The sequence below is a fragment of the Pseudomonas migulae genome (genome assembly GCF_024169315.1).
GTDB classification, from domain to species: domain Bacteria; phylum Pseudomonadota; class Gammaproteobacteria; order Pseudomonadales; family Pseudomonadaceae; genus Aquipseudomonas; species Aquipseudomonas migulae_B.
Genome location: NZ_JALJWR010000001.1, coordinates 6,104,684 through 6,162,354, shown reverse-complemented (window position 1 = coordinate 6,162,354; position 57,671 = coordinate 6,104,684). Strand labels below are relative to the sequence as shown.

Sequence of the window (57,671 nt, the reverse complement as noted above, 5' to 3'; positions counted from 1 at the left end):
GCCAATGACTGCGAGTACGGCCTGACTTCGTCGATCTACACCCGCGACCTGAGCAAAACGATGCACGCGATGCGCGAGCTGGATTTTGGCGAAACCTACGTCAACCGCGAAAATTTCGAAGCCATGCAGGGCTTCCATGCCGGGGTGCGTAAATCCGGGATTGGCGGTGCGGATGGCAAGCATGGGTTGTATGAGTACACGCATACGCATGCGGTGTATTTGCAGGGCTGAGTTTTGCGGTGTTGCTGATGCCGCTATCGCGGGCAAGCCCGCTCCCACAGTGATCTGCGTTGTTGCACAAATTGTGTGAACAACAAAGGCCCTGTGGGAGCGGGCTTGCCCGCGATGGCGTCAGGTCAGCCAATGAGATGCAGTCAGAAGTCCACAGTCGCCGAAAGCAGGTAAGTCCGCGGCGTCGACAGCGTTAACCCAGGCTCGCTGTCATCCGAAGCCCCGGCCGAACTCCAGTAGCGTTTGTCCGCCACGTTCTCGACATTGGCCCGCAGGGTGATGTTCTTGTCCTCGACCTTGAACGCATAACGTGCGCCCACGTCGAAACGCTCCCACGAATCGATTTCCTTGTTGTTGGACTGGTCCAGGAACTGCGAGCTGGAATAGATGCCGCGGCTGGTCAGGGTCAAGCCCTGCACGGGCGGCACATCCCACTCGGCACCCAGGTTGACGTTGTATTTCGGCGTGGCCGGCGCGCGGTTGCCGTCGAAGGTGCCATTGGTGGTGTTGGTCAACTCACTGTCGATGTACATGACACCGCCGAGCAAGCGGAAACCCTGGAGTGGCTCACCGAACACACTCACCTCCACACCGTCGTTCTGACGTTTGCCATTCGGACCGAAGACGCGCGTCGTGGCGTTGGTCTCGTAGGCCGGCTGCTTGATCCGGAATACCGCGGCGGTCACGGCGAACTTACCCGCATCATACTTGGCGCCGACCTCGACCTGGCGGCTGACAAACGGCGGGAAGATCTCGTCCTCGTTGATCGAGGTCGACGGTGCGATCTTGCCTTGGCTAAGGCCTTCCATGTAGTTGGCATACAGCGACAGCTTGTCGGTCGCCTTGAACAGGATACCGCCCGACGGCGAGACCTTTTCCTCATCGTAGGCGGTGTCGCCTTTGACATCAGCCGTCCAGTCGTCGACCTTCACGCGCTGCCAGCGAGCGCCGAGGGTCAGCAGCAGTCGGTCATCGAAGAAACCCAGGGTGTCGGACAGCGCCACACCGGTGGAGCGGTTCTCGGTGTAGACCTTGTCATCCAATCGCGTGGGCCTGACAGGCGTGCGGGTTTCCACGGGGTTGTAGAGGTTGCTGTTGGCATTGGCATAACGGGCGCCGCCATTTTCGAAATCCATGTAGAAATAGCTGGCGGCCAGGTTGACCTCATGACTCACCGGGCCGGTGTGGAACCAGTTGCGCACCCCGGCGGTGGCCGTGCGGACACTTTCGTCACGGGTGAAGTCACGGGGCTGAACGGTGAAGTCGCCCCGGTTGTTGGTGACTGAAACGGCATGACGGAGGAAGTCATGATTGCTTTCACGCGCGCCTACGCCGCCGTACAACATGACGTTATCGCTGACATCGAATTCGCCGTTTACCGTACCGAACGTGTCGTTGGTACTGGCCTTGCTCCAGGGCTGCGCATAGTTGTGACGTACATCGCTGGCATGCGGAACCTGCGCGTTGGCGCCGACCTGCACGCGCTCTTGCGGCGCGTCGGTATCACGCTCGGTGCGTCCGAGGTCGGTCGAGAGTCGCAGGCGTTCACCGCGAAAATCCAGGCCCAGTACGGCCATCTCGCGGTCGACATTCTGATGATCCCATTCGGTGTCGCCGGACTGCTTCACGCCGTTGAAACGAATCCCGAACTTGTTGTCTTCACCAAAGCGCCTGCCGATATCCACGGCACCGCCGGTCTGGCTGTCGGACGCGTAGTTGCCGGTAAAGGAAGTGATCGGCTTATCGGTCGCGCGCTTTGGCACCACGTTGATCCCGCCACCCACGGCGCCTCGCGGCGAGATGCCGTTGATGAGCTGGCTCGGGCCTTTGAGAATGTCGACGCGATCGGCCATTTCCATGTCGATCGTATAGGTTGGCAAAACGCCGTAGAGACCGTTGTAGGCAACATCACTGTTGAACAGGCTGAACCCGCGAATGGTGAATTGCTCATACCGCCCACCGGCCGGGTTGGTGGCGCGAACCGAGGGATCGCTGGCGATCAGCTCGCCCAAAGTACGCGCCTGCAAGTTCTTGACCGCCTCGCTGGTGTAGGTGGTCATGCTGAACGGCGTTTCCATGAAGTCTTTCGAGCCCAGCAAGCCCTGCGATCCGCGGCGCGCGACCTGGCCGCCGGCATACACCTCGCCGTCCGCCCCGCCGGTGGCACCGAGAATCGAGGTCGGGGCCAGTTGCAGGCTGCTGCCTTCTGGCGCCGGGGTCAGGATGTAAGCCTGTTCGCCCACCGGTTGCAGTTGCAGGCCGGAACCCTGCAACAGCCGGGCAAAGCCCTCCTCCACCGCGTACTCACCGGACAGCCCGGTGCTGTTGCGACCGCTCACCAACGCCGGGTCTACCGAGAGATTGACGCCAGCCAACCCGGCGAAACGGGTCAGCGCATCGCTCAGGCTGCCGGCAGGTACCTGATAACTGCGCCGGCTACTCTCGTCGGCCCAACTGGCGGTGATGAACAACGGACTGGCACTCAGGCCCAACAACAGGCTCAGGTGCAACAAGGGACGCAGGCGGAAAGAAGCCGGGCGTGGATGGCAAGTAGCGGACATTGAAAGGGCTCTCTTGATTCGTTCACATGCCTTGAATGACAAGCGAGCCAAAAAAAGGGGACAGGCTTCACACACTATTTTTGCGCGGCAGCAACGTGACCCAATAACGGGTTCGGGAATGCACCTCCAGCGGCAGGCTGGCCGCGAGCAGCGCGAGGACGCGGTCAGTGTCGTCCAGCAGGAAACTGCCGGTGACGCGCAGTGTTTCCAGCTCCGGTTCCCAGCGCAGAACGCCGGGACGGTAGGTGCCAAGCTCGCGGAGGAAATCGCCCAACGGCTGGTTTTTCGCCATCAACACACCTTCACGCCATCCGGGAGCCAGCGCATCGAATGGCGTGATCGCTCCGGCACCCACCGCTTGCAGGCTGACCTGCTGACCGCCGCGCACGGCCAGGGTCGGCCCGTGCAAGGGCTGCAACTGCACGGAACCGTTGAACACCGACACTCGACAGCCTTGTGCGTGCTGGCGAACGCAGACTTCGCTTTGACTGACGATGACATTGCCGAACTTCGTCTGGATCGTCAGCGGCGCAGTACCCGACACCTTCAGCGACAGTTCGCCCTCGATCAACTTCACGCGGCGACTTTGCAAATCCACATCGACGGCGCTGGCGGTGTTGAGTTGCAAGGAACTGCCATCGGCGAGCTGCACTTTTTTGCGCTCGCCTGTGGCGGTGTGCAGGTCGGCACGCCAGACATCCAGGGGCAACTGTCGGCTGATCAGCCAGGCCGTCGGCACCAACGCCACGGCGCCCAATGCCCGCTTGAGCACCACACGCCGCCCCGGATCAGGACGATCCAGACTGCTCAGCGCCAGCCCCGGAGGCAGATCGGCGAAACGCTGACGCAAGGCTTGCGCCTTCTGCCAGGCCTGCTCGTGAGTGGCACTGGTATCACGCCAACGCTGCAAATTCGCTCGGTCCTGCTCATTGGCACCGCCCGATTCCAGCAGCGCAAGCCACTGCGCCGCAGCACGGACCGCCTGCCGGGGATCGGACGTTTGACTGTTCACAGTTCGACCAACAGGCAATGCTCGTAGGCTTGCGCCATGTAGCGTTTGATCGTGCGCTCGGACACCTCCAGGCGCTCGGCGATTTGCTGGTAATTCAAGCCTTCGAGCTGACTCCAGAGAAACGCCCGTCGCACCGCCCTCGGCAGTCCATCGAGCAGTTCATCCAGCGCCTGCAGGGTTTCCAGCAGCAGCCAGCGCTGCTCGGGTGATGGCGCGCACTCTTCGGGCATCGATGCCAACGCGGCCAGATAGGCCTGCTCCAGACTGCGACGCTGGTAGAAATTGCTCAGCAGGCGTTTGCCCACGGTCAGCAGATAGGCACGGGGTTCTTTCAGGTCGGCGATCCGCTGGGAGCTGGCAAGCAAACGCAGGAACGTATCCTGGCTCAGGTCCGCTGCATCACAGCCGTTGCCCATGCGTCTTCTCAACCAGCTTTCAAGCCAGCCACGGTGATCGCGGTACAGGTCGTGAAGGGTTTGCTCCTTCGGCATCGCTGCATCACTCATCTCAAGAAGCCCTGTGCCAAGGAGTTATCGTAAATGAGAGTGATTCTAATTAATGTCGGAGGCGTGGACCAAGTCCTTTATGCATCGGACGTGCAGAAAGTTGGTACTGGAGATAATGGAGAGGCATAAAAGCCAAATTTCAGACACAAAAAACCCCGGTCTTTCGACCAGGGTCTTTGCTATCGACTCGAAGATAAACCAAAGGCTTTCTTCGTAGCTCCAAGGCGTTCAGTGGGCCTTGAGGCAGATATGGCGCAGCGGACGGGACTCGAACCCGCGACCCCCGGCGTGACAGGCCGGTATTCTAACCGACTGAACTACCGCTGCGTATCGCTTTGGACTTGCGTCCTAACTCGTCTGATTGAAGCTTCGAGGCTTTCAATCTCGAATCAGGGATAAACCTGATCCGGAAAATATGGCGCAGCGGACGGGACTCGAACCCGCGACCCCCGGCGTGACAGGCCGGTATTCTAACCGACTGAACTACCGCTGCGCGTCGGTGGAGGCTTTTCAGCTTCCATCTTGCTTTCGCAAGACTCTCAAGAAGTGGTGGGTGATGACGGGATCGAACCGCCGACATTCTGCTTGTAAGGCAGACGCTCTCCCAGCTGAGCTAATCACCCTTTGCTTCTCTGAGGCCGCGAAATTTACGCACCTAACGAAGCTAAGTCAATAGCCCGCTTGAAGTTTTTCTGAAAAAGACAAAATCGTGTCATTCGGGGCAACGTCGGCAACAGCCAGATCGCCTTCGCGAGCAAGCCCGCTCCCACGGTTGACCGCGCGTAGCCTGAAGAAATGCGGTCAACTGTGGGAGCGCGCTTGCTCGCGAAGGCGGCGGGACATTCGACATAAAGGCTGAAGAAATCACCCCTGTCCGAATTATTCGCTGTAAATCATCTTCTTGGTCATTCCGCCATCGACCACAAACTCCTGGCCCGTGACGAAACCCGCATTCTTCGACAACAACCAGGCAACCATTGCCGCCACATCTTCAACCGTCCCTACCCTGCCCGCCGGATGCTGTGCATGGTCAGCTTCGGTGAGGGGTTCGGCACGCCGCACTGCTGGGTCTCGCGCATCGATCCAGCCCGGACTGACAGCATTGACGCGAATTTCCGGCCCCAGGCTGATCGCCAATGCGTGAGTCAGGGCCAACAGCCCGCCCTTGCTCGCCGCGTAAGCCTCTGTGTCGGGTTCCGACTGCCCGGCGCGGGTCGAGGCCAGGTTGACGATCGCACCGCTGTGAGCGCGCAGGTACGGCGCACAGTGCTTGGCCAACAGCATCGGCCCGCTGAGATTCACCGACAGCACCCGATTCCAGTAAGCCAGATCAAGGCTTTCCAGGGTGATGTTGTGCGGATCGGCCACTGCCGCGTTGCACACCAGCGCATCCAGACGCCCGAACTGCCCCAGCACTTCGGCAACGCCCAGCGCGACCTGTCCCTCGTTCGAGACGTCCATGGCGATGAACCAGGCGTTCTCACCCAGCACCTTCGCCACTTTCGAACCACGCACCCGATCCAGGTCCGCCAACACCACCTGCCAGCCTTCACTGATCAGCCAGGCGGCGATCCCCAGACCAATGCCCCGCGCTGCACCGGTCACCAGTGCAACGCGACCATTGGAACCGGTAATCGGGATGGACAACTCGATCACAAGGCAGCCAACCCGCGCGCCAGATCGGCCTGCAGGTCGGCCACGTCTTCCAGACCGACCGCAATGCGGATCAGGCTGTCACGGATGCCCGCCGCTTCACGTTCCTGCGGCGCCAGACGGCCGTGAGAAGTCGTGCTCGGGTGAGTAATGGTGGTCTTGCTGTCGCCGAGGTTGGCAGTGATCGAGATCAACCGGGTCGCATCGATAAAGCGCCACGCGCCCTCTTTGCCGCCCTTGACCTCGAAACTCACCACGGCGCCGAAACCTTTCTGCTGACGCTGAGCCAAATCGTGCTGCGGGTGGCTTTTCAGGCCGGCGTAATGGACTTTCTCGATACCGTCCTGCTGCTCCAGCCACTCGGCCAGTTGCTGGGCATTGGCGCAGTGCGCCTTCATGCGCAGGCTCAGCGTTTCCAGGCCCTTGAGGAAAATCCAGGCATTGAACGGGCTCAAGGTTGGTCCGGCAGTGCGCAGGAAACCGACCACTTCCTTCATCTGCTCGCTACGCCCCGCCACCACGCCGCCCATGCAACGGCCCTGGCCGTCGATGAACTTGGTCGCCGAGTGCACGACGATGTCCGCGCCCATCTTCAGCGGCTGCTGCAACGCAGGCGTGCAGAAACAGTTGTCGACCACCAGCATCGCGCCTTTGGCGTGAGCGATTTTCGACAATTCGGCGATATCCACCAGCTCGGCCAGCGGATTGGACGGCGACTCGACGAACAGTAACTTGGTGTTGGCCTTGATTGCCGCATCCCAGCCGGACAAGTCCGCCAGAGGCACGTAGTCGACTTCGATGCCGAAACGCTTGAAGTACTTCTCGAACAGGCTGATGGTCGAGCCAAACACGCTGCGCGAGACCAGTACGTGATCGCCAGCACTGCACAGGCTCATCACCACCGCCATGATCGCGGCCATGCCGGTCGCCGTAGCTACCGCTTGCTCAGCGCTTTCCAGCGCGGCAATGCGCTCTTCGAACGCGCGAACGGTCGGGTTGGTGTAACGCGAGTAAACGTTGCCCGGCACTTCGCCAGCAAAGCGTGCAGCCGCGTCGGCGGCGGTACGGAATACGTAGCTGGAAGTGAAGAACATCGGATCACCGTGTTCGCCTTCCGGCGTGCGGTGCTGACCGGCGCGTACGGCCAGGGTATCGAACGCTACGCCTTCGAGGTCGCTGTCCAGCCGACCGGCATCCCAATCCTGACTCATGCTGTCACTCCTTGCCTTGCTCTAATCAGTAGATACAAAACCGGCCTGTAGGAGCATGGCTTGCCCGCGAAGGGGCCTTTGGGGACGCCAAAAGCTTCGCGGGCAAACCTCGCTCCTACAGGCCGCTCGTTTACTCAGTTGTTGTACAGATCGATGATCGCACTGACTGCCTGCGTCTTGACCTTGGAGGCATCGTTACGTGCCTGCTCGATCTTGTTCAGGTAAGCCTCGTCGACGTCGCCGGTGACGTACTGGCCGTCGAACACCGCGCAATCGAACTTGTCGATCTTGATCTTGCCGCCACCGACCGCTTCGATCAAGTCAGGCAAGTCCTGATAGATCAGCCAGTCAGCGCCGATCAGATCCGCCACGTCCTGAGTCGAACGGTTGTGGGCGATCAGTTCGTGAGCGCTTGGCATGTCAATACCGTAGACGTTCGGGTAGCGAACGGCCGGTGCCGCGGAGCAGAAGTAGACGTTCTTGGCGCCGGCTTCGCGGGCCATCTGGATGATCTGCTTGCAAGTGGTGCCGCGAACGATCGAGTCGTCCACCAGCATCACGTTCTTGCCGCGGAATTCCAGTTCGATGGCGTTGAGCTTCTGGCGTACGGATTTTTTCCGCGCAGCCTGCCCCGGCATGATGAAGGTGCGGCCGATGTAGCGGTTCTTCACGAAGCCTTCGCGGAACTTGACGCCCAGGTGGTTCGCCAGCTCCAGCGCCGCGGTGCGGCTGGTGTCCGGAATCGGAATAACCACGTCGATGTCGTGATCAGGACGCTCGCGCAGGATCTTCTCGGCGAGTTTCTCACCCATGCGCAGACGGGCCTTGTAGACCGACACGCCGTCGATGATCGAATCCGGACGCGCCAGGTAGACGTGTTCGAAGATGCACGGGGTCAGGGACGGGTTGGTCGCACACTGACGGGTGTGCAGCTTGCCGTCTTCAGTGATGTAGACCGCTTCGCCCGGTGCCAGGTCGCGAATCAGGGTGAAACCGAGCACGTCCAGGGACACGCTTTCGGAGGCGATCATGTACTCGACGCCTTCGTCGGTGTGACGCTGACCGAAGACGATCGGGCGGATGCCGTGCGGGTCGCGGAAACCGACGATGCCGTAGCCGGTCACCATCGCAACAACGGCGTAACCACCGACGCAACGGTTGTGCACGTCAGTGACGGCAGCGAACACGTCTTCTTCGGTTGGCTGCAGCTTGCCGCGCTGGGCCAGTTCGTGCGCGAACACGTTCAGCAGCACTTCCGAATCGGAGTTGGTGTTGACGTGGCGCAGGTCAGATTCGTAAATCTCCTTGGCCAGCTGTTCAACGTTGGTCAGGTTACCGTTGTGCGCCAGGGTGATGCCGTAAGGCGAGTTGACGTAAAACGGTTGAGCTTCGGCCGAAGTCGAGCTGCCCGCGGTCGGATAACGCACATGGCCAATGCCCATGTGGCCAACCAGACGCTGCATGTGACGCTGATGGAACACGTCACGCACCAGGCCGTTGTCCTTGCGCAGGAATAACCGGCCGTCATGGCTGGTCACGATACCGGCAGCGTCCTGGCCGCGGTGCTGGAGGACGGTTAGCGCGTCATACAGCGCCTGATTGACGTTCGACTTACCGACGATACCGACGATGCCACACATGCGACGCAACCCCTACTTAATGGATCTGAACTGAACACAACTCACTGAGGCGTTTTGGCCGTCGGCAAGAGGTGCTCCTTGAACGGTATTTCAGCGGGTACGCTGATACCGCTGGCAAGCCACTGACTGCTCCACCCAAGGATCAGGTTTTTGGACCAGTCTGCGACCAATAGAAATTTTGGCACGAGCTGCGACTGTTGCCACCACCCGTCCTGCTGTACCGGCCCCAGGCTCAACAGCCCGACCGCCACGACCACCAGCAACACGCCACGCGCGGCGCCGAAGGCCATGCCGAGGAATCGATCGGTCCCGGACAACCCGGTGACGCGAACCAATTCGCCGATAAGATAATTGATCATTGCGCCTACGATCAGCGTGGCGACAAACATTATTGCGCAGCCCGCGATCACGCGAGCCGATGGCGTTTCGATGTATCCGGCGAGGTACTCGGACAATGCACCACCGAACATCCAGGCGACGACTCCTGCGATGATCCAGGTCACCAGCGATAATGCTTCCTTGACGAAGCCGCGGCTCAGACTGATCAATGCGGAGATGGCGATGATTGCAACGATCGCCCAGTCAACCCAGGTAAATGGCACAGTGCAGCCTACAGACGGATAAGGCGGCGCATTTTAGCAGAGCCCATGCTTATCGGTAAGCTGCGATTGTCAGTGCATTTCAAATCGGGGCGATAGTTTTCAACCGCGCTCAGGCTGGAAGCGCACCACAAAACCCTTGAGGTTCTGCTGACGGTTCAACAAGTCACGCAGACGATCGGCTTCCGCACGCTCGATCAGCGGTCCGACGAACACCCTATTCTTGCCATCGGCAGTCCGGATATAGGCGTTGTAACCCTGGCTGCGCAGGGTTTTTTGCAGGTTTTCTGCGCTGGCACGGTTCGACAGGCTGGCCAGTTGCACCGACCAGCTGACCGACAGGCCATTGGCATCGACGCGGCTTTGAGTCGTGTCCGGTTTGCCCGGTGCGGCGGTAATCGGCTGGCTCGGCGCGGTCGTTGGTTTGCTGACCGGAGCCGGTGCCGGAGGTGGCGCTACCGGTTTCGCGACAGGCGCAGGTGCGACGGGCGCTGTCGGTGCGACGGGTATCGATGGCTCTTCCTGCTGCGCGATGTCGTCATCGCTCGGCACGGGCTCTTGCGGCAAGGCTTGAGGTTCGGGCACGACCACCGGTTCAACCTGAACCTGAGGGACAGAAGGCGCCTGCGGCGCAGCCGGTGCTTCGACCGTGACCTGCCGCTGCTCATCCTGACGGGAAAACAGCATCGGCAGGAAAATCACTGCCAGCGCCACCAGCACCAGGGCGCCGACCATCCGCTGTTTGTAAGCCTTATCCAGCAATGCCATTTGCCGCTTCCTCCGTGGAGCGCCGGGCCAGCCATTCAAGGGCCTCGGCAACACAATAAAATGATCCGAACAACAGAATCTCGTCGTCGCTCGTCGCCAGCGCGCACTGCCCTTCCAGGGCCGCGGCCACGCTGTCATAGGACGTTACTGAAGCGCCAAGGCTCTGCAACGCCCCGTGCAAATCGGCAACCGGCCGCGCCCGCGGCGAATCCAGCGGCGCAACAGCCCAGTGCTGGACACTAGCATTCAATTCGCCGACAACACCATCCAGATCCTTGTCCGCCAGCAATCCAAATACGGCCAGACGCTTGCCGGCCGGTGGTCGGCTCGCCAGACGACGAGCCAGATATTCGGCCGCATGGGGGTTATGCCCCACATCCAGCAACAGGTTCAGGCGCTTGCCCTGCCAGTCGAACTGCCTGCGATCGAGACGCCCGACCACTTTCGTAGCTTTCAGGGCATCAACAATTTGCGCATCCACCCAAGGCAAACCGAGCAGCAGATAGGCTTGCAACGCCAGCGCGGCGTTTTCCATCGGCAGATCGAGCAATGGCAAATCATGCAACTCGACACCTTGCCCTTGAGCGTCAAGACCGCGCCATTGCCAGTTGTGATCGGTCACGCCGAGGTCAAAATCGCGCCCACGCAGGAAAAACGGGCAAGCCAGCTCGCGCGCTTTATCCAGCAGAGGTTGAGGAGGATTCAGATCGCCACAGAGCGCAGGCGCGCCCTGGCGGAAGATGCCGGCTTTTTCGTAGGCCACGGATTCACGGGTGTCGCCCAGATAATCGGCGTGATCAACGCCGATGCTGGTCACCAGTGCCATGTCGGCATCCACCACGTTGACCGTGTCCAGACGCCCGCCCAGGCCGACTTCCAGCACCACAGCATCAAGTCCGGACTGTTGAAACAGCCAGAACGCCGCCAGGGTGCCCATCTCGAAATACGTCAGGGAAGTGTCGCCACGACCGGCTTCTACTGCGGCGAAGGCTTCACACAGCTCGGCGTCGGTCGCTTCGACGCCGTTGACCTGCACCCGCTCGTTGTAACGCAGCAAGTGCGGAGAATTGTAGACACCGACTTTCAGGCCCTGCGCCCGCAGCAACGAAGCCACGAATGCGCAGGTAGAACCCTTGCCGTTGGTGCCGGTGACCGTGATCACCCGAGGTGCCGGCTTGCCCAGTCCCATGCGGGACGCTACCTGTTGCGAGCGCTCCAGCCCCATGTCGATGGCCGAAGGGTGCAACTGCTCAAGGTAGGCGAGCCACTCGCCAAGGGTGCGTTGGGTCATATGTTTGCAGGCACCGGCGGAACCACGATCGGTTCGATGGGTGCAGCGACGAATTTCGGCGTCGGCTTGCCGGTCAGTTGCGCCAGCAGGTTGCCCAGACGCGGACGCAGTTCCTGACGGTGAATGATCATGTCGATCGCACCGTGCTCCAGCAGGAATTCGCTGCGCTGGAAGCCTTCCGGCAGTTTTTCACGAACGGTTTGCTCGATCACGCGCGGACCGGCGAAGCCGATCAGGGCTTTCGGCTCGCCGACGATCACGTCGCCGAGCATCGCCAGGCTGGCGGAAACGCCGCCGTAGACCGGGTCGGTCAGGACGGAGATGAACGGAATGCCTTCTTCACGCAGACGCGCCAGCACCGCAGAGGTCTTGGCCATTTGCATCAGGGAGATCAGGGCTTCCTGCATCCGCGCACCACCGGAGGCGGCGAAGCAGATCATCGGGCATTTGTTTTCCAGGGCGTAGTTGGCGGCGCGCACGAAGCGCTCACCAACGATGGCGCCCATGGAACCGCCCATGAAGGAGAATTCAAACGCCGAAACCACCACCGGCATGCCCAGCAGGGTGCCGCTCATGGAGATCAGTGCGTCTTTCTCGCCAGTCTGCTTTTGCGCAGCGGTCAGGCGGTCCTTGTACTTCTTGCCGTCACGGAATTTCAGGCGATCGACCGGCTCCAGGTCCGCACCCAGCTCATTGCGGCCTTCGGCGTCGAGGAAAATGTCGATACGGGCGCGTGCGCCGATACGCATGTGGTGGTTGCACTTGGGGCAAACGTCCAGGGTCTTTTCCAGCTCCGGACGATACAGCACAGCCTCGCAAGACGGGCATTTGTGCCACAGACCTTCAGGCACCGAGCTCTTCTTGACCTCGGAACGCATGATCGAAGGGATCAGTTTGTCTACTAACCAGTTGCTCATGCTTTCTTTCTCCAGTACCGGCGGCCCGAACGCTCTGGTTCGCAGCCCCGCGTATGCCCTTGAGCTAAATTCATGTGTGTGGCGATGATCGGTGGATGGCCGGGTCAGTGAAGCGTGACCTGCGTACAACCCATCAATCCTCAGCCGTGCCTGCTTTGTGCAGCGCAGTGCATTTTGGGACGGCGGCAGTCTGCCAGCCGTCACATCAACTACGTGCTACTGCGTACAGCCTTGATGAATGCCTGAATCTTTGCGTGATCCTTGATGCCCCTGCTCGCCTCTACCCCACCGCTGACGTCCACGGCGTAAGGCCGGACCCGGGCAATCGCCTCGGCGACGTTGTCCGGCGTCAAACCGCCCGCCAGGATGATCGGTTTGCTCAAGCCTTGCGGTATCAGAGACCAGTCGAATGCTTCGCCGGTTCCGCCGGGTATGCCTTCGACGTAGGCGTCGAGCAGGATTCCGCTGGCACTTGGGAACGCATTGCATGCTGCCGCAATGTCGTCGCCGGCCTTGACCCGCAGCGCCTTGATGTACGGCCGGTGCCAGCCTTCACAGTCGTCAACGGTTTCGTCGCCATGGAACTGCAGCAAGTCCAGCGGCACGGCGTCGAGCAGTTCGCCCAACTCGCAACGGCTGACATTGACGAACAAACCTACGGTGGTCACGAACGGCGGCAGCGCCTTGATGATGTCGCGCGCCTGCTGGAACGTCACCGCCCGCGGGCTCTTGGCGTAAAACACAAACCCGATCGCATCCGCACCAGCCTCGACCGCTGCCAACGCGTCTTCTATGCGGGTAATCCCGCAAATCTTGCTGCGAACGGCTGACATGTCGATAAAACCTCAGGGCATATCCGGGAAAGTCCCGGATGGTAACAAATGCGTTCGAGGGCGTCAGCCGTCAAGTTCGGCGAAACCGGTCAAGAAGTGTGGACCGATGTAACGCTCGGGCAATTCGAACTCGTCGCGGTACTCGACCTGCACCAGATACAGGCCGAATGGGTGCGCCGTCACCCCGCCGGAGCGGCGAATCCGGCTCTCGAGGACTTCTTTCATCCACTCCACCGGACGCTCGCCAGCGCCAATGGTCATCAATACACCGGCAATGTTGCGCACCATGTGGTGCAGGAAGGCGCTGGCGCGGATATCCAGCACAATCATCTTGCCGTGTCGCGTGACACGCAGATGATGCAGTTCCTTGATCGGCGACTTGGCCTGGCACTGGCCCGCGCGGAAAGCACTGAAATCGTGGGTGCCAACCAGGTATTGCGCGGCCTCGGCCATGCGCTCGACGTCGAGGGGGCGGTGATTCCAGGTGATTTCTTCGTTCAGGTGCGCCGGGCGGATCTGATCGTTGTAGATCACGTAGCGATAGCGCCGGGCAATGGCCTTGAACCGCGCATGGAAATGCGCCGGCATGACCTTGGCCCAACTGACGCTGACGTCGTGGGGCAAGTTGATGTTGGCACCCATGACCCAGGCTTTCATCGAACGCTCGACCTGCGTATCGAAATGCACCACCTGACCGCACGCATGCACGCCCGCGTCCGTACGCCCGGCGCAGAGCAGTGACACCGGTGAATCGGCGACTTTGGACAAGGCCTTCTCCAGGGTTTCCTGCACCGTGAGCACACCGGACGCCTGACGCTGCCAGCCGCGAAAGCGCGAACCTTTGTATTCAACGCCCAAGGCGATGCGGAAAAAGCCGTCAGCCGCCATTTCGGCAGCCGGGTTATCTATATTTGCCAAGGAGTAACAGCCTGCTGATCAACGCAAAGGCGGGCATTATAAGGCCGCCGGACCGGGACGCCAGAGGCGCGTGTCGTTTGTGCCGTTGCAGTGCCCATGCTGACTTCGCTATATAGATAACTACACAACGAATAAATAGAAACCCACCGAGACCTGATGATGACCGCACTCCTCAAAGAAGCCGTCGGCCTGGCTTACAGCCTGGACGGCATGCTGCACGCCAAACGCAAGACGTGGGAAGCCATCGACGAAATGGCCCGACGCATCAAACCCGGCATGCGCGAATCCGAGGCGCTGACCATGAGCCTTGAAGTCTTGAACGAGCTGGGGATGGATCGCATCTGGCACCCCTCGAAGATCCGTTTTGGCGAAAACACCCTGAAAACTTTCAAGCAACGCTCCGAAGGCGATCCGGTACTGGCTGAGAACGACATTTTCTTTATCGACCTCGGCGTGGTCTGGGATCGCCATGAAGGCGACTCTGGCGCAACGTTTGTCGTCGGCGACGATCCCGAGATGAAGGCGTGCGCGACGGCAGCCAAGACTTTGTTCGATCAGGTCCACGATTACTGGCGCACCCGACAGGTGGCTGGCCCTGAGCTGTACCGTTACGCCGACGAACAGGCGACAGCGATGGGCTGGAAGTTGAACCTGGAAATCAAGGGGCATCGGGTCAGTGATTTCCCCCATGCGATTTATCGAGCCGGGGATTTGGGCAATTTCGAGGAGTGCCCGAATGTCGGGCTGTGGATTCTGGAAATCCAGATCGCACACCCTACCCGCCCGTTTGGTGCGTTTTATGAGGACTTGCTGGCCTGAGGCAAAAAGCTTCGCGGGCAAGTCGGATCCAAAAGACACCACAGCAACACGACACAAACAAAAACGGCAGCCTCAATGGGCTGCCGTTTTGTTAACGCCTTACCGATCAATCAAGCCAGACGCGCAAGCATTTCCTTGGCTTCGCTCTTCTGACCCGCATCACCCTCGGTCACGACTTCGTTGAGGATGTCCCGCGCGCCGTCGGCGTCGCCCATGTCGATGTAGGCCTGGGCCAGATCGAGCTTGGTGGCGACTTCGTCGGTGCCGGAGAGGAAATCGAATTCCGGCTCGTCAGCGGCGGAAGCCAAGGCGTCTTCTGCCGTGAAGGTCGGTTCGCCAATGCTCTGGGACAGACGATCCAGTTCGGCGTTGACGTCATCCAGCTCGGCCGCGAAGGCATCCGGAGCGTCCATTTCATCGGCCAGCGACAGATCGAAATCCGCCGGAAGCTCCAGATCATCCAGTGGAACCTCAGGGACGGCCGGTGTTTCGGCAACAGGCAAGTCCTTGACGTCGTCATCCAGGCTCAACAGGAAATCGTCTTCGGCCAGCGTTGCCGGCGAAGGCGTGGCACCGAGGTCCATGTCCAGGTCGAAGTCAGACAGGTCGTCGAGGTTTTCCTTGATTTCGGTCTGCTGCTGCAGAACCGACTCAAAGCTCAGGTCGTCGTCCAGCGGGAACTCTTCCAGTTCGGCCAACGCTTCTGGTGCAGGCGTCGACTCAGGTGCAACCACCGCAGGAGAGGCCGTTTCCAGATCATCCAGGCTCAGATCAAACGCGCTGTCGAAGTCGTCATCGGCCAGTGCCGGTGCCGGTGCTTCGGGCTCGTCCTTCAACAGATCCTGGACGTACTGGGCGTCCAGTTCCGCAGCGACGGCCGCTGCAGCCAGGCCACCGGCCGCGATGACAGCCATGGCCGGGAAGCGGGTTTTCAGTTCTTCGACACGGGCGAAGTTTTCGCCGTTGGCCACGAGCTGACGCTCCTGGGCCACGAACGCATCGCGATCGCCCTGCTGACCGTAGACTTCCATCAGCTTCAGACGCAGATCACTGCGCTGAGGCTCTTGCTTGATGCCGTCTTCCAGCAACGCAGCCGCCTGATTCAGGCGACCGGCCGCCATGTGCGACTGCGCGTTGGCCAGTACGTCGTCATCGCGTTCAGCGGCAGGCGCGACCAGTGGCGCAGCGATCGGCGGCGTCACCACTACTGGCGCAATTACCGGAGCCGGAGCTGGTGCAGGGGTCGGCGCTGGTGCAGGAGCAGGAGCCGGCGCGGTCGCAAGCTTCACGCTTGGCGGAGGAACTTCCAGACCTTCGAAGCTGCTTTCCGGCAGATCCTGATCAACGGAGAACTCCTGCTCCTCGGACAAGGCACGGGCCATGCGCAGGTGTTTCTCGGCTTCCTGCTGGGCTTTGCGGCGACGGGCCAGTAACAGCAGCAACAGCAGCACAACCACCGCTCCGCCACCGACCATGCCCAGCAACCACGGATTGGTCAGCAGTTCGTTGAATTTCTGCTCGTCGGATGTCGCAGGCGCGGGTTCGATCGGCGTCTCGGCCGGGGCCGGGGTGGCCTCAGGGGCTGGTGTTGCCGGCGTGGCTGCGACAGGTGCTGGGCTCGGGCTCAATTCGGCCGAGATGGCCGGAGCCGTCGTCGCAGCAGCCGGCGCGCCAGCAGACCCTTCAGCCTGCAACTTGGCCAGTTGATTGTTCTTCAGTTCGATCAGGCGTTGCAGCTTGTCCAGCTGGCTTTGCAGATCGGTCATGCGGCTTTTCAGTTCAGCGTTGTCACGACGGGTCGTGTCGAGGCTTTCCTGGGTCACGGCCAGCTTGTTGCTCAAGGCCTTGGCATCACCGCCCGCACCTTTGCCACCCGCTTTGCCGGTCTCGGCGGACACCAGGCTCAAATTGTCCTTGGCAGGCTGCGCAGGAGCGCCTTCACCGCGAGCGCGTTTGGTCGCGTCGAGTTGCTGCTGCCCGGTCCCGGGCTTCGCTACATAACGACGACCCTGCCGCCACGCGGTGTTCTGCGCCGCGACTTCAGCAATGGCCTTGGGTTGCGGCACGCTGGTGGCTTGCGTCTGATCCGGCAGGCGCAGGACCTGGCCGGTCTTCAGCAGGTTGATGTTGCCGTTGATGAACGCATCCGGGTTCAGCGCCTGGATGGCCAGCATGGTTTGCTGGACCGAGCCGCCATTGCGCGCCTTCGCGGCGATTTCCCAGAGGGTATCCCGTGGCGTGGTGGTGTATTGGGTCGGCGTGGCGGCGCCGGTCACGGGTGCAGTGACCGTCTGGGTCGGTGCCGGTTGCGCAGCCGCGTCAGCGGTTTGCGGCGAGAATTTGGACGGATCGAGCAGCACGCTGTAATCGCGCAGCAGGCGACCGTTGGGCCACGTCACTTGAACCAGAAATTTAAACATCGGTTCGGACAGCGGCTTGCTGGATGTCACACGCAGAATGCTTTTGCCACTGGGGTTGAGCACCGGAGTGAAGCTCAGATCATTGAGAAATGCCTGACGGTCGACACCGGCCCTGATGAAGTCTTCAGGATACGCCAGGCTCGGCACCACTTCGGCAGCGGTGAGGTCCTGGACGTCGAGCAACTCGATTTCCGCCACCAGCGGCTGGTTCACCGACGACTTCAGGGTCAGCTCCCCGAGTCCGAGGGCATGCGCCATACCGGAGGACAGCGCCGAGGCGGCCGCTATTGCTAACACCAGTTTGCGAACTTGAACCATAGCCTCATCCTTTGTTTGAACATTCCTCGGCCAGCGAGAAGGTATTGATAGTCGCTGCCGTAAGGCATTGCGCGCGGCGGCGAAGGGTCGTCGCGCGCGATCATTTCTGTCATGCCCCGGAAAGCCCCGCAGGGTGACTCGCCTTCAGCAATCCGGCCAGGCATGGCGCCCGGCCAGAATCATTCTGCAAATTACTGCAAGTATCTTTTACAGCAGGTCTTTTATCAACAATTCAGCCACCTGCACAGCATTGAGCGCCGCCCCTTTGCGTACGTTATCTGACGTCAGCCACAAATTAAGTTCCGACGGGTCGTCGATTCCAGCGCGAACCCGACCGACGTAGACCACATCCTGCCCTACCGCGTCGCCTACCGCGGTCGGGTAATCGCCGGCTTCCACCAGCTCGATACCCGGCGCGTCTTCCAGCGCTTCGTTGATTTTTGCCAGGTCCACAGCGCTCGCTGACTGCAAGGTCACGTTAAAGCTATCGCCAAAAAACACCGGGGCTTGAATGCAAGTGACGGAAATCTTCAATGAAGGCAACGCCATGACCTGACGCAGCTCACGCACCAGACGTTTTTCCAGCAGCGTATGGCCTTGATCATCGGGCTTGCCGACTTGCGCCAACAGGTTGAAAGCCATCTGCCGATCGAAAAAAGTCGGCTCCAGCGGACGCACATTGAGCAGTTCGGCGGTTTGCCGGGCCAGTTCAGTGACGGCTTCGCGACCTTGGGCAGAAACCGCCAGGCTGGCAGTCACATTGACGCGTTGCAGGTCAAGCAAACCGAGCAACGGCGCGAGCACCACGGCCAATGTGGTGGCCGACGGGCTTGGGCTGCTGACCTGGAACGGTTTTTTCAGACCCGCCAACACCTCGGCATTGGCTTCCGGCACTACTTGCGGCGCCTGGTCGGACGGCAAGGCGCCGGACAGATCGATCAGCGAGCACCCGGCGGCCGTGGCGCGCGCGACGAAACTCAAGGTCACCGCCGGGCCTGCGGCGAAAAACACCAATTGCACTTTGCTGAAGTCGAATTCATCGACTTCCCGCACCCGCACGTTCTTGCCGCGAAACGGCACCGAATGCCCGGCGGACTCGCTGCTGGCCAACAGGTGCAGGTTGCCGACCGGAAAATCGCGTTCTTCGAGAATCTGCACCAGCGTTTCGCCGACAGTACCGGTGGCGCCGATCACGGCAATATCAAAGGACTGGCTCATGGTTCTACCTCTGGCGAAACGGGGGGAGCGGCACTTTACCGGGTGGGTGGCGTGCAGGCAATTATGTGGCGTCTGTACCGGCCTCATCGCGGGCAAGCCCGCTCCCACAGGTTTTGTGTTGCCCCCAAACTTTCGCACGACACAAACCTTGTGGGAGCGGGCTTGCCCGCGATGGCGGCGGAGCTGACACCCAACAAGGCATAAAAAAACCCGCACCTCTTTCAAGGCGCGGGTTCTTTCATTGCTTCAATCCATCAACGCTCAAGCAGAATCCGCAGCATGCGACGCAGCGGTTCGGCCGCGCCCCACAGCAGCTGGTCGCCGACGGTGAACGCGCCGACGAACTGCGAACCCATGTTCAGCTTGCGCAGACGACCCACCGGAACATTCAGGGTGCCGGTAACCTTGGTCGGGCTCAGCTCCTGCATGCTGATGTCGCGGTTGTTCGGCACCAGTTTGACCCAAGGGTTGTGCTGGCTGATCAGCCCTTCGATGTCGGCGATCGGCACGTCTTTGTTCAACTTGATGGTCAGCGCCTGGCTGTGGCAGCGCATGGCGCCGATGCGCACGCAGATGCCGTCCACCGGGATCGGGCTCTTGAAGCGACCGAGGATCTTGTTGGTCTCGGCCTGGGCCTTCCACTCTTCGCGGCTCTGGCCGTTCGGCAGTTCCTTGTCGATCCACGGGATCAGGCTGCCGGCCAGCGGTACGCCGAAGTTTTCGGTCGGGTACGCGTCGCTGCGCATGGCTTCGGCGACACGGCGGTCGATGTCGAGGATCGCGCTGGCCGGGTCGGCCAGTTGATCGGCGACAGCGGCGTGGGTCGCGCCCATCTGCTTGATCAGTTCACGCATGTTCTGCGCGCCGGCACCGGAGGCCGCCTGATAAGTCATGGCGCTCATCCACTCGACCAGACCGGCTTCGAACAGACCGCCCAGGCCCATCAGCATCAGGCTGACGGTGCAGTTGCCGCCGATGTAGTTCTTGGTGCCCGCGTCGAGCTGCTGGTCGATGACCTTGCGGTTCACCGGGTCCAGCACGATCACCGCGTCATCCTGCATGCGCAGGCTGGAAGCGGCGTCGATCCAGTAACCTTGCCAGCCGGCTTCGCGCAGCTTCGGGAAGACTTCGCTGGTGTAGTCGCCACCCTGGCAGGTCAGAATCACGTCGAGGGTTTTCAGCTCTTCAATGCTGTAAGCGTCCTTGAGCGGAGCAATGTCCTTGCCCACGGACGGGCCTTGGCCACCGACATTCGAAGTGGTGAAAAACACCGGCTCGATAAGATCGAAATCCTGCTCTTCCAGCATCCGCTGCATGAGCACGGAACCGACCATACCGCGCCAACCGATCAGACCTACACGTTTCATCGCAACTACACCTTCTTTAAAAAGTGGGCCGCTGCTTTCAAGAGTGAAAGTTGCAGCGGGCCCGAGAGATTACAGATTCCGCAGCGCGGCGACTACTGCGTCACCCATTTCCTGCGTACCGACTTTAGTGCAACCGGCCGACCAGATGTCACCCGTTCGCAGGCCCTGGTCCAGAACCAGACTGACGGCTTTCTCGATCGCATCCGCCGCGCCCTGCTGGTTGAAGCTGTAGCGCAACATCATCGACACCGACAAAATGGTCGCCAGCGGGTTGGCGATGCCCTTGCCCGCGATGTCCGGCGCAGAGCCATGGCAAGGCTCGTACATGCCCTTGTTGTGGGTGTCCAGGGACGCCGACGGCAGCATGCCGATGGAACCGGTGAGCATCGACGCCTGGTCGGACAGAATGTCGCCGAACATGTTGTCGGTGACGATCACGTCGAACTGCTTCGGTGCACGCACCAGCTGCATGGCGGCGTTGTCGACGTACATGTGGCTCAGCTCGACTTGCGGGTAATCCTTGGCCACTTCCTCGACGATTTCACGCCACAACTGGCTGGAAGCCAGGACGTTGGCCTTGTCCACCGAGCACAGCTTCTTGCCGCGCACCATGGCCATGTCGAAACCGACCCGGGCGATACGGCGGATTTCGCTTTCGCTGTAAGGCAGCGTGTCGTAGGACTGGCGCTCGCCGTTTTCCAGGGTGCGGGTGCCGCGTGGCGCGCCGAAGTAGATACCGCCGGTCAGTTCGCGAACGATCAGGATGTCCAGACCGGAAACGATTTCGGCTTTCAGGCTGGAAGCCTCGGCCAGTTGCGGGTACAGGATCGCCGGGCGCAGGTTGCCGAACAGGCCCAGTTGCGCACGAATCTTCAGCAGGCCGCGCTCAGGGCGGATGTCACGTTCGATGGCGTCCCATTTCGGGCCGCCCACGGCGCCCAGCAAGACAGCGTCGGCTGCGCGGGCACGCTCCAGGGTTTCGTCGGCCAGCGGCACGCCGTGCTTGTCGATCGCGGCGCCGCCGATCACGTCGTGGCTCAGCTCGAAGCCCAGGCTGTACTTGTCGTTGGCCAGTTCCAGCACCTTGACCGCCTCGGCCATGATTTCCGGACCAATGCCGTCACCCGGGAGAATCAGAATCTGCTTGCTCATGCTTTCCTCATGTCATCAGTCGGTGCGCCCTTGGGCGCACCCGGAAAAATTCTATCGTTCGGCCATCAGTACCAGCACATCGGTACTGAACGAACCATCGGCCTCAATCTCAAAATATTCGCGCACTTCGTTGCCCATCGACTGCTGCAACTCACGGATCGCGGCGCGCATCACTTCAGGTGTGCGCATGCGCTCAACCCAGGAGGTGTATTCCAGACGCAGGCGTTGGCGCGTGGTGCTGCGAGTGTGCAACCCCGCCTCGCTGACCTGACGCAACCACTCGCCGGCGGAATAATCGCGCACATGGCTGGTGTCGCGCAGCACTTCGACGCTTTGCAGGTAAGTGTCGAACAACGGGCTGCCCGGTGACAACACGTCGACGAACGCCGCCACGCCGCCCGGCTTCAGCACCCGACGGACTTCGCGCAGGGCCAGGCCGAGATCGCTCCAATGGTGCGCCGAATAACGGCTGAAGACGAAATCGAACTCGCCATCGGCGAACGGCAGGCGTTCGGCGGCGCCGAGGACCGTGGTCACATTGCTAAAACCCCGATCAACGGCTGCGGCGGCAACCACGTCGAGCATTTGCTGCGACAGGTCGTAGGCCACCACTTCTTTCACCAGCGAGGCCACGTGGAAACTCACATGACCGGCGCCGCAACCCAGGTCCAGCACCCGGGCATCGCCCTGCCCGGCCACTTCGGCTTGTAGCAGTGCGAATTCGGTGCCTTGAGCGTGAACGGCGCTGCTCAGGTAGGCCGCGGCCTGTTCACCGAATTGCTTTTGTACAACCTGAGAGTGTTGGGCGGTGCTGGTCATGGGGAATTCCTTTTTTAAGGTTTAGCCTTGTGTTGCCGGAACTGCCGCCTTCGCGAGCAAGCCCGCTCCCACAGGGGAATGCATTTCAAATGTGGGAGCGGGCTTGCTCGCGAAGAGGCCGGCCCTGTCTACATAAATTTCAGCTCAATCAAGCATCGCGAAACAACCAAGGCTGGCTCGCCCGATGCTTGGTTTCAAACGTTGCAATCGCCTCATGGTCCTGCAAGGTCAGGCCGATATCATCCAGGCCATTGAGCAGGCAATGCTTACGGAACGCGTCGATTTCGAAACTCAACACTTTGCCGTCCGGACGGGTCACGGTCTGGGCTTCCAGATCGACTTGCAACTGGTAGCCAGGACTCGCTTCAACCTGCTGAAACAGCTCATCCACCTCGGCGTCGCTCAAGATGATCGGCAGCAAGCCGTTCTTGAAGCTGTTGTTGAAGAAGATGTCGGCGTAGCTCGGCGCGATGATGCTGCGGAAACCGTACTCTTCCAGCGCCCACGGCGCGTGCTCGCGGCTGGAGCCGCAACCGAAGTTTTCGCGGGCCAGCAACACGCTGGCGCCTTGATAACGCTCGGCGTTGAGGACGAAGTCCTTGTTCAACGGACGCTTGGAGTTGTCCTGATACGGCTGCCCCACATCCAGATAACGCCACTCATCGAACAGGTTCGGGCCAAAACCGGTGCGCTTGATCGACTTCAAGAACTGCTTCGGGATGATCTGGTCGGTGTCGACGTTGGCACGATCCAGAGGCGCGACAAGACCAGTGTGCTGGGTAAAAGCTTTCATGCTGCGCTCCTTAGATCAATTCACGGACGTCGACGAAACGACCGTTCACCGCGGCGGCGGCGGCCATGGCCGGGCTCACGAGGTGGGTACGACCACCGGCGCCCTGACGGCCTTCGAAGTTACGGTTGGAGGTCGACGCGCAATGCTCGCCCGACTCCAAACGGTCCGGGTTCATCGCCAGGCACATCGAGCAACCCGGCTCGCGCCATTCGAAACCGGCGTCGAGGAAAATCTTGTCCAGGCCTTCGGATTCCGCCTGCGCCTTCACCAGACCCGAGCCCGGCACCACGATGGCCTGCTTGATGGTCGAAGCCACTTTGCGGCCCTTGGCGATGACGGCGGCAGCGCGCAAATCTTCGATCCGCGAGTTGGTGCAGGAACCGATGAATACACGGTCGAGCTGGATGTCGGTGATCGCCTGATTGGCGGTCAAACCCATGTATTTCAAGGCGCGCTCGATGGAACCGCGCTTGACCAGGTCCATTTCCTTCGCAGGATCGGGAACGTTCTGGTCAACGGCCAATACCATCTCAGGCGAAGTGCCCCAGCTGACTTGCGGTTTGATCTGGGTCGCGTCGAGCTCGACGATGGTGTCGAATTTGGCGTCTTTATCAGTCACCAGGTCTTTCCAGGCTTCGACGGCCAAGTCCCATTCCGCGCCTTTCGGGGCAAATGGACGGCCCTTCACGTAGGCCACGGTTTTTTCATCTGCCGCTACCAGGCCTACGCGAGCGCCGGCCTCGATGGACATGTTGCAGATGGTCATGCGGCCTTCGACCGACAGATCGCGAATCGCGCTACCGGCGAACTCGATCGCATGGCCGTTACCGCCAGCGGTGCCGATCTTGCCGATGACCGCGAGAACGATGTCCTTGGCGGTCACGCCGAACGGCAGTTTGCCTTCGACCGACACCAGCATGTTCTTCATTTTCTTGGCGACCAGGCACTGGGTGGCGAGCACGTGCTCGACCTCGGAAGTGCCGATACCGTGAGCCAGAGCACCGAAGGCGCCGTGGGTCGAGGTGTGGGAGTCGCCGCAGACCACGGTCATGCCCGGCAAGGTCGCGCCCTGCTCCGGGCCGATCACGTGCACGATGCCTTGACGCACATCATTCATCTTGAATTCGACGATGCCATATTCATCGCAGTTGTCGTCGAGGGTCTGAACCTGCAAACGCGAGACCTGGTCGACAATGGCTTCAATGCCGCCCTTGCGCTCCGGCGTGGTCGGTACGTTGTGGTCCGGGGTCGCGATGTTGGCATCGATGCGCCAAGGCTTGCGCCCGGCCAGACGCAGGCCTTCAAAGGCTTGCGGCGAGGTCACTTCGTGGATGATGTGACGATCGATGTAGATCAGCGCAGAGCCATCGTCGCGCTGCTTGACCAAATGCGAATCCCAGAGCTTGTCGTAGAGCGTTTTGCCGGCCATCAGACGGTTCCTCATCAGCTTGTTTCTATGCCCCGGGTCTTGAGAATTTCAATAACCCTTTGGCTTGTGAGGTCGATCCTAGGGGGTTACATTAAATAACTCAAATTCATATTTTTTATGCTTTGGATAACCAACTGGAATACAGCAATGGACCTCGCCAACCTCAATGCCTTTATTGCCATCGCCGAGACTGGAAGCTTCTCCGGCGCCGGCGAACGGCTGCACCTGACACAACCGGCGATCAGCAAACGCATTGCCGGGCTGGAGCAGCAATTGAAGGTGCGCCTGTTTGACCGACTGGGCCGCGAAGTCGGCCTGACGGAGGCCGGTCGCGCCCTGCTGCCACGGGCTTATCAGATTCTGAATGTGCTGGACGACACCCGCCGCGCCCTGACCAACCTGACCGGTGAAGTGAGCGGCCGCCTGACCCTGGCCACCAGTCACCACATCGGCCTGCACCGTTTGCCGCCCTTATTAAGGGAGTTCACTCGCCGCTACCCACAAGTCGCGCTGGATATTCAGTTCCTCGATTCGGAAGTGGCCTACGAAGAAATTCTCCACGGCCGCGCCGAACTGGCGGTCATCACCCTCGCGCCCGAGCCACACGCCCTGGTCAAGGCCACCCCGGTGTGGGACGACCCGCTGGATTTCGTGGTCGCCCCGGAGCACTCATTGATCAGCAATGGCGCTGTGACCCTGGCGGACATTGCCCTGCATCCAGCCGTGTTTCCCGGCGGCAACACCTTTACTCACCATATCGTCCAGCGCCTGTTTGAAGCGCAAGGCTTGACGCCGAACATCGCCATGAGCACGAATTATCTGGAAACCATCAAGATGATGGTCTCGATCGGCCTGGCCTGGAGCGTGTTGCCGCGCACCATGCTCGACGATCAAGTTGCACGAATACCTTTGCCGGGCATACAACTGACTCGCCAGCTAGGCTATATCTTGCATACCGAACGGACGCTGTCGAACGCGGCACGGGCTTTTATGGCCTTGCTGGATGCACAAATCGATCTGCCAGGGACTCCAGGCTAACTTGTGCTACTCCTATAGAGCCGCGAACTCCTGTGCCTAACGCCCAATTCAGCCCAAGGCCTGCCAATGCCGAAATCTGTTGACCGTATTCCGCCGATGCCACGTATACAGGCGCTAGACCCGAAACGGTCCGAGCAAAGTTGGGAAAGCGCGCCACAGTTGCTGGCCGCCCTCAACGGCGCAAGGTTGGGCGCGTGGTACTGGGACATCGAGCGCGGGCAGATCAGTTGGTCGCGGGGCACGCAGGCGTTATTCGGCTTCGATCCCCGGCAGCCATTGCCGGCCGACCTGGAATACCTTGACCTGTTGCCCCCCGAAGACCGGGCCAAAACCATTCGCGCGTTCCACGCCGTGATCGCCGGCGCCCCGCTGGAGCAGGCGATGCACCACCGCATCCGCTGGCCCGACGGCAGCCTGCACTGGCTGGAGATCAACGGCAGTTTACTGCCGGATAAACACGGTCGGCCGCGCATGATCGGGGTGATCCGCGAGATCACCCACCAGCGCCAGCGCGAACAGGCACTGAGCAGTTCGGAAAAACGCTTCGCAACGCTGTTTCACCTGTGCCCGAACATGGTTCTGCTGACCCGCCAGGAAGACGGCCTGATCACCGAGGCCAACCAGTATTTCGAAAGCCTGTTCGGCTGGCCGGTGCAAAACGCAATTGGCCGCACCACCCTTGAACTAGGCTTGTGGGTGCACCCGGAGCAACGGGAGAAACTGGTCAAGGCGACCAAGGCCAAAGGCGAGCTGGTCAGCATGGAAGTGCAGTTTCGCGCCAGCAACGGCCAGGTTCATGACGGCATCCTCAGCGCACAGAAAGTCGAGCTCGAAGGCCAGCCCTATCTGCTCAGCACCTTTCTCGACACCACCGAGCGCAAAGTCGCCGAGCTCGCCCTGAAAGACAGCCAGGAACGCCTCGACCTGGCGCTGGACTCGGCACAGCTCGGCACCTGGGACTGGCACATTCCCAGCGGCATGCTTTACGGCTCGGCCCGGGCCGCGCAACTGCACGGGCTGGATCCCATACCGTTCCATGAGTCGTTCGAAGAGTTTTTCGAAGGCGTGCCCGGCGAAGAGCGCGACAGCATGCGCGATGCCTATCGCAGCCTGCGCGAAGGCCCGGCGGGCAACTATCAGCTGACCTACCGCGTGCAACTCGAGGATGGCACTTCGCGCTACCTGGAAAGCCGCGCCCGCCTCTACCGCGATGAAAACGGCGCCCCGTTGCGCATGGCCGGCACCTTGCTGGACATCACCGATCAGGTCGAACGCGAACAGAAGCTGGTCGCCTCCGAAGAGAAGTTTGCCACCCTGTTCCAGGTCAGCCCGGACCCGATCTGCGTGACTCGCCAGGACACCGGCCAGTTCATCGAAATCAATTCCAGTTTCACCCAGACCTTCGGTTGGAGCACCGCCGAAGTGATTGGCCGTAGCGCCGATGAAATCGGCCTGTGGGACGCGTCGGCAAAAAGCCTGCGAAGGATCGAGCAGGTCATCCGCGAGCAGGGCCTGAACAACGTGGCGATCCTGGTGCAACACAAGGACGGCCAATCGCTGACCTGCGTGATTTCCAGCCGCCAGATCAGCGTTGGCGACCAGCCGTGCATCGTCACCACCCTGCGCGACATCACCCAGCAACAACGCTCGGAAGCGGCGCTCAAGGCCAGCGAAGAGAAGTTCGCCAAGGCCTTCCACTCCAGCCCCGACGCCATCACCATCACGGAACGCGACACCGGGCGCTATCTGGAGGTCAACGACGGTTTCTGCCGACTGACCGGCTACCGAGCCGATGAGGTGGTCGGCCGCACGGTTTACCAGGTCGGCATCTGGGCTGAAGAAAAACAACGCTCGGCGCTGCTGGCCGAGATACAGATCAAGGGCCGGGTGCATCACCAGGAGATGCTCGGCCGCAACAAGCGCGGTGAACTGCTGACCGTCGAAGTGTCGGTGGAACCGATCACGCTCAACGAAACCGCGTGCCTGCTGCTGACCGCGCGTGACGTCAGCCTGCTGAAAAACGCCGAAGCGCAGATCCGCCACCTGGCCTACCACGACCCGCTGACCAACCTGCCGAACCGTGCACTGTTGATGGACCGCCTGAGCCAGCAGATCGCCCTGCTCAAACGCCACAATCTGCGCGGCGCCTTGATGTTTCTCGATCTCGACCATTTCAAGCACATCAACGACTCGCTCGGCCACCCGGTGGGCGACACGGTGCTGAAGATCATCACCGCCCGCCTTGAAGCCAGCGTGCGCATGGAAGACACTGTTGCGCGACTCGGCGGAGACGAATTCGTGGTGTTGCTCAGTGGCCTGGAAGGTTCGCACAACGAAGTCAGCGCCCAGGTCCGCGAGCTCGCGGACACCTTGCGCGAACTGTTGTCCGAACCGATGTTCCTTGATGGTCAACGCCTGCAAGTGACGCCGAGTATCGGCATCGCGCTGATTCCCGATCACGGCTCGACCCCGACCGACTTGCTTAAACGCGCCGACATCGCGCTTTATCGGGCCAAGGATTCCGGGCGTAACACCACGCAGATGTACCACAACACCATGCAGAAGGCCGCCAGTGAACGCCTGCGCATGGAAACCGACTTGCGCCTGGCCCTTTCCCGGGGCGAGTTCGAGGTGCATTACCAGCCGCAAGTGGATGCTCGCGACAACCGCATCGTCGGCGCCGAAGCGCTGGTGCGCTGGTGCCACCCGGAACTCGGCGCACAATCGCCGACCGAATTCATCAAGGTGCTGGAAGACAGCGGGTTGATTCTGGAGGTCGGCACTTGGATCGTCGAGGAAGTGTGCGCGGCCTTCAAAAAGCTGATCGCCAAGGGCCTGATCGACCCATTGGATTTCAGTTTGTGCGTGAACATCAGCCCGCGGCAATTCCGCCAGAACGATTTCGTCGAACGCATCGAGCACAGCCTCGTCAGCCACGGCCTCCCCTGCTCGTTGCTGAAACTGGAAATCACCGAAGGCATCGTCATCCAGAATCTGGAAGACACCATCAGCAAAATGCGGCGCCTGAAAAAACTCGGTGTGAGCTTCGCCATGGACGACTTCGGCACCGGTTATTCCTCGCTGACCTACCTCAAGCGACTGCCGGTCGACACGCTGAAAATCGACCAGTCATTCATCCGCGACGCCACCACCGACCCCAACGACGCCGAAATCATCCGCGCCATCGTCGCCATGGCCCGCAGCCTGGAATTGAAAGTGATTGCCGAAGGGGTAGAGACCCCGGAGCAGCTTGAATTCTTGCAGGGGCTGGGCTGCCATTTTTATCAGGGGTATTTGCACAGCTCGCCGCTGCCGGTGGAGGCGTTTCAGAAGCTGCTCAAATGACGAGCACAAAAAAGGGCGCCATTGGCGCCCTTTTCATTGCCCTGCCTTAGTGCTGCAAGGCTGGTTTTTGCGTCCCGTTGATCGGGATGCGTTTGGCTTTCGCCTCTTCCGGAACCACCCGCAACAGGTCGATGCTCAACAGACCGTTGCGCAGGTCGGCGGCCTTGATCTCGATGTGATCGGCCAGGCGGAACGACAGTTTGAACGCACGCTGGGCGATGCCTTGATGCAGGAAGGTCACGCCTTCCGTCGCGTCACGTTTGCCGCCACTGATGGTCAGCACACCCTTCTCGACTTGCAGGTCCAGGTCTTCCTCCTGGAAACCGGCTGCCGCCACGACGATGCGGTATTGATCGTCACCGTGTTTTTCCACGTTGTAAGGTGGGTAGGTGCTGCCTGGTTCGTTGCGCAGGGCGGTTTCGAACAGGTCGTTGAAACGGTCGAAACCTACCGAGGAACGGAACAGTGGAGCCAGGGAAAATGCAGTAGTCATGATTCAAATCTCCTGAAAACAATCAGCAAGTTTTTTGTCTCCGCGACCCGAATTCGGCATCGCGTAATCCTTAAATAAGGACCGCCGATTGCTTTTCAAGAGATTCTTTTCAAATTTTTTAAGCAGCCTCCAGCACCTGCAACCCCAGCAATCGCGAGACCTGATCCAGCTCGGTTTCACGGCGCAGCTCGGTAAACAACTCAACGGCTTCGGGATAATTGCGCGTCAGCATCGCCAGCCACTGCTTCAGGCGACCGGGCGATTGGCGCGCCGTCATCTGTGCCTTGGCTTGCAGCCAGAAGTCCTGAATCAGCGGCAGCAGTTCGGCCCACGTCATCTCGACGACCTCTTCACCGGCGCGAGCGGCTGCGATTTGCCGTGCCAGGTCCGGACGCGATACCAGCCCGCGACCCAGCATGATGTCTTCCACGCCGCTGATTTCGCGGCAGCGGCGCCAGTCTTCAACGCTCCAGATATCACCATTGGCGAACACGGGCACCTTGACCACTTCCTGCACGCGAGGGATCCACTCCCAATGTGCCGGCGGCTTGTAACCGTCCATCTTGGTCCGCGCATGCACCACGATGTGTTCCGCACCGCCTTCGGCCAGGGCCGTGGCGCAGACCAGAGAACCGTCAGGACTGTCGAAGCCGAGTCGCATTTTCGCGGTGACCGGAATGTGCGCCGGAACCGCGCGACGAACATGCTCGACGATCTGGTTCAGCAGCTCGGGCTCTTTGAGCAACACCGCGCCACCGCGTGACTTGTTGACGGTCTTGGCCGGGCAACCGAAGTTCAGGTCGATGACTTCGGAACCCAACTCGCAGGCCAGCGCGGCGTTTTCCGCCAGGCACACGGGATCGGAACCCAACAGCTGCACGCGCAACGGCACGCCAGACGCGGTGCGCGCGCCCGCCAGCAATTCAGGGCCGAACTTGTGGAAATAGGCAGGCGTGAGCAGCTGGTCGTTGATCCGGATGAACTCGGTCACGCACCAATCGATACCGCCCACACGGGTCAGCACGTCCCGCAGGATGTTGTCGACCAACCCCTCCATGGGTGCCAAAGCAATTTGCATGAAAAACACACTCGAGGAAAAACGTGCGGCAGTTTACTGGTTTCGGCGGCTGGAAGGTATTTCGTCAGGCCGGACGGTGTTGATTGTGCGGACGCCTTCGCGGGCAAGCCTCGCTCCTACAGAGTTCCGTGCACACCTGTGGGAGCGTGGCTTGCCCGCGAAGAGATCACTTAGAGTGCGATTTGCAATGCTGGGCCATAACCCTCGATGAACTCCGCCGGCATGCGCTTGGGCCTGCCCGTGGACAACTCGATGCAGACAAACGTGGTCTGCGCCCGCAGCAACGTGGTGTTGTCACTCGGTCGTTTCAGCTGAAAGTGCCGGGTCATTTTCAGACGCTGATCCCAATCGACGATCCAGGTCGCCAATTGCAACTCATCGCCCTCGTAGGCCGCCGCCAGGTAATCGATCTCGTGCCGCACCACTGCCATCGCCCGATCCAGTCGCCGATACTCGACCAGGTCCAGACCGAGTCGCTGGGAGTGACGCCAGGCGCAACGCTCGAGCCAGGTCACATATACCGCGTTATTCGCGTGACCCAACCCGTCGATGTCCTCGGCGCCCACTTCCAGATCAATGATAAATGGCGTTGCCCGATCCCAGCCCATGCCCCACTCCCGGTCAGATTATGTCGACCGGGGCAGTGTAACGGATGCTCAGGCCGATTGGCGCGATTGCAGGCTGCGGCCGGCCAGCAGTGATAACACCCCATCAATCACCCGAGGGTCAGCCAATACCCGTTGATGGCCGCCTTCTTCCAGTCGCAACAGACGGCTGTCGAACCAGGCTTCGTGGATCAGTTGGGATTCCTTGACCGGAACGAAGCAATCGTCTTCGGCGTGAACGATCAGCCCGGGCATGTCGAGTTGATAGTGCGAGACATCCAGTGCAGCGGCACGCATGCCAACGTCTTTCTCAACCTGGCGAATGAATGCCGAACGGGCCTTTGGCGGCAGTCGCACGTAACGAGCGAAACCACGCAGCACCCCGAGAATCCGCGCCGGCGCAGCAATCGTCACCAGGGTTTCAGTGCGCAACCCCAACTGAACGGCGAGCATGGCGCTGGCACCGCCCATCGAGTGACCGATGACCGCCTGCAACGGCGGCAACTCGGCGGCGGCCTCAAGCATGGCACGGGCGAACAGCACGACGTTGGCTTCGTTGCCCGGTGAGCGACCATGCGCTGGGCCATCCAGCGCAACGACGGTGTAACCGGCATCAACCAGCGCAGTGATCAGACTGGCGAACTGCGTCGGCCGGCCTTCCCAACCGTGCATCAGCAACACCGCCGGGCCTTGCCCCCAGCGCAATGCCGAAAGGCCGAAGCGTAAAGTGATGCGCTCGGATTTCGCCAGCAGCGGCAATTCCCAGTCACGCGGCGGCAGATCCCGCGGCGTCATGAACGCCAGTCGCATTTTGCTCGCGACCAGTTTCGGTGCAAACCAGCCCAAGGTGCCATTAACGCCACGAACCCACTTTAACGTGCTCATCGCTCTCACTCCTCAGGCCATTGCCTTCAGGTCATAACACCGCCGACTTGGCGGCACGCAGCAATCGATCGGATAACTCTCCCGGCCCCAAGGCCCGCGCCAGAGCCAGACCACCGACCATCAAGGCCATGTCGGCCAGGGCTTTGTCGGTGTCTTCCGGGCTGGCCGCCAACTGCGCGACCATCATTTCCACATGCTCATTCAGCGCCACGCGAAACGCGTCCGGCAGACGCCCCAACTCGCCGACAGACGCCGGGATCGGGCACGCTGACTCAGAGGAATCACGGTGTTTGCGTGACAGGTAAAACGCAGCGACCAAGGCGCGACGCTCTTCGCCGGTCAATTCGGTGTCCATGTCGGCAATCAGTCCACGGCGGTGACCGAGCAGTTGCTTGAACGCCTCCAGCATCATCGCGTCCTTGCTTTCGAAGTGCGCATAGAAGCCGCCCACCGTCAGGCCGGCTGCGCCCATCACTTCGCCCACGCTCGGTTCGGCCGGGCCACGCTGAATCAGCGCTGCGCTGGCGGCCTTGAGGATGCGTTCGCGGGTTTGAGCTTTTTTATCGTTCATCGTTGCCTCCGAATATTACGACTAGAATATTATTCTCATAATAATTTTACGCAAGTCGCGGGTGTGACCGTTGGTCTGAAGCACAGTTTGAAAGAAATGGGGGAATTTGGCCAAACGCCAGACAAACAAAAGGGCCATTCAATAATTGAATGACCCTTATAAAATCCCGCAGAGCGGGTAATCGTGGCGTCCCCTAGGGGACTCGAACCCCTGTTACCGCCGTGAAAGGGCGGTGTCCTAGGCCACTAGACGAAGGGGACGCAAAACCTTCTATACAACTGATCAGTGCTGAGAGCTGATCGATTCAAGGCCGGTGTGGCCAGACCTTGAATTGTAAAATTGGTGGAGCTAAGCGGGATCGAACCGCTGACCTCCTGCATGCCATGCAGGCGCTCTCCCAGCTGAGCTATAGCCCCGGATTTTTCGCCTCGCGGCGGAGCGACATCTTGCAACATCGCTTCTGTAAAACTGGCGTCCCCTAGGGGACTCGAACCCCTGTTACCGCCGTGAAAGGGCGGTGTCCTAGGCCACTAGACGAAGGGGACGCAAACCCTTCTATACAACAGATCAACGCTGAGTGTTGATCGCTTCAAGGCCGGTGTGGCCAGACCTTGAAGTGTAAATTGGTGGAGCTAGACGGGATCGAACCGTCGACCTCTTGCATGCCATGCAAGCGCTCTCCCAGCTGAGCTATAGCCCCTCATCGCTGAGGACGGGGCGAATCTTAATGGCGCTTTGGAAACGTGTCAAATTTATTTTTAACAATTTCCAAAGTTTTTTGCCGACATAACAATCACTTACCGCCCTCCCCCCGGAAAACGGGGGTATCTCTTGCTGTAGGAGCCAGGCTTGCCGGCGAATTTGACGCCGCGGTGTATCGGTTACACCGCGTCATCGCTCTTCGCGGGCAAGCCACGCTCTCACAGGACCGTGTCGTCAGGCGATATTCGCCAGCAGTTTTTCCCACTCTTTGTTTTCTTTCTTCGACACGCCGCCGAGCAGGTCGATTGCCTGGCGCAGACGGAAACGCGTCAGGTCCGGGCCGAGGATTTCCATCGCATCGAGCACCGACACCGAACTGGCCTGGCCAGTGATCGCGGCGAACATCAGCGGCATGGCGTCACGCAGCTTCAGCTCCAGGGATTCGACCACCGCTTGAATCGTCGCGGTGATGCTGTCCTTTTCCCACTGACGCAGGCTTTCCAGTTTCCACAGGATCAGCTGCATCAACTGACGAACCTGATCACCCGACAGTTTCTTCGACTCAAACAGCTTGGCATCCGGGTTCACGCCACCGGCGAAGAAGAAACCGGCCAGCGGTGCGACCTGGCTGAAAGTCTCGACACGGCCTTGCACGTGCGGCGCGATCTTCATCATGTATTCAGGGTTGAGGGCCCAGGTTTGCAGGCGCGAGGCGAACTCTTCCACCGGCAAGTCACGCAGCCACTGGCCGTTGAGCCACGACAGCTTCTCGATGTCGAAAATCGGCCCACCGAGGGAGACGCGGCTCAGGTCGAAGTTGTCGACCATTTCCTGCAACGAGAACTTCTCGCGCTCGTCCGGCATCGACCAGCCCATGCGTCCCAGGTAGTTGAGCATCGCTTCGGGCATGAAGCCCATGCGCTCGTAGAACGTCACCGAGGTCGGGTTCTTGCGCTTGGACAGCTTGCTCTTGTCCGGGTTACGCAGCAGCGGCATGTAGCACAGCTCCGGTTGTTCCCAGCCGAAGTATTCGTACAGAAGAATCAGTTTCGGTGCCGAAGGCAGCCATTCTTCGCCGCGCAGAACGTGGGTGATGCCCATCAGGTGGTCATCGACCACGTTGGCCAGGAAGTACGTCGGCAGGCCGTCGGTCTTCATCAGCACTTGCATGTCCATGCGATCCCACGGGATCTCGACGTCGCCACGCAGCATGTCCGGGACCACGCACACGCCTTCGCTCGGCACTTTCATGCGGATCACGTGCGGCTCGCCAGCGGCCAGACGGCGCGCGACTTCTTCCTTGGACAGCAACAGCGCACGGCCGTCGTAACGCGGGGTTTCGCCACGGGCCATTTGCTCGGCGCGCATCTGGTCCAGTTCTTCGGCGGTGCAGAAGCACGGGAACGCGTGCCCCATCTCGACCAGTTGCTGGCAGTACTTCTGATAGATGTCGCCACGCTCGCTTTGACGGTACGGACCGTGCGGGCCACCGACGTCCGGGCCTTCGCTCCAGTCGATCCCCAACCAGCGCAGGGCGTCGAAAATCTGCTGTTCGGACTCGCGGGTCGAACGCAACTGATCGGTGTCTTCGATCCGCAGGATGAACTCACCGCCGTGCTGCTTGGCAAAGCAGTAGTTGAACAGTGCGATGTAAGCGGTACCTACGTGGGGGTCCCCGGTAGGCGATGGCGCGATGCGCGTGCGGACGGTGGTCATGGCAAGTCTCGAAATGAAGATAAAACAAAGGGCGAATGGTAACAGGCGTTGCCCGCCCGGCTCCAGTAAGCAGGGCATTTAAGCCAAGTTTGCGTCTACAACGGGCTCGGGCCGGGATGAATGATGGATTATCAGCCGATGGCATTTACCCACTATCGACTGTATGCCAGATTCTTCTGCTGATAACTTTCCTTACAATTTCTCGACTACAGTTTGCCCCATGCCTGCCCAACTCAAGCGTCGCCTGTTTATTTTCCTGTTGATCGTCCTGCTGATTGCCGGGGGCTTTTTTGCCCAGTGGTTCTTCAAGGGACGGTTTTATGAAAGCACCGACAACGCCTATGTCCAGGGCGAGATCACCCGTGTGTCGAGCCAGTTGGGCGCGCGCATTGATCAGGTGCTGGTGCAGGACAACCAGCACGTCGAGAAAGGCCAGTTGCTGATCAAGCTCGAAGGCGATGACTTCCACCTCGCCGTCGATCGCGCCAACGCCACGCTCGCCACCCGCCAGGCCGAACGCCTGCAAGCCCAGAGCAAACTGACCCAGCAAGCCAGCCTGATTGCCGCAAGCGACGCGCAAGTCGCCTCCAGCCAGGCCAGCCTCGGTCGCTCGCAGATCGACTTGTCCCGCGCGCAAACCCTGCGTAAACCCGGCTATGTTTCGGAAGAACGGGTGACCACCCTCTCCGCCGACAACCACATCGCCCGCTCGCAGGTGATCAAGGCCCAGGCGGACGCACAAAGTCAGCGCCAGCAAGTCAATTCCCTGAGCGCCGAAATCAAGCGCCTCGACGCCATGATCGCCAACGCCAAAACCGATCTGGCCCAGGCTGAACTGAACCTGACCCGCAGCGAAATCCACGCCCCCATCAGCGGCCTTATTGGTCAGCGTGCCGCCCGCGAAGGCCAATACGTGCAGGCCGGCGCTTACCTGATGTCGATCGTCCCGGACCAGGACATCTGGATTCAGGCCAACTTCAAGGAAACCCAGATCGGCCACATGCAGCCCGGCCAGAAAGCCGAACTGACTTTCGACGCCTACAGCGACACGCCGATTGAAGCGCGAGTCGACAGCCTGTTCGCCGCCTCAGGCGCGCAGTTCAGCCTGTTGCCCCCGGACAACGCCACCGGCAACTTCACCAAAGTCGTACAACGAATTCCGGTAAAACTGACCTTCGCCGCGGACAGTCCGCTGCACGGCAAGATTCGTCCGGGCATGTCGGTCACCGCCAAAGTGAACATCAAAGACGCCCCTGACGATGGCCGGTGATCAACTGATCCGCCCCGCCGGCGAACCGACCCGGCGGGACTGGATCGCGGTGATGAGCGTGATGCTCGGCGCGTTCATGGCGGTGCTCGACATCCAGATCACCAACTCTTCGCTCAAGGATATTCAGGGCGCGCTGTCGGCGACCCTGGAAGAAGGCTCGTGGATTTCCACGTCGTACCTGGTCGCGGAAATCATCATGATTCCGCTGACGGCGTGGCTGGTGCAGCTGCTCTCGGCGCGCCGTTTGGCGGTGTGGGTCTCACTCGGATTTCTTGCCGCTTCCCTGCTTTGCTCCATGGCGTGGAGCCTGGAAAGCATGATCATTTTTCGTGCGCTGCAAGGCTTCACCGGCGGCGCGCTGATCCCTCTGGCGTTCACCCTGACGCTGATCAAACTTCCTGAACACCACCGCGCCAAAGGCATGGCAATGTTTGCCATGACCGCAACGTTCGCACCCTCCATCGGCCCGACCCTCGGCGGCTGGCTGACGGAAAACTGGGGCTGGGAATACATTTTCTACATCAACATCCCGCCGGGCCTGATCATGATCGCCGGCCTGATGTATGGCCTGGAGAAGAAAGAAGCGCACTGGGAACTGCTGAAAAGCACCGATTACACCGGAATTGTCACCCTCGGCATCGGCCTCGGTTGTTTGCAGGTTTTTCTGGAGGAAGGCCATCGCAAGGACTGGCTGGAATCGGACCTGATCGTAGCGCTCGGCAGCATCGCGCTGATCAGCCTGATCACCTTTGTGATCGTGCAATTTTCCAAGCCCAACCCGCTGATCAACCTTGGCATCCTGGGCAATCGCAACTTCGGCTTATCGAGCATTTCCAGCATCGGGATGGGCGTCGGGTTGTATGGCTCGATCTATCTGTTGCCGTTGTACCTGGCGCAGATCCAGAACTACAACGCCCTGCAGATCGGCGAAGTGATCATGTGGATGGGCGTGCCGCAGCTGTTCCTGATTCCGCTGGTGCCAAAACTGATGAAGGTCATTTCACCGAAATGGCTGTGCACGCTGGGGTTCGGTTTATTCGGCCTGGCGAGTTTTTCCTCGGGCGTGTTGAACCCGGACTTTGCCGGACCGCAGTTCAATCAGATCCAGATCATCCGTGCGCTGGGCCAGCCGTTGATCATGGTGACGATCTCGCTGATCGCCACCGCGTACATCCTGCCGCAGGATGCGGGGTCGGCGTCGAGCCTGTTCAACATCCTGCGCAACCTCGGCGGCGCGATCGGCATCGCCCTCCTCGCCACGTTGCTGGATGCACGGACCAAGACCTACTTTGATTATTTGCGTGAATCTATCGTGCCGAGCAACCCGCAGGTGGCCGAGCGCATGGCGTCGTTGACGGACCGGTTTGGCAGTGAATCAGCGGCGCTGGGCAAGCTCAGCGAGATTGCCCATCAGCAGGCATCGATCATGGCTTACAACGATGCGTTTCATTTTGTCGGGATTGCGCTGGGGATCAGCATGATTGCGGTGTTGTTGACCAGGAAATTGCCGCCGGGGTTGAAGGCTGGTGAGGCGCACTAGTTGATATTTGTATCGCCCTGACTGGCCTCATCGCGGGCAAGCCCGCTCCCACAGGGGCTGCGGGTGCTCAAAAAATGTGTGAGCGCCCTCGATCACTGTGGCAGCGGGCTTGCCCGCGATGAGGCCCATACAGTCAACGCAAATCAAACAGCAATCAACCGCTCCCGCAGCTTGGTAATCTCATCGCGCATCTGCGCCGCCGCTTCGAATTCGAGGTCGCGAGCCAAGGCGTACATCTTCTCTTCCAAGGCCTTGATGCGCTTGGCGACTTCTCCCGGCGAACGCAATTCCGCTTCGTACTTGGCACTTTCCTCGGCGGCCTTGGCCATGCCTTTGCGCTTCTTGCTGCGCGAACCCGGCACGGTGGCGCCTTCCATGATGTCGGCAACGTCCTTGAACACACCCTTTGGCGTAATGCCGTTGGCGAGGTTGAAGGCAATCTGTTTGTCGCGACGACGCTCGGTTTCGCCGATCGCCCGCTCCATGGAACCGGTGATCCGGTCTGCATAGAGAATCGCCCGACCGTTGAGGTTTCGCGCCGCACGTCCGATGGTCTGGATCAGCGAGCGTTCGGAGCGCAGGAAGCCTTCCTTGTCCGCATCGAGAATCGCGACCAAGGATACTTCCGGCATGTCCAGGCCCTCACGCAGCAGGTTGATCCCCACCAGCACATCAAACGTGCCTAGACGCAAATCGCGGATGATTTCGACGCGCTCCACGGTATCGATGTCCGAGTGCAGATAACGCACGCGCACGCCGTGGTCGGCCAGGTAATCGGTCAAGTCTTCGGACATACGCTTGGTCAGCGTGGTGACCAACACCCGCTCTTCAAGGGCGACACGCTTGGTGATTTCCGAAAGCAGATCGTCGACCTGGGTCAGCGCCGGACGGATTTCGATTTGCGGGTCCACCAGACCGGTCGGGCGCACCAGTTGCTCGACCACGCGACCGGCATGTTCCGCCTCATAGTTGCCCGGCGTGGCCGAGACAAAAATCGTCTGCGGGCTGATGCCTTCGAATTCGTCGAAGCGCATCGGCCGGTTGTCCAGCGCCGAAGGCAGACGGAAGCCGTACTCCACCAGCGTTTCTTTACGTGAGCGGTCGCCCTTATACATCGCGCCGACCTGCGGCACGCTGACGTGGGATTCGTCGATCACCAGCAAGGCATCGGCCGGCAAGTAATCGAACAACGTCGGCGGCGCTTCACCGGAGGCACGACCCGAGAGGTAGCGCGAGTAGTTTTCGATGCCGTTGCAGTAGCCCAGCTCGAGGATCATCTCCAGGTCGAAACGCGTGCGTTGCTCGAGGCGTTGCGCTTCCACCAGTTTGTTGTTGGAACGCAGGTATTCCAGCCGCTCCTGCAACTCGACCTTGATCCCTTCGATGGCGCCGAGCAGGGTTTCTCGCGGCGTCACGTAGTGGCTTTTCGGGTAGAAGGTGAAGCGCGGCAACTTGCGGATCACCTCGCCGGTCAGCGGATCGAAGGCCGACAGGCTCTCGACTTCGTCATCGAACAGCTCGATGCGGATCGCTTCGAAATCGGATTCTGCCGGGTGGATGTCGATCACATCACCGCGCACGCGGAACGTCGCGCGGGCGAAATCCATGTCGTTGCGGGTGTATTGCAGGTCCGCCAGGCGACGCAGCAAGGCGCGCTGATCGAGCTTGTCGCCCCGATCCACGTGCAACACCATTTTCAAATAGGTTTCCGGGCTGCCCAGGCCGTAGATGCACGACACCGTGGTGACGATGATCGCGTCCTTGCGCTCCAGCAACGCTTTGGTCGCCGAGAGCCGCATCTGCTCGATGTGATCGTTGATCGAGGCGTCTTTCTCGATGAAGGTGTCCGAGGACGGCACGTAGGCTTCGGGCTGGTAGTAGTCGTAATAGGAAACGAAGTACTCGACGGCGTTGTTCGGAAAGAACGCCTTGAATTCACCGTACAACTGCGCGGCCAGGGTCTTGTTCGGCGCCAGGACCAGCGTCGGGCGCTGAACCTGGGCGATGACATTGGCGATGCTGAACGTCTTGCCCGAGCCGGTCACACCGAGCAACGTCTGGTGCGCCAGCCCGGCTTCGATGCCCTCGACCATCAGGCGAATGGCTTCCGGCTGATCGCCGGCGGGCTCGAAGCGGGTGACTAGCTGGAATTCAGACATGAAATACCCTCTGGGTCGCGCCCGTCCGGGCAAACCGGACAGCAACGAAAAAGACCACAAACGACCGACGTCGCCCGAGGAAAAAACTGGATTGTGCTCAATGTGGAGTCGATTGCCCGCGCTTTCAAGGCAAACGTCCTACATCCCTTGAAGTCTTTGACGGGATCAATCGACTAACGGTCGAAAAATAATCGGAAAAACTTACGCTAAAAGCCGAATCGTCTGTCGCCATCAATCGCGGATGGCCTCTATACTAGCTCCCCGTTTGTGCACCGCTCTAGTGCATTCGGCTGGAGCGCGACACGTCCCTCCACTCTCCATTCAGAGCCGCCGCAAAAATGAGCCTGTTCTCCGCTGTCGAAATGGCACCACGCGATCCAATCCTGGGCCTCAACGAAGCATTCAACGCCGATACCCGTACCAACAAGGTCAACCTGGGGGTCGGTGTTTACTGCAACGAGGAGGGGCGAATTCCACTCCTGCGCGCCGTTGTCGAAGCCGAGACGATTCGCGTCGCTCAACACGCTTCCCGTGGCTATTTGCCGATTGATGGCATCGCTGCCTACGACCAGGCCGTTCAAAAACTGCTGTTTGGCAATGACTCGCCGCTGATTGCCGCTGGCCGCGTCATCACCACTCAAGCCGTTGGCGGTACTGGCGCCCTGAAAATCGGTGCCGACTTCCTCAAGCAACTGCTGCCGAACGCCGTCGTGGCGATCAGCGACCCAAGCTGGGAAAACCACCGCGCGCTGTTCGAAACCGCCGGTTTCCCGGTGCAGAACTACCGTTACTACGACGCCGCGACCCACGACGTTAACCGTGCCGGCCTGCTGGAAGACCTGAACGCCCTGCCGTCCGGCTCGATCGTTGTGCTACACGCGTGCTGCCACAACCCGACCGGCGTGGACCTCAGTCCGCAAGACTGGAAAAACGTGCTGGACGTGGTGAAAGCCAAAGGTCACGTGCCGTTCCTCGACATGGCCTACCAGGGCTTTGGTGATGGCATCGACGAAGACGCCGCCGCTGTGCGCCTGTTCGCTGAATCGGGCCTGACCTTCTTCGTCTCCAGCTCGTTCTCCAAATCCTTCTCGCTGTACGGCGAGCGCGTTGGCGCCCTGTCGATCGTCAGCGAATCGAAAGAAGAAAGCGCGCGCGTGCTGTCGCAAGTCAAGCGCGTAATCCGCACCAACTACTCCAACCCGCCGACCCACGGCGCCAGCATCGTTGCCGCCGTGCTGAACAGCCCGGAACTGCGCGCCCAGTGGGAAGAAGAACTGGCTGAAATGCGCCTGCGGATTCGCGGCATGCGCATCCAGATGGTTGAGCAGTTGGCGAAGCAAGCTCCACAGCGTGATTTCAGCTTCGTCGGTCGTCAGCGCGGCATGTTCTCCTACTCCGGCCTGACGGTCGAGCAAGTGACCCGCCTGCGTAACGAGTTCGGCATCTACGCCCTGGACACCGGCCGCATCTGCGTCGCCGCGTTGAACCAGAGCAACATTGATGTCGTGACCAAGGCCATCGTTGCGGTGATCTGAGTCGTGCGGTAATACGAAAAACGGGAAGCCCTTGGGCTTCCCGTTTTTTATAGGCTCAGATAATTCTCAACCCGCCAGCCAAGCCCTCTAGACTGCACACAGATCAATTGTGGGAGCGGGCTTGCTCGCGAAAGCGTCGGCACATTCAACGCTTATGCAAGCTGACCCACCGCTTTCGCGAGCAAGCCCGCTCCCACAGGGTTTTGTGTACATCCTGAAAATCTAGAGAAGCCCATGAAAAACGATGACCTGCGCGCTGAGCGCGATGACCTGGATGACCTGAATGACTTCATCCCCCGCGTCCCGGCCAAACGCAGCAATAACCTGGTGCTGCAAGTGGCTGCGGGGGTGTTTCTCGGCGGCCTGGCCTTGTGGCTGGTGCAACTGGGCGCGACGCTGCTTTACACCAAGCTGATGCTCGCCACCGTGACCTTCGGCGGTTAAGCCAGTTCGGTCGCGCGCTGGCTGGCCGCGTCGTCATAGGCGACGTACAGCGATTCGGCGACCTGGCTTTTGATGGCCTTGGTGCTTTCCAGGCCCAGGACAAACCCTTCGGCCTTGCCGCCTGCGCGGTTCAATTCGTCAGCGGTGCTGGCCTGAGTGATGGCGTCGAACAGTTTTTCGGCGTGCGGGCCGACCCCTTTGGGCAGGCTGATCTGTGCAATGCTCATGCGAACACCTCGTTGCTTCGGGCTGTGTAATTCATGGCGCGTACCTTTTCGGCAAATGGCCGGCAGCGCGTGTAACCACTTCCGGGCGGCCATGGTAGACCTCTGGTGCCGTTCTGGTAACCGCCAATCGCCGATAAACCACCGTCTGTCCCGATGAATCCCTCAAGTTGCTAACAGGTGCTTGACTTCTCTTTTTGAATCAGTAACATACACGCCATTCCGCGATAGCTCAGTTGGTAGAGCAAGTGACTGTTAATCACTGGGTCCCTGGTTCGAGTCCAGGTCGTGGAGCCAGACAAGGTTCTGAGAAGGCTTTCAAAATCTCGGAACACCAAAAACCCGCCTTATGGCGGGTTTTTTCGTTTTGGCATTGCCGTCAAGTGAATCCCCCTAAAGGTTGGCTAGCAGCCATCGGGCTGCGCTACCTGAGCCAGGCCGACCGGAATCCCCCCTCATGCCTGAGACTTCATCGTCTGCTTCGGCAACTCTCCAAACCGCTGCCGATAGTAATTGGCAAACCGCCCCACATGCCCGAACCCGAACTCCAGCGCTACCTCTGTCACGCTGGTGTACGGCCTCGCCAGCAAGTACTCCCTGGCGGCTTCAAGCCGTAATCCGCGCAAGCGGTCCATCGGGCTTTGACCGTATTCACGTTGGCATAAGGTGTTCAAGCTGCGAATACTCATCCCGACAGCAACCGCCAGTTCAGCCAGGGAGATGCCTTGAACAAGGTGCTCGCGCATGCAGGTGTCGATTTTTTGCAGTTGACGGGTGGGCTGCCGCGGCGAAGGCGACGCTTGTTGCGCAACGCCACAATGGCTGAGCAGAAACAGCGGCAGGCTTTGCTCCAGATGCTGTAACCAGCGTGAAGGCGGTGTACTCGACTCGCCCTCGGGCAAGTGCTCCAGCAACTCACTGACCAGACGAAACCAGCGCATCGCCAGTGGCCGTTCCAGACGGCTGACCGGCGCTAACGTGAAGTCAGATGGCAAGTCATCGGCCAGCGCACTCTGGCTGGCGTCGAGTAATACCCGTGGCAGTTTGAGGATCAGTTGCTCGCAGCCCTCCTCCCACACCACTCGAGCCTGCTTGCGCGGAGACAGAATCGCCACTTCTCCCGGGCTGACGGCATAGCCCATGCCGTCGGACTCAAGCGTGGCACTGCCGCGCAGCGGCATCTGTACCAGTACGAAATCTTCGAAAGGCTGCGGCCGGATTTCTACCTGACCGCCGTAACGCAGCGCATACAGTTCGCAACTGGCGACCTGGCCGCGATAGAACGCCGTATCAACACCGCCCCGCGGCCAATCCAGCTCATGTTCCACCAGCGCTTGCCCCATCAAATGCTGGGTTTCCTGCGCCGAGCGACTGGTAAAGACCGGCTCGCGGCACATCAGCGACAAGTTCAGGCCCACGCTGTTGGCGGTGGCCGCATGGAAAGTCGCCATGTCAAAGCGACCGATTGCGACGGGCTTCGCTGCGCTGCAGAGTGGCACTGGGCGTTTCGTTGAACAGCTTGCGATACTCGCTGGCGAACCGGCCCAGATGCGAAAAACCCCAGCACATCGCAATCACGGAGATGTTGCGCACCGAGGCGTCTTCGAGGATTTCCTGACGTACGGCGCCGAGGCGAAACTTTTTCAGGTAAGCCATGGGCGAGACGCCCATGTGCTTGCGAAAGCCTTCGAACAGTTTGAAGCGGGACACACCTGCCGCCGCCTCGATGTCTTCCAGGTGGATGTCTTCGCGAGCGTTGCTTTCTATGAAGTCCTTGGCGCGCACCAGGTAATACGGCAACTTGACGCCCAGTTGGTCACGAAGCTCGGCACTGTAGTTGTTGGGCTGGGAAAGGATGAGCCCCTTGATCAGCGCGCTTTCGATATCGCGGGTGAAGAACACCTGACTGAACAGGTCGTGACCGCGTTCCAGTTCATCGATGTAGTAACGGGCCAACCGCCACCAAGAGGCAGAGGCGCCGTTGACCGCATCCATCACCGGCTCGAACTTCAGCGGCATTTCCAGCGGGCGTTGCAGCATGCCTTCCAGTGTCTGGCGCATGGCCATGCGAGTTATCACCACGGAGATCTTGTGACAGTCACCGGCCATGCTCAGTGTCTGGGTTTCGTGCGGCGTCACAATCAGCCCCTGATCCTGATTGGAGTACAACCGACGGCCATCCTTGACCAACTCCTGCTCGCCGCGAATCGGCAGGCTGAGGCTGTAACAATTGAGGTGTTCGGCATCCTCGACGCCAATGGTCACGTCAGTGCCGTATTCCATCCGGCCCAAAGTCGTGGACATGGATTTGAAGACATTGGCCTTGTGGTGAAACTGAATCCGGTTCGGCTGCGAAGTCTGCAGTTCGTGCGGCCCGCAAATTCCGGCCATCCACGCCCGGGCACCGGCCAGGTCGTAGCGATCTATGCGGATATCTCGAAACTGGGCAACATTTGGTTCGGTCATCTCAGTACACCCACGGCAATGGACATCGACACGCTCTTCGGCGCGTATTCTCATTACGTTTGCAAGGGCTATGCCCAGCTGGTGCGAACAGGCGATATCCGCATTTTTTGGCTAGTAATCAGAAACTATCAGGATATCGAACGCGCTGTGCGGCGTTGATGCGCACAGCAACGGTGCCGGTCATGGTCAGCGCCTTGGGTAATCCGCTACCCAAGGCGTCACTTCAGCGCACAACTGCGTCCGATTTGAGGGCAGGACGTTACCAAAATTTCCAGGTGTAAGTGGTGATCAGGCGGTTTTCCACCCAGTCATTGCCGTGGCTGAATTTGGCAACGACGTTGCCGGCCTCCACGCCCACGCCTTTGAGCGGACCGCTTTGCACCACGTAGGACAGCACCAGATTGCGCTCCTGCTCCGCTGCCTGGCTGAGGTTGTCGCCACGGTCCACCGAACTGCCCTTCAAATATCGGGTCATGAAGCTCAGACCCGGCAGACCCATGGCGGCAAAGTCGTAGTCATAACGCAGTTGCCAGGATTTTTCGTTGGGTTTGATGAACGCCACCCGCGACCAGTTCACCAGGAACGGCTGCGGCACATAACCGCCCAGTGTCGGGAAGTTGCTGTCACCGAGCATGCGCTGGTACCCCACGCCGAAGCGGTGCCCGCCTTTTTTCAGGGAGGTCATGGCGCCATAGGAACGGTTGTCAATGTCGCCGTAGAGAGCGTCGCCGTCTTCGCTGTTGTTGAAATAACGCAGGTCGGTCTTCAGCGCATAGCCGTCGCCCAGGTCTGCCAGATGAGTGATGCCCAGGTAGTGCTGCTGGTAGATGTCTTCCAGTTGCGCGTAGAAGTAAGTACCCGTCAGCGACGGAGTGAAGGCATAGCTGGCACCGGCGAGGTTGAGCCCGTCACTGCCGTGGCGCACACCCGAGCCGGTCTGCAGGTACAGTTTTTCGTAGTTGGAGGAGTTACGCGCACCGATCTGCGTCAGCCGCCCGGCGGTCAATGTCAGGCCGTCGATTTCCTTGGATTCGAGCAAGCCACCGCGATAGGTCGTAACCAACTGACGTGAATCGTCAATGATCACCACCGGCAGTAACGGCCGCAGTTCACCGACTTTCAGCTCGGTTTTCGAATAGCGCATTTTCAGCGTTGCCCCGCCACGGCCATATTCATCGGCCTGCTCCTGACGGCTTCGGCTATAAGGGATGATGGAGTCATCGCCGCGCCCGCCACCGCCGTCCAGCCTGTAGGCATACTGCACCTCTGCATCCAGGCCGAACTGCACCGGGCCTTCGGTATAGCCGGAGGCGAAACGCAAGTCGAAACCCTGAGTCCAACTGCCCACCCGCGAATGGGGTGGGTTGTCCTGCTTGAAATCCCGATCGATGTAAAAGTTGCGGGTACCCAGTGTCAGCCGGCTGTCAGAGACCACGTCGGCCTGTGCCAGTATTGGCGTCAACAAGCCAACTGTTTGAATCCCTCGAACTAACCACGTTTTATGCAACATATTATTTCTTCCCCCTGCCGCGTTTAGAGCAACACATGAATAGAAGGCACTTCTGGTGAAAACCAGGGCCATGAGCAATGGCAGTTTCCAGTGACCTGCAGTGAGACACTCTGGTGGTGCTTCGATTGAAATTAAGCCGCAACAAGTTACTCAGCGGCTATCCCGTTACTGGAAGAAAATTAGCCGTTTGCTCAGCCTTCATATGCGACAAAACCCATTGTTTACGGGACTTAATCACCAGCAACCCAAGATCAAGGCTTATTTTCCGGATGGGTTTCCACTAATAAGCGGATAGACCCTGTCCATCGCCACGTCATTTAATGAAGGCGTGAATTAGCCCATTGGCCGAGGACTGGGATATGACAACTGCACGAAGTATCGAACAGTGGAAAAGCTATATAGAAAGTTGCCTGGACTTCCGTCCGGAAGACGGTGTTTATCGCATCGCTCGCGATATGTTTACCGACCCGGAATTGTTCGATCTGGAAATGGAACTGATTTTCGAGAAGAACTGGATTTACGCCTGCCACGAAAGCGAGATCGCCAACAATCACGACTTCATGACCCTGCGTGCCGGCCGCCAGCCGCTGATCATCACCCGCGACGGTGAAGGTCATCTCAATGCCCTGATCAACGCCTGCCAGCACCGTGGAACCACCCTTACCCGCGTTGGCAAGGGCAACCAGTCGACCTTTACTTGTCCCTTCCACGCCTGGTGCTACAAAAGCGACGGCCGGCTGGTAAAGGTAAAAGCGCCTGGCGAATACCCCGAAGGCTTCGACAAGGCTACCCGCGGCCTGAAGAAGGCCCGTATCGAGAGCTATAACGGCTTCGTGTTCGTCAGCCTCGACGTGGAGGGCACCGACACCCTGGAAGACTTCCTCGGTGACGCCAAGGTGTTCTTCGACATGATGGTGGCGCAGTCACCTACCGGTCAGCTCGAAGTGCTGCCGGGCAAGTCGGCTTACACCTACGACGGCAACTGGAAACTGCAGAACGAGAACGGCCTTGACGGTTACCACGTCAGCACCGTCCACTACAACTACGTGGCCACCGTGCAACACCGCCAACAGGTCAACGCCGAGAAAGGCCTGAGTTCCAGCGACACCCTGGACTACAGCAAGCTGGGTGCCGGCGACAAGGAAACCGACGACGGCTGGTTCGCTTTCCACAACGGCCACAGCCTTCTGTTCAGCGACATGCCCAACCCTGCCGTGCGCCCGGGCTACGCCACCATCATGCCGCGTCTGGTCAAGGAACATGGCCAGGGCAAAGCCGAATGGATGATGCATCGCCTGCGCAATCTGAACGTCTATCCGAGCATGTTCTTCCTCGACCAGATCAGCTCGCAGCTGCGCATCATCCGCCCGTTGGCCTGGAACAAGACCGAGATCAACAGCTTCTGCCTGGGCGTGGTCGGCGAGTCGGACGCCGATCGGGAAAACCGCATTCGTCAGTTCGAAGACTTCTTCAACGTGTCCGGCATGGGCACCCCCGATGACCTCGTGGAGTTCCGTGAAGCCCAACGTGGCTTCCAGGCGCGCCTGGAACGCTGGAGCGACATTTCCCGCGGACAGGGCAAGTGGGTCGAAGGCGCCACCCGCAACAGCGAAACGATTGGCATCGCCCCGGCACTGACCGGCACCGAGTTCACCCATGAAGGCCTGTACGTCAACCAGCACACCAACTGGCAGCGCTTTTTGCTGGAAGGCCTGGCGCGCAAGGCGGCCGAACAACAACCGTTGAAACTGCGTGAGGTGTGAACATGAATTCGCAACTGCAATACCGCGTCGAGCAATTTCTCTACCGCAACGCCGAGGCCTGCGATGCCCAGGACTGGGACACCTACCTGGCCATGTTCAGCGATGACAGCGAATTCCACCTGCCGCAATGGGATTCGGAGCACGTCTACACCACCGACCCGAAAAAAGGCATGTCACTTATCTACTACCCCAACCGCGGCGGCCTGGAAGACCGGGTGTTCCGCATTCGCACCGGCAAAGCGGCGTCGACCATCCCGATGCCGCGCACCCTGCACTTGATCAGCAACGTGCGCATTGCGCCGCTACAGGACGATGAGCTGGAAGTGCACGTCAACTGGAGCACCCTGTACTACCGCATGCAGACCGCCGAGCAGTTCTTCGGCCGCGCCACCTACCGTCTGCGCCCCGACGGCGAGAGCTGGAAAATCGCCCGTAAACACGTAGTGCTGCTTAACGACACGATCAACTCCGTGCTCGATTTCTACCATCTCTGAACCCTGCGGATTAACGCTCATGACGTACAAGGTCGCCTTCAGTTTCGCCGACGGCAAAACGCTCTTCTGCAACGTGCAGAACAATGAAATCCTGCTCGACGCGGCCCTGCGCAGCGGGATCAAGATTCCGTTGGATTGCCGCGAAGGGGTTTGCGCGACCTGCCAGGGCCGCTGCGAATCAGGGCAGTACACTCAGGACTATGTGGACGATGAAGCACTGTCGGCCAGTGACTTGGCCGAGCGCAAGATACTGACCTGCCAGACGCGCGTGCAGTCGGACGCCGCCTTCTACTTCGACTTCGATTCCAGTCTCTGCGGCAGCAGCGGCCCGAGCAGTCTGCAAGGCACCGTGAGCGAAGTACGACAGGTCTCCCCGACCACCGCCATCGTGCATGTGGAAGTCGGTGCGGCGGGCGCGGCGCTCGACTACCTGCCGGGCCAGTACGCTCGCCTGCAAGTACCGGGCACCGAGCATCGGCGCTCGTATTCCTTTGCCTGCGCGCCGGGCACCAGCAACTTGCAGTTTCTCATTCGCTTGCTGCCCAGCGGCGTGATGACCGATTACGTGCGCGATCGTTGCCAGGTCGGTGACGTGATCCACATGGAAGCACCGCTGGGTGCTTTCTATTTGCGCCACATCGATCGCCCGCTGGTGATGGTGGCCGGTGGCACCGGGCTGTCGGCGTTTCTGGGCATGCTCGACCAGATTGCCGACCAGCACGGCTGCGGCCATCCGGTGCACCTGTACTACGGCGTGCGCGAGGCCGCGGACCTGTGCGAGGTCTCGCGCATCGAGGCCTATGCCGCACGCATCCCCGGGTTCCGTTTCACGCCTGTGGTCAGCAATCCCAACCCCGACTGGCCGGGCAAGACCGGCTATATCGCCGAACACCTGGAGTTGGCCGAACTGCGCGACCAGCCGTTCGACCTGTACCTGTGCGGCCCGCCGCCGATGGTCGAGTCGATCAAGGACTGGCGCCAGCAGCACGGCCTGGACCAAAGCCGCCTCTATCTGGAGAAATTCACCGAAAGCAACAGCTGACGCAGCATCCCATAACAACAATCAATCGGCCCGACCGAACACTGAATCACTGCCCTCATCGATATCCACCGTGCGTTGGCACGACCTACTTCATAGGCCGCCTCATGAAAAACCTGGTATTGCGTGCATGTCTGGCAACCTCCCTCTGCGCAGCGACGGCTGCCCAGGCCGTGGAGCCTGTCCGAATCGGCTTCATCACTACCCTTTCCACCCCCGCCGGCTATCTGGGCGAAGACTCTCGAGACGGCTTCCAGCTGGCGATCGATCAGGAAGGCGGCAAGCTCGGCGGTGTGCCGGTGCAACTCATTGTGGAAGATGATGGACTGCAACCGGCCAAGGCCAAGCAGATTGCCGATCGCATGAGCCTGGATGGTATCTCGCTGTACACCGGGGTGATTTTTTCCAACGTGCTGGCGGCCGTGATCAACACCGCCACCAAGGACGGTTTCTACGTGAGTAACAACACCGCGCCCTCGACCCTGGCCGGTGAAAAGTGCATGGCCAACTACTTCGTCGCCTCCTACCAGAACGACACCCCGCACGAGATGGCCGGGGTCGCCGCCAACGAACTGGGCTACAAGAAGATGGTGATTCTGGCGCCCAACTATCAGGGCGGCCGTGACGCACTGGCCGGTTTCAAGCGTACTTTCAAGGGCGAAGTGACCGAGATCTACACCAAGCTCAACCAACTGGACTTCTCGGTGGAACTGGCGCGCGTGCGTTCGCTGGCGCCGGATGCGATCTTCCAATTTCACCCGGGCGGCGGCGGCATCAATTTCGCCAAGCAGTACGGCGGCTCGGGCTTGTCGGCGCAAATCCCGATGGTGGTGCCGGTGTTCTCCATGGATGAACGCATGCTCGCCGCCACCGGCGATGTGGCCAAGGGCACCAACATCGTCACCCTGTGGAACCCGCAATCGGACAATCCGGCCAACCAGGCCTTCGTCAAAGCCTTCACCGAGAAGTACAAGCGCGCCCCGACGGTGTATGCCGCCCAGACCTACGACACGGCACGACTGATCGGCGCCGCCCTGAAAACCTCCCAGGGCAATCTGAAAGACCAGGCGGCCTTCCGCTCGGCCATGAAGAACGTCAAGTTCGACTCCATTCGCGGTGACTTCAGCTTCGCCCAGAACCAGCACCCGGTGATCGACTGGTACCTGCTGCAAGTGCAGGCCGGCGCCGACGGCAAGCTGATCGAAGTGCCGATCAAGACTCTGGCGACCCGCCACGTCGACAGCTACGCCGCTCAATGCTCGATCTGACCGGCACCTGAGCCCTGTCCTCGCCCTGCAGCACCGCTGCGGGGCGTTTTCGTGAGGAACGCAGTCATGTTATTGCTCGAACAAATTCTCAACGGCCTGCAATACAGCGCCCTGCTGTTTTTGCTGGCCTCAGGCCTGACCCTCATTTTCGGCATCATGGGCGTGATCAACCTGGCCCACGGCGCCTTCTACATGGTCGGCGCTTTCTGTGCCGCCTACACCTCCATGGCCACCGGGTCGTTCTGGCTGGGTGGCCTGGCCGCGCTGATCGGCTCGGCCTGCTATGGCGCGCTGATTGAAACCTCGATCATGCGTCGCCTCTACAATCGCGATCACCTGGATCAGGTGCTGGCGACGTTGGCCGTGGTGTTTTTCAGCAACGAATTGCTGACCCTGATCTTCGGTCGCAGCCCACCGGCGATGCCCACGCCCGAATGGTATTCAAGTTTCGTTCAGTTGCTGCCGGGGCTGATGTACCCGGTCAGCCGGCTGCTGTTCATCGTTGCAGGGCTGGTGGTGGCGGTCGGCATGTGGCTGCTGATCAACCACACGCGCCTGGGCATGCTGATTCGCGCCGGTGCCGACGACCATGAAATGGTCGGCGCGCTGGGCGTCAACATCGCCCGGCTGTACACCCTGGTGTTCGTCTTCGGTTGCGTGCTGTGCGGCCTGGCCGGCTTCATGGCGGCACCGCTGCTGTCGGTGGAAATCGGCATGGGCGAGAAGATCCTGATCACCACCTTCGTGGTCATCGTCGTCGGCGGTGTCGGCTCGGTGCGCGGCGCGTTGGTGGGGGCCCTGCTGATCGGCATGGTCGACAGCCTGGGCCGTGCCTACATTCCGCCGCTGCTGGACCAACTGCTGCCCAGCGAAACCAGCGGCACCCTGAGCGCCGGGCTGATTTCCGCCAGCGCCTACATCGTCATGGCCCTGGTGCTGCTGGTGCGTCCGCGCGGCCTGCTGCCAGCCCGAGCCTGAGGAGAACGCTATGTCACCACGCCTTATCATTGACCTTGCGTGCCTGGCGACCTTCGCCTGCATGCCGCTGCTGGCCCACTGGTTGCACGAACCCTACCTGGTCAGCTTCTTCACCCGCCTTGCGATCTACGGCATGGCGGCCATCAGTCTGGATTTGCTGATCGGCTACGGCGCCATGGTCAGCTTCGGCCATGCCGCATTCTTCGGACTCGGCGGTTACATCGTCGGCATCGTTGCCTTCCACACGTCGCAAGGCATGCCGCTGTGGGGTTGGGAAGGCAGCAACAGCGCGCTGGTGGTGTGGCCGCTGGCCCTGCTGGTATGCGCGCTGCTTTCGTTGCTGGTGGGTTATCTGTCGCTGCGTACCAGCGGGGTGCAGTTCATCATGATCACCCTCGCGTTCGGCCAGATGCTCTACTTCGTGCTCGGCTCGCTGTCGCTGTACGGCGGTGACGACGGCATCCTGCTCAACGAGCGCAATGCCTTAGGCGCACTGGATCTGGGCGACGCCAACCACTTCTACTACCTGTGTGTCGCGTTGCTGGCCGGTTGGTTGCTGCTGTGCCGGCGGCTGGTCAATTCGCGTTTCGGTTTTGTCATGCGCGGGCTCAAGCAGAGCGAGCGGCGCAGCGTCAGTCTGGGCCTCAAACCCTTGCGCTATCGACTGACGGCCTTTGTGATTGCCGGGACTGGCGGTGGCCTGGCGGGAATTCTGTGGGCCAACTACGCGCTGTTCGTCAGCCCCGACATGGGCGCCTGGCAAAAGTCCGGCGAACTGATGGCGATGGTGATCCTCGGCGGCGTCGGCACCCTGCTCGGCCCGCTGCTGGGCGCGGCCACCTACCTGGGCCTTGAACAAGTGCTGAGCCAGTGGACCGAACACTGGATGCTGATTTTCGGCCCGCTCTTACTGCTGGTGGTGCTGTTCGGCAAGAAAGGCGTCTATGGATTGCTGTTAAGCCTGCTGCAGCGCAAACCGAAGGTGCTTGCCATCAAACCGAACGCCGCCGTGGAGGCTCGCCCATGAGCGCAAAACTGTCGATTCAGGATTTGCACAAGGCCTTCGGCGCGGTGAAAGCCACCAACGGCGCCAGCCTGGAACTGGCCAAAGGCGAGTTGCACGCCATCATCGGCCCGAACGGCGCCGGTAAATCCACACTGATCGCGCAGATCGCCGGAGAAGTTTTCCCCGACCATGGCCAGATTCATCTCAACGGTCAGGACATCACCCGCGTACCGGCCTGGCAGCGGCCGCGCCTTGGACTGGCGCGGGCCTTCCAGGTCAGTCAGCTGTACACCGAGTTCACCTTGCTGGAGAACGTCGCCCTGGCCATCGCTGCCCGCGAGGGCAAGGCGTTCGGCATGTGGCGTCCGCTGAGCCGTGACACCCGCCTGCTGGAACCGGCGTTGGGCTACCTGCAGCAGGTAGGCCTGGGCCTTCGCGCGCAAGACCCGGTCCACGAACTGTCCCATGGCGAACGGCGGCAACTGGAGATCGCACTGGCACTGGCTCAGGAAGCATCGGTGTTATTGCTCGATGAGCCGATGGCCGGGATGGGTGCCGACGAATCCGCGCGCATGACCGAGCTGCTGCTCAGCCTCAAGGGCCGCTACGCAATCCTGCTGGTTGAACATGACATGGACGCCGTATTCGCCCTCGCCGACCGTATCACTGTCCTGGTGTACGGTCAGACAGTGCTGACCGGTAGCGTTGAACAAGTGCGCAACGACCCGCAAGTCCGGGCCGCCTACCTGGGAGAAGAACATGCTTGAAGTTCAAGGCTTGAAAGCGGGCTATGGCTTGAGCCAGGTGTTGTTCGACATGCACCTGAGCATCGAGCAGGGCCAGGTGGTGTCATTGATCGGCCGTAACGGCATGGGCAAGACCACCACGGTCAAATCGATCATGGGGTTGCTCAAGCCCAGCGCCGGCAGCATCCGCATCAACGGCACGGAAATGCGTGGTGCTGCGCCCTATCGCATCGCCAAGGCCGGTCTGGGACTGGTGCCCGAGGGCCGCCGCGCCTTCGGCACTTTGAGTGTGCGGGAAAATCTGCTGGCCACCGCCACGCGGGGCAAGTGGGACCTGGCACGAGTCTATGAACTGTTCCCTCGCTTGCTGGAACGACAGGACCAGCTGTCTCGCACACTGTCCGGTGGCGAGCAGCAGATGCTGGTGGTGGGCCGCGCGCTTCTGACCAACCCCAGCCTGTTGATTCTCGACGAAGCCACTGAAGGCCTGGCACCCATCATCCGCGAGCAGATCTGGCGTTGCCTGGCCACCCTCAAGGCCGAGGGTGAGACGATTCTGGTGATCGACAAGAATCTCAAGGAAATGGCACGGGTAGTCGACCGTCATCACATCATTGAGAAAGGACGGCAGGTCTGGGATGGCACGCCTGTGGAGCTAGCGGCTCAACCCGAACTTTCGCAACGCTATCTGGGAGTGTGAGCAGCCATGGACCTCGATCAGGCTTACAACAACGTCGCAGCGGTGGGTGATTTTCCACAGATCATGCAGCGTTTTCGCCAGCGCAGCGCCGAGACCTATGCAAGCCACGCCTGGCAGCGTGGCATGTCCTATGGCAATGGCATGCGCGAGCGTTTCGACTGGTATGCCCACGCGGATGCCGGGGCGCCGACGCTGCTGTTCATTCATGGCGGTTACTGGCAGGCCTCGGACAAGGACGACTACGCCTTCATTGCCGAAGGGCTGATCGAGGCAGGCTTCAACGTCGGACTGCTCGAGTACACCCTGGCGCCCGAGGCGAGCATGGGCACCATCGTCGGACAGATCGGCAACGCACTGGACCACCTGATGGCGCACCGTGAAGCCTTGAACATCGGTCGACAGGTGGTGCTTTGCGGGCACTCGGCGGGAGGCCATCTGACCGCGCTGCATCGCCGACATCCGCTAGTGACCCTTGCCCTGCCGATCAGCGGCCTGATGGAGCTTGAACCCATCAGCCGCACCTGGTTGAACGACAAGCTGCAACTGAGCCAAGAAGATATCCAACGCTTTAGCCCGCAAAGGTTGATCGGCGATGGCGCACCATTGCTGGTGACCGTGGGCGCGAATGAGTTGCCGGAGTTGATTCGACATTCGCGCGAGTACGCCAGTGCCTGTCGCGAAGCCGGGCAGACCGTGAGCCTGGTCGAACTTGCAGGGTGTCATCACTTCGCTGTGTTGGACGATCTGGCCCAGGCGGATGGCGAACACCTGCGGGCCCTGCTTGTGCACCTCAAGCGTTAGCCTGCCTGCAGGAGCGCGCTCGCTCCTGCAATTCACTCTCGCCAGAAGTGGATACCGGTTTGCCTTTAACGGCTTTTTTGCCCTCCTCAAGCTTCATACAGTGGCTACGAATTCAGACAGGAATTGCGTATGTCCAGCCTCTCGCTCAGGGTCGAACACATCGAGCTATTGACCCCCAGAATCCGCCGCGTCCTGCTGGTATCCAGCGACGCCCGGCCACTGCCGGGTTTCACCGCCGGGGCGCACCTTGAGTTGCACGTACCCGGCAATCGCACTCAACGCCGGGCCTATTCACTGGTCAACCTGCCCGACGGCGAGCACTACGAAATCGCCGTCCAGCTCGAAGTGTCGAGTACAGGTGGATCGCGTTGGGTGCACTCGCTCAAGGTCGGCGATGAACTGCTGGCCGAATCGCCACGCAACCACTTTCCACTGCATGAGCACACCGAACATGCACTGCTGATCGCCGGCGGCATCGGCATCACGCCCATGCTTGGCATGGCCCGGTCGCTGCGAGCAGCGGGCAAGCCCTTCACCCTGCACTACGCCGGTCGCGATGAAGCACAGATGGCCTATCTGCCAGAGGCCCGCGCCTGCCAGGACAACCATTGCTGGATCAGCGGCGGCGACCCGCAAAAGCGCCTTCCTGCTGCTGCAATCCTGACCGCGCCAAGACCCGGCCTGCACCTCTATATCTGCGGCCCGACCGCCCTGCTCAACAGCGTGCTGGCCTGCGCTCGCGAACAGGGTTGGGCAGAAGATCACCTGCATTACGAACTGTTCAGCGGCGCCCTGGAAATGGCCGGCGATCAAGGCTTTGAAGTGCACCTGCGCGAACGCGGCGTGAGCCTGCAAGTGGCCGCCGGGCAAAGCGTGCTGGACGCCATGCTCCAGGCCGGCCTGGACCCGATGTTCGACTGCCGACGGGGTGACTGCGGCGTGTGCGTCGCCCAGGTCATCGACGGTCAGCCCGATCACCGCGACATCTGTCTGTCAGACCGTGACCGCGCCAGCGGCAGTTTTTGCACTTGTGTCTCCCGTGCCCGCAGCGCGCTGCTGGTGCTCGATCTGTGACAAACCGAGGACATCCCGTGATACCGACCAACGAGCAAATTGCAGCCTTGATCCGTGAGGACAGCGTCCACAAGAGCGTCTACACCGACCCGACCCTGTTCAAGCTGGAGATGGAGCGCATCTACGGCAACGCCTGGATCTACGTCGGCCATGAAAGCCAGGTCAAGAACCCCGGCGACTACCACACCACGCGTATCGGTGATCAGGACGTGATCATGGTGCGCGGCGCCAACCAGCAGGTCAGCGTGCTGTACAACCGCTGCCCGCACAAGGGCGCCAAACTGGTGGCCGACGGTGACGGCAGTGTCGGCAAATTCTTCCGCTGCCCGTATCACGCCTGGACCTTCAAACTCGACGGCCAGCATTTGTCGGCACCGCTCAAGAGCGGTTTCGAAGGCACCTGCTACGACCCCAAACACCCGGATTTCTCCATGGTCAGCCTTGCCCGCGTCGAGACCTATCGCGGCTTCGTATTCGCCAGCCAGGCGGCGTTCGGACCGGACCTGAAAGCGTTTCTGGGTGGCGTCATCACCTCCATCGACAACCTCTGCGACCGTTCACCGGTCGGCGAAGTCGAGGTGGCCGGCGGTATCTTCCGAGTTCAGCAACGCTCAAACTGGAAAGTGTTCTACGAGAACCTGCACGACACCATGCACGCCCGTGTGACCCACGAATCATCGGTAGACGCAGCGCGTGACGAAGCCCAGGCCATCGGTGAAATGCCCTTCGAACTGCTGATCATGGACGGCAATGGCGAACCCTACGACTTCTGGGAAAAACTCGAACTGCGCGCCTACCACAACGGCCACGGCTACATGGAAGCGATCTTCGACCCGAGCGCCGCCGAGCGCGATGAAGTTTCACGCGCTCACTTCGAATGCCTGAGCCAGGCCTACGGCGACCAGCGCGCCAAGGAAATTCTCGGCATGAACCGCCACAACACGGTGATCTACGGCAGCGGTTCGCCGCACACCGTGTTCATGCAGTTCCGGGTGATCCGCCCGATCGCCGTGGACCAGACCATGGTCGAGATCCAGACCTTCCGCTGCAAAGGCGCGCCGGATGCCGTGTTCGACCGCGCGCTGACCTACGCCAACGTCATCAACTCGCCCTCCTCCAACGTGATGCCTGACGACGTCGAAGTCTATGCCCGCTGCCAGGAAGGCAACATGACCCGCGGTGGCGAGTGGATCAGCATGCACCGCTACGTCGGTACCGATAAGCCGTTGGAAGACGGCGCGGTGTCCACCAACGGCACCAGCGAACTGCCGATGCGCAACCAGTTCGCCGCCTGGAAACAGTTCATGACCGCCACCCTGATCGCCAAGGAGAGCACCCATGCTGCTTGACCGCCGAGTCGACGTCGACACCCGCCAGTTGACTCCCGCCCAGGTTCCCGTCGAGACCCTGCGCCAGATCGAACAGTTTCTTTATCAGGAGGCGCGCCTGCTGGATGAGCGGCGTTTCTGGGAGTGGGACAAGCTGTTCACCGACACCGGCATGTACTGGGTGCCGCACAAGCACGAGCAAGCCAACCCGTTCGATCATATCTCGCTGTTCTGGGAAAACCGCATGCTGCGTGAGGTGCGGATCCGGCGGGTGGAAAACGCCCGCAACTGGTCCCAGCAACCGCAGACCCAGACCGCGCACATGGTCGGCAATGTGATGGTCGAGGGTCTCGACGCCCAGGGTCTGCTGGTGGTCAGCGCCAGCTTCCAGTACAGCGAGTGGCGCCTGGAACAACGC

At 60.5% G+C, this 57,671-nt stretch carries 50 protein-coding genes and 8 tRNA genes (2 of these 58 running past the window's edge); 21 read left to right on the top strand and 37 right to left on the bottom strand.

What is annotated here, in order from left to right:
• Nucleotides 1-231: the 3' end of an aldehyde dehydrogenase gene (aldA, locus tag J2Y86_RS28375; RefSeq protein ID WP_253439326.1), read on the top strand. It extends 1,194 nt beyond the left edge of the window; only the last 231 of its 1,425 coding nucleotides appear in the window; its start codon lies beyond the left edge, outside the window; its stop codon occupies nt 229-231.
• A gap of 143 nt (nt 232-374) precedes the next feature.
• On the opposite strand, the gene J2Y86_RS28370 is transcribed toward aldA, so the two are convergent.
• The 15 genes from J2Y86_RS28370 to truA all read right to left on the bottom strand — a co-directional run bounded on the left by J2Y86_RS28370 (nt 375) and on the right by truA (nt 14,110).
• A complete protein-coding gene (locus tag J2Y86_RS28370; RefSeq protein ID WP_253439324.1) occupies nt 375-2,792 on the bottom strand; it encodes a TonB-dependent receptor in 2,418 nt (805 codons plus the stop codon).
• 67 nt (nt 2,793-2,859) lie between these two features.
• Complete coding sequence (locus J2Y86_RS28365; RefSeq protein ID WP_253439322.1) at nt 2,860-3,804, bottom strand: FecR domain-containing protein; 945 nt, start codon at nt 3,802-3,804, stop codon at nt 2,860-2,862.
• A complete protein-coding gene (locus J2Y86_RS28360) occupies nt 3,801-4,310 on the bottom strand; it encodes a sigma-70 family RNA polymerase sigma factor (RefSeq protein WP_253439320.1) in 510 nt (169 codons plus the stop codon). The genes J2Y86_RS28365 and J2Y86_RS28360 overlap by 4 nt, the downstream gene beginning before the upstream one ends.
• 250 nt (nt 4,311-4,560) lie before the next feature.
• Nucleotides 4,561-4,637, bottom strand: a tRNA-Asp gene (locus tag J2Y86_RS28355).
• Nucleotides 4,638-4,726: 89 nt separating this feature from the next.
• Nucleotides 4,727-4,803, bottom strand: a tRNA-Asp gene (locus tag J2Y86_RS28350).
• 54 nt (nt 4,804-4,857) lie between these two features.
• Nucleotides 4,858-4,933 (bottom strand) — tRNA-Val (locus tag J2Y86_RS28345).
• 256 nt (nt 4,934-5,189) lie between these two features.
• Entirely contained in the window at nt 5,190-5,966 is a 777-nt protein-coding gene (locus tag J2Y86_RS28340) for an SDR family oxidoreductase (RefSeq protein ID WP_253439318.1), read from the bottom strand.
• Entirely contained in the window at nt 5,963-7,174 is a 1,212-nt protein-coding gene (locus J2Y86_RS28335; RefSeq protein WP_253439316.1) for an O-succinylhomoserine sulfhydrylase, read from the bottom strand. The genes J2Y86_RS28340 and J2Y86_RS28335 overlap by 4 nt, the downstream gene beginning before the upstream one ends.
• Before the next feature lie 134 nt (nt 7,175-7,308).
• Nucleotides 7,309-8,814, bottom strand: a complete 1,506-nt coding sequence (purF, locus tag J2Y86_RS28330; RefSeq protein ID WP_007935163.1) for an amidophosphoribosyltransferase — start codon at nt 8,812-8,814, stop codon at nt 7,309-7,311.
• Between the two features lie 41 nt (nt 8,815-8,855).
• On the bottom strand, nt 8,856-9,416 hold the full coding sequence (locus tag J2Y86_RS28325; protein WP_017337640.1) for a CvpA family protein: 561 nt from the start codon (nt 9,414-9,416) through the stop codon (nt 8,856-8,858).
• Nucleotides 9,417-9,515: 99 nt separating this feature from the next.
• Complete coding sequence (locus tag J2Y86_RS28320; RefSeq protein ID WP_253439314.1) at nt 9,516-10,181, bottom strand: SPOR domain-containing protein; 666 nt, start codon at nt 10,179-10,181, stop codon at nt 9,516-9,518.
• The gene (folC, locus tag J2Y86_RS28315) at nt 10,165-11,472 is read right to left on the bottom strand and encodes a bifunctional tetrahydrofolate synthase/dihydrofolate synthase (RefSeq protein ID WP_253439312.1); all 1,308 of its coding nucleotides are present in this window, start codon (nt 11,470-11,472) and stop codon (nt 10,165-10,167) included. The genes J2Y86_RS28320 and folC overlap by 17 nt, the downstream gene beginning before the upstream one ends.
• Nucleotides 11,469-12,389 (bottom strand): acetyl-CoA carboxylase, carboxyltransferase subunit beta, encoded by a 921-nt coding sequence (accD, locus tag J2Y86_RS28310; RefSeq protein WP_214382092.1) that lies wholly within the window; start codon nt 12,387-12,389, stop codon nt 11,469-11,471. Before accD ends, folC begins: the two co-directional genes overlap by 4 nt.
• A gap of 209 nt (nt 12,390-12,598) precedes the next feature.
• On the bottom strand, nt 12,599-13,222 hold the full coding sequence (locus J2Y86_RS28305) for a phosphoribosylanthranilate isomerase (protein WP_253439310.1): 624 nt from the start codon (nt 13,220-13,222) through the stop codon (nt 12,599-12,601).
• 63 nt (nt 13,223-13,285) lie between these two features.
• Nucleotides 13,286-14,110: a tRNA pseudouridine(38-40) synthase TruA gene (truA, locus tag J2Y86_RS28300; protein WP_214384750.1), complete on the bottom strand. Its 825-nt coding sequence runs from the start codon at nt 14,108-14,110 to the stop codon at nt 13,286-13,288.
• 189 nt (nt 14,111-14,299) lie between these two features.
• Between truA and J2Y86_RS28295 the strand changes: the two genes are divergently transcribed.
• Nucleotides 14,300-14,959 (top strand): M24 family metallopeptidase, encoded by a 660-nt coding sequence (locus J2Y86_RS28295; RefSeq protein ID WP_253440479.1) that lies wholly within the window; start codon nt 14,300-14,302, stop codon nt 14,957-14,959.
• A 110-nt stretch (nt 14,960-15,069) separates the two neighbouring features.
• Here the strand turns inward: J2Y86_RS28295 and J2Y86_RS28290 are convergent, their stop codons facing one another.
• The 7 genes from J2Y86_RS28290 to leuC form a co-directional block, all read right to left on the bottom strand.
• Entirely contained in the window at nt 15,070-17,697 is a 2,628-nt protein-coding gene (locus J2Y86_RS28290; RefSeq protein WP_253439308.1) for a FimV/HubP family polar landmark protein, read from the bottom strand.
• A gap of 207 nt (nt 17,698-17,904) precedes the next feature.
• Nucleotides 17,905-18,915, bottom strand: a complete 1,011-nt coding sequence (locus tag J2Y86_RS28285; protein WP_253439306.1) for an aspartate-semialdehyde dehydrogenase — start codon at nt 18,913-18,915, stop codon at nt 17,905-17,907.
• Between the two features lie 254 nt (nt 18,916-19,169).
• Entirely contained in the window at nt 19,170-20,282 is a 1,113-nt protein-coding gene (gene asd / locus J2Y86_RS28280; RefSeq protein ID WP_046026895.1) for an aspartate-semialdehyde dehydrogenase, read from the bottom strand.
• Between the two features lie 69 nt (nt 20,283-20,351).
• Nucleotides 20,352-21,434, bottom strand: coding sequence for a 3-isopropylmalate dehydrogenase (gene leuB / locus J2Y86_RS28275; RefSeq protein WP_253439304.1), 1,083 nt, complete (start codon nt 21,432-21,434; stop codon nt 20,352-20,354).
• Between the two features lie 51 nt (nt 21,435-21,485).
• Nucleotides 21,486-22,253 (bottom strand): class I SAM-dependent methyltransferase, encoded by a 768-nt coding sequence (locus J2Y86_RS28270; RefSeq protein WP_253439302.1) that lies wholly within the window; start codon nt 22,251-22,253, stop codon nt 21,486-21,488.
• Nucleotides 22,254-22,401: 148 nt separating this feature from the next.
• Nucleotides 22,402-23,046: a 3-isopropylmalate dehydratase small subunit gene (leuD, locus tag J2Y86_RS28265; protein WP_253439300.1), complete on the bottom strand. Its 645-nt coding sequence runs from the start codon at nt 23,044-23,046 to the stop codon at nt 22,402-22,404.
• 10 nt (nt 23,047-23,056) lie between these two features.
• Entirely contained in the window at nt 23,057-24,475 is a 1,419-nt protein-coding gene (gene leuC / locus J2Y86_RS28260) for a 3-isopropylmalate dehydratase large subunit (protein ID WP_253439298.1), read from the bottom strand.
• A 147-nt stretch (nt 24,476-24,622) separates the two neighbouring features.
• On the opposite strand from leuC, the gene J2Y86_RS28255 reads away from it, so the two are divergent.
• A complete protein-coding gene (locus J2Y86_RS28255; protein WP_253439296.1) occupies nt 24,623-25,513 on the top strand; it encodes a LysR family transcriptional regulator in 891 nt (296 codons plus the stop codon).
• Nucleotides 25,514-25,579: 66 nt separating this feature from the next.
• The gene (locus J2Y86_RS28250) at nt 25,580-28,858 is read left to right on the top strand and encodes a PAS domain S-box protein (protein WP_253439294.1); all 3,279 of its coding nucleotides are present in this window, start codon (nt 25,580-25,582) and stop codon (nt 28,856-28,858) included.
• A 46-nt stretch (nt 28,859-28,904) separates the two neighbouring features.
• On the opposite strand, the gene J2Y86_RS28245 is transcribed toward J2Y86_RS28250, so the two are convergent.
• The 10 genes from J2Y86_RS28245 to gltX form a co-directional block, all read right to left on the bottom strand.
• Complete coding sequence (locus tag J2Y86_RS28245; RefSeq protein ID WP_253439292.1) at nt 28,905-29,351, bottom strand: Hsp20 family protein; 447 nt, start codon at nt 29,349-29,351, stop codon at nt 28,905-28,907.
• A 118-nt stretch (nt 29,352-29,469) separates the two neighbouring features.
• Complete coding sequence (locus J2Y86_RS28240) at nt 29,470-30,429, bottom strand: tRNA dihydrouridine synthase (RefSeq protein ID WP_253439290.1); 960 nt, start codon at nt 30,427-30,429, stop codon at nt 29,470-29,472.
• A gap of 170 nt (nt 30,430-30,599) precedes the next feature.
• Nucleotides 30,600-31,037, bottom strand: a complete 438-nt coding sequence (locus J2Y86_RS28235; protein WP_253439288.1) for an acyl-CoA thioesterase — start codon at nt 31,035-31,037, stop codon at nt 30,600-30,602.
• 48 nt (nt 31,038-31,085) lie between these two features.
• Complete coding sequence (locus tag J2Y86_RS28230) at nt 31,086-31,919, bottom strand: alpha/beta fold hydrolase (RefSeq protein ID WP_253439286.1); 834 nt, start codon at nt 31,917-31,919, stop codon at nt 31,086-31,088.
• 31 nt (nt 31,920-31,950) lie between these two features.
• Nucleotides 31,951-32,490, bottom strand: a complete 540-nt coding sequence (locus J2Y86_RS28225) for a TetR/AcrR family transcriptional regulator (RefSeq protein ID WP_214382064.1) — start codon at nt 32,488-32,490, stop codon at nt 31,951-31,953.
• A gap of 184 nt (nt 32,491-32,674) precedes the next feature.
• Nucleotides 32,675-32,750 (bottom strand) — tRNA-Glu (locus J2Y86_RS28220).
• Nucleotides 32,751-32,830: 80 nt separating this feature from the next.
• A tRNA-Ala gene (locus tag J2Y86_RS28215) sits at nt 32,831-32,906 on the bottom strand.
• Between the two features lie 53 nt (nt 32,907-32,959).
• Nucleotides 32,960-33,035: transfer RNA gene (locus tag J2Y86_RS28210), tRNA-Glu, on the bottom strand.
• Between the two features lie 79 nt (nt 33,036-33,114).
• A tRNA-Ala gene (locus J2Y86_RS28205) sits at nt 33,115-33,190 on the bottom strand.
• 236 nt (nt 33,191-33,426) lie between these two features.
• Nucleotides 33,427-34,908, bottom strand: a complete 1,482-nt coding sequence (gene gltX / locus J2Y86_RS28200) for a glutamate--tRNA ligase (protein ID WP_084318017.1) — start codon at nt 34,906-34,908, stop codon at nt 33,427-33,429.
• Between the two features lie 220 nt (nt 34,909-35,128).
• On the opposite strand from gltX, the gene J2Y86_RS28195 reads away from it, so the two are divergent.
• Together J2Y86_RS28195 and J2Y86_RS28190 are read left to right on the top strand one after the other, a co-directional pair.
• Nucleotides 35,129-36,178 (top strand): HlyD family secretion protein, encoded by a 1,050-nt coding sequence (locus J2Y86_RS28195; RefSeq protein WP_253439284.1) that lies wholly within the window; start codon nt 35,129-35,131, stop codon nt 36,176-36,178.
• A 49-nt stretch (nt 36,179-36,227) separates the two neighbouring features.
• Nucleotides 36,228-37,718: an MDR family MFS transporter gene (locus tag J2Y86_RS28190; protein ID WP_253440474.1), complete on the top strand. Its 1,491-nt coding sequence runs from the start codon at nt 36,228-36,230 to the stop codon at nt 37,716-37,718.
• Between the two features lie 143 nt (nt 37,719-37,861).
• Here J2Y86_RS28190 and uvrB read toward each other — a convergent pair whose 3' ends face one another.
• Nucleotides 37,862-39,877, bottom strand: coding sequence for an excinuclease ABC subunit UvrB (uvrB, locus tag J2Y86_RS28185; RefSeq protein WP_017339647.1), 2,016 nt, complete (start codon nt 39,875-39,877; stop codon nt 37,862-37,864).
• Nucleotides 39,878-40,215: 338 nt separating this feature from the next.
• On the opposite strand from uvrB, the gene J2Y86_RS28180 reads away from it, so the two are divergent.
• Together J2Y86_RS28180 and J2Y86_RS28175 are read left to right on the top strand one after the other, a co-directional pair.
• Entirely contained in the window at nt 40,216-41,412 is a 1,197-nt protein-coding gene (locus tag J2Y86_RS28180; protein ID WP_253439282.1) for an amino acid aminotransferase, read from the top strand.
• Between the two features lie 234 nt (nt 41,413-41,646).
• Nucleotides 41,647-41,856: a hypothetical protein gene (locus J2Y86_RS28175; protein WP_253439280.1), complete on the top strand. Its 210-nt coding sequence runs from the start codon at nt 41,647-41,649 to the stop codon at nt 41,854-41,856.
• Here J2Y86_RS28175 and J2Y86_RS28170 read toward each other — a convergent pair.
• Complete coding sequence (locus J2Y86_RS28170) at nt 41,853-42,083, bottom strand: hypothetical protein (protein WP_008007186.1); 231 nt, start codon at nt 42,081-42,083, stop codon at nt 41,853-41,855. The genes J2Y86_RS28175 and J2Y86_RS28170 overlap by 4 nt on opposite strands.
• A gap of 218 nt (nt 42,084-42,301) precedes the next feature.
• Between J2Y86_RS28170 and J2Y86_RS28165 the strand changes: the two genes are divergently transcribed.
• Nucleotides 42,302-42,377, top strand: a tRNA-Asn gene (locus J2Y86_RS28165).
• Nucleotides 42,378-42,535: 158 nt separating this feature from the next.
• Here the strand turns inward: J2Y86_RS28165 and J2Y86_RS28160 are convergent.
• The 3 genes from J2Y86_RS28160 to J2Y86_RS28150 all read right to left on the bottom strand — a co-directional run bounded on the left by J2Y86_RS28160 (nt 42,536) and on the right by J2Y86_RS28150 (nt 46,056).
• On the bottom strand, nt 42,536-43,531 hold the full coding sequence (locus J2Y86_RS28160) for an AraC family transcriptional regulator (protein ID WP_253439278.1): 996 nt from the start codon (nt 43,529-43,531) through the stop codon (nt 42,536-42,538).
• A 1-nt stretch (nt 43,532) separates the two neighbouring features.
• Nucleotides 43,533-44,546, bottom strand: a complete 1,014-nt coding sequence (locus J2Y86_RS28155; RefSeq protein ID WP_253439276.1) for an AraC family transcriptional regulator — start codon at nt 44,544-44,546, stop codon at nt 43,533-43,535.
• 259 nt (nt 44,547-44,805) lie between these two features.
• Nucleotides 44,806-46,056: an OprD family porin gene (locus J2Y86_RS28150; protein ID WP_031319027.1), complete on the bottom strand. Its 1,251-nt coding sequence runs from the start codon at nt 46,054-46,056 to the stop codon at nt 44,806-44,808.
• Nucleotides 46,057-46,415: 359 nt separating this feature from the next.
• Between J2Y86_RS28150 and antA the strand changes: the two genes are divergently transcribed.
• The 12 genes from antA to J2Y86_RS28090 form a co-directional block, all read left to right on the top strand.
• Nucleotides 46,416-47,819: an anthranilate 1,2-dioxygenase large subunit gene (antA, locus tag J2Y86_RS28145; protein ID WP_253439274.1), complete on the top strand. Its 1,404-nt coding sequence runs from the start codon at nt 46,416-46,418 to the stop codon at nt 47,817-47,819.
• A 2-nt stretch (nt 47,820-47,821) separates the two neighbouring features.
• On the top strand, nt 47,822-48,313 hold the full coding sequence (antB, locus tag J2Y86_RS28140; RefSeq protein WP_253439271.1) for an anthranilate 1,2-dioxygenase small subunit: 492 nt from the start codon (nt 47,822-47,824) through the stop codon (nt 48,311-48,313).
• 19 nt (nt 48,314-48,332) lie between these two features.
• Nucleotides 48,333-49,355, top strand: a complete 1,023-nt coding sequence (gene antC, locus J2Y86_RS28135) for an anthranilate 1,2-dioxygenase electron transfer component AntC (protein WP_253439269.1) — start codon at nt 48,333-48,335, stop codon at nt 49,353-49,355.
• Between the two features lie 104 nt (nt 49,356-49,459).
• The gene (locus tag J2Y86_RS28130) at nt 49,460-50,620 is read left to right on the top strand and encodes an ABC transporter substrate-binding protein (protein ID WP_253439267.1); all 1,161 of its coding nucleotides are present in this window, start codon (nt 49,460-49,462) and stop codon (nt 50,618-50,620) included.
• 66 nt (nt 50,621-50,686) lie between these two features.
• Nucleotides 50,687-51,598, top strand: a complete 912-nt coding sequence (locus tag J2Y86_RS28125; protein ID WP_253439265.1) for a branched-chain amino acid ABC transporter permease — start codon at nt 50,687-50,689, stop codon at nt 51,596-51,598.
• A gap of 10 nt (nt 51,599-51,608) precedes the next feature.
• Nucleotides 51,609-52,625, top strand: coding sequence for a branched-chain amino acid ABC transporter permease (locus tag J2Y86_RS28120; protein WP_253439263.1), 1,017 nt, complete (start codon nt 51,609-51,611; stop codon nt 52,623-52,625).
• Nucleotides 52,622-53,371, top strand: a complete 750-nt coding sequence (locus J2Y86_RS28115) for an ABC transporter ATP-binding protein (RefSeq protein WP_253439261.1) — start codon at nt 52,622-52,624, stop codon at nt 53,369-53,371. Before J2Y86_RS28120 ends, J2Y86_RS28115 begins: the two co-directional genes overlap by 4 nt.
• A complete protein-coding gene (locus J2Y86_RS28110) occupies nt 53,364-54,050 on the top strand; it encodes an ABC transporter ATP-binding protein (protein WP_150631566.1) in 687 nt (228 codons plus the stop codon). Before J2Y86_RS28115 ends, J2Y86_RS28110 begins: the two co-directional genes overlap by 8 nt.
• A gap of 6 nt (nt 54,051-54,056) precedes the next feature.
• Complete coding sequence (locus tag J2Y86_RS28105; RefSeq protein ID WP_253439259.1) at nt 54,057-54,851, top strand: alpha/beta hydrolase; 795 nt, start codon at nt 54,057-54,059, stop codon at nt 54,849-54,851.
• 129 nt (nt 54,852-54,980) lie between these two features.
• A complete protein-coding gene (locus J2Y86_RS28100; RefSeq protein ID WP_253439257.1) occupies nt 54,981-55,925 on the top strand; it encodes a PDR/VanB family oxidoreductase in 945 nt (314 codons plus the stop codon).
• A gap of 17 nt (nt 55,926-55,942) precedes the next feature.
• Nucleotides 55,943-57,274 (top strand): aromatic ring-hydroxylating dioxygenase subunit alpha, encoded by a 1,332-nt coding sequence (locus J2Y86_RS28095; protein ID WP_253439255.1) that lies wholly within the window; start codon nt 55,943-55,945, stop codon nt 57,272-57,274.
• On the top strand, nt 57,264-57,671 hold the 5' portion of the coding sequence (locus tag J2Y86_RS28090) for an aromatic-ring-hydroxylating dioxygenase subunit beta (RefSeq protein WP_253439253.1). 126 nt of this gene lie beyond the right edge of the window; only the first 408 of its 534 coding nucleotides appear in the window; its start codon is at nt 57,264-57,266; the stop codon falls past the right edge of the window. Before J2Y86_RS28095 ends, J2Y86_RS28090 begins: the two co-directional genes overlap by 11 nt.

Bases quoted from the DNA above. Each gene is read 5' to 3' on its own strand.
- J2Y86_RS28370 (WP_253439324.1), bottom strand. From the start codon at position 2,792: ATGTCCGCTACTTGCCATCCACGCCCGGCTTCTTTCCGCCTGCGTCCC.
- J2Y86_RS28360 (WP_253439320.1), bottom strand. From the start codon at position 4,310: ATGAGTGATGCAGCGATGCCGAAGGAGCAAACCCTTCACGACCTGTAC.
- J2Y86_RS28335 (WP_253439316.1), bottom strand. From the start codon at position 7,174: ATGAGTCAGGATTGGGATGCCGGTCGGCTGGACAGCGACCTCGAAGGC.
- purF (WP_007935163.1), bottom strand. From the start codon at position 8,814: ATGTGTGGCATCGTCGGTATCGTCGGTAAGTCGAACGTCAATCAGGCG.
- J2Y86_RS28320 (WP_253439314.1), bottom strand. From the start codon at position 10,181: ATGGCATTGCTGGATAAGGCTTACAAACAGCGGATGGTCGGCGCCCTG.
- folC (WP_253439312.1), bottom strand. From the start codon at position 11,472: ATGACCCAACGCACCCTTGGCGAGTGGCTCGCCTACCTTGAGCAGTTG.
- accD (WP_214382092.1), bottom strand. From the start codon at position 12,389: ATGAGCAACTGGTTAGTAGACAAACTGATCCCTTCGATCATGCGTTCC.
- J2Y86_RS28305 (WP_253439310.1), bottom strand. From the start codon at position 13,222: ATGTCAGCCGTTCGCAGCAAGATTTGCGGGATTACCCGCATAGAAGAC.
- truA (WP_214384750.1), bottom strand. From the start codon at position 14,110: ATGGCGGCTGACGGCTTTTTCCGCATCGCCTTGGGCGTTGAATACAAA.
- J2Y86_RS28295 (WP_253440479.1), top strand. From the start codon at position 14,300: ATGACCGCACTCCTCAAAGAAGCCGTCGGCCTGGCTTACAGCCTGGAC.
- J2Y86_RS28290 (WP_253439308.1), bottom strand. From the start codon at position 17,697: ATGGTTCAAGTTCGCAAACTGGTGTTAGCAATAGCGGCCGCCTCGGCG.
- J2Y86_RS28285 (WP_253439306.1), bottom strand. From the start codon at position 18,915: ATGAGCCAGTCCTTTGATATTGCCGTGATCGGCGCCACCGGTACTGTC.
- asd (WP_046026895.1), bottom strand. From the start codon at position 20,282: ATGAAACGTGTAGGTCTGATCGGTTGGCGCGGTATGGTCGGTTCCGTG.
- leuB (WP_253439304.1), bottom strand. From the start codon at position 21,434: ATGAGCAAGCAGATTCTGATTCTCCCGGGTGACGGCATTGGTCCGGAA.
- J2Y86_RS28270 (WP_253439302.1), bottom strand. From the start codon at position 22,253: ATGACCAGCACCGCCCAACACTCTCAGGTTGTACAAAAGCAATTCGGT.
- leuD (WP_253439300.1), bottom strand. From the start codon at position 23,046: ATGAAAGCTTTTACCCAGCACACTGGTCTTGTCGCGCCTCTGGATCGT.
- leuC (WP_253439298.1), bottom strand. From the start codon at position 24,475: ATGGCCGGCAAAACGCTCTACGACAAGCTCTGGGATTCGCATTTGGTC.
- J2Y86_RS28255 (WP_253439296.1), top strand. From the start codon at position 24,623: ATGGACCTCGCCAACCTCAATGCCTTTATTGCCATCGCCGAGACTGGA.
- J2Y86_RS28250 (WP_253439294.1), top strand. From the start codon at position 25,580: ATGCCGAAATCTGTTGACCGTATTCCGCCGATGCCACGTATACAGGCG.
- J2Y86_RS28245 (WP_253439292.1), bottom strand. From the start codon at position 29,351: ATGACTACTGCATTTTCCCTGGCTCCACTGTTCCGTTCCTCGGTAGGT.
- J2Y86_RS28240 (WP_253439290.1), bottom strand. From the start codon at position 30,429: ATGCAAATTGCTTTGGCACCCATGGAGGGGTTGGTCGACAACATCCTG.
- J2Y86_RS28235 (WP_253439288.1), bottom strand. From the start codon at position 31,037: ATGGGCTGGGATCGGGCAACGCCATTTATCATTGATCTGGAAGTGGGC.
- J2Y86_RS28230 (WP_253439286.1), bottom strand. From the start codon at position 31,919: ATGAGCACGTTAAAGTGGGTTCGTGGCGTTAATGGCACCTTGGGCTGG.
- J2Y86_RS28225 (WP_214382064.1), bottom strand. From the start codon at position 32,490: ATGAACGATAAAAAAGCTCAAACCCGCGAACGCATCCTCAAGGCCGCC.
- gltX (WP_084318017.1), bottom strand. From the start codon at position 34,908: ATGACCACCGTCCGCACGCGCATCGCGCCATCGCCTACCGGGGACCCC.
- J2Y86_RS28195 (WP_253439284.1), top strand. From the start codon at position 35,129: ATGCCTGCCCAACTCAAGCGTCGCCTGTTTATTTTCCTGTTGATCGTC.
- uvrB (WP_017339647.1), bottom strand. From the start codon at position 39,877: ATGTCTGAATTCCAGCTAGTCACCCGCTTCGAGCCCGCCGGCGATCAG.
- J2Y86_RS28180 (WP_253439282.1), top strand. From the start codon at position 40,216: ATGAGCCTGTTCTCCGCTGTCGAAATGGCACCACGCGATCCAATCCTG.
- J2Y86_RS28175 (WP_253439280.1), top strand. From the start codon at position 41,647: ATGAAAAACGATGACCTGCGCGCTGAGCGCGATGACCTGGATGACCTG.
- J2Y86_RS28170 (WP_008007186.1), bottom strand. From the start codon at position 42,083: ATGAGCATTGCACAGATCAGCCTGCCCAAAGGGGTCGGCCCGCACGCC.
- J2Y86_RS28160 (WP_253439278.1), bottom strand. From the start codon at position 43,531: ATGGCGACTTTCCATGCGGCCACCGCCAACAGCGTGGGCCTGAACTTG.
- J2Y86_RS28155 (WP_253439276.1), bottom strand. From the start codon at position 44,546: ATGACCGAACCAAATGTTGCCCAGTTTCGAGATATCCGCATAGATCGC.
- J2Y86_RS28150 (WP_031319027.1), bottom strand. From the start codon at position 46,056: ATGTTGCATAAAACGTGGTTAGTTCGAGGGATTCAAACAGTTGGCTTG.
- antA (WP_253439274.1), top strand. From the start codon at position 46,416: ATGACAACTGCACGAAGTATCGAACAGTGGAAAAGCTATATAGAAAGT.
- antB (WP_253439271.1), top strand. From the start codon at position 47,822: ATGAATTCGCAACTGCAATACCGCGTCGAGCAATTTCTCTACCGCAAC.
- antC (WP_253439269.1), top strand. From the start codon at position 48,333: ATGACGTACAAGGTCGCCTTCAGTTTCGCCGACGGCAAAACGCTCTTC.
- J2Y86_RS28130 (WP_253439267.1), top strand. From the start codon at position 49,460: ATGAAAAACCTGGTATTGCGTGCATGTCTGGCAACCTCCCTCTGCGCA.
- J2Y86_RS28125 (WP_253439265.1), top strand. From the start codon at position 50,687: ATGTTATTGCTCGAACAAATTCTCAACGGCCTGCAATACAGCGCCCTG.
- J2Y86_RS28120 (WP_253439263.1), top strand. From the start codon at position 51,609: ATGTCACCACGCCTTATCATTGACCTTGCGTGCCTGGCGACCTTCGCC.
- J2Y86_RS28115 (WP_253439261.1), top strand. From the start codon at position 52,622: ATGAGCGCAAAACTGTCGATTCAGGATTTGCACAAGGCCTTCGGCGCG.
- J2Y86_RS28110 (WP_150631566.1), top strand. From the start codon at position 53,364: ATGCTTGAAGTTCAAGGCTTGAAAGCGGGCTATGGCTTGAGCCAGGTG.
- J2Y86_RS28105 (WP_253439259.1), top strand. From the start codon at position 54,057: ATGGACCTCGATCAGGCTTACAACAACGTCGCAGCGGTGGGTGATTTT.
- J2Y86_RS28100 (WP_253439257.1), top strand. From the start codon at position 54,981: ATGTCCAGCCTCTCGCTCAGGGTCGAACACATCGAGCTATTGACCCCC.